Genomic DNA, 57,067 nt, shown 5'->3' with positions numbered 1-57,067 from the left:
CGCGCTGCTCGCTGTCCCGACGCCCGGTACTGCGCTCCAGGCCGATGCCGGCCTCGTTGAGCCGGCAGCTGACGAAGCCCGCCAGTTCCGCCTCATGCTCACTGATCGGATGACCGGTGAGGTAGAGCCCGAGGGTTTCCTTCTCGGCCGCCAGTCGCTCGCGTTCCGGCCACTCCGTCATCCGCTCGAGCGGATGTTCGCCCCCCTCACCTGCATCCCCTTCTGTCGGCGCACCCAGGCCGAAAAGGTCATCCTGGCCGAGTTCCGTGTTGCGGCTCTGCTGCTCGGCGGCCTGCAGGGCATTCGGCAGGTCAGCCATGGCGGTGGCGCGGTTGGGCGTGATGCCATCCAGACTGCCCGAACGGATGAGCGCCTCAAGCACCCGACGGTTGACCCGGCGCAGGTCGACCCGCCGGCACAGATCATGGAGATCACTGAAGCAGCCGCCCTCCCGCCGGGCCTCGACCACGGCCTCCACGGCGGAGTGGCCAACCCCCTTGACCGCGCCCAGGCCATAGACCACGCCACCATCATCCGGGGCGCGGAACATCCAGTCCGAGCGATTGACGTCCGGTGGCGCCACCTCGAGGGACATGGCGCGACACTCGTCGATCAGCGTGACCACTTTGTCGGTGTTGTCCATGTCGGAGGACAGCACCGCCGCCATGAAGGCCGACGGGTAGTGCGCCTTGAGCCAGGCCGTCTGGTAAGACAGCAGCGCGTAAGCCGCCGAATGCGATTTGTTGAAGCCATAACCGGCAAACTTTTCCATCAGGTCGAACAGGCCCTCGGCATGCTCGGCCTTCAGACCCTGCGCCTTCGCTCCCTCGAGGAAGATGCTGCGTTGCTTGGCCATCTCCTCGGGCTTTTTCTTGCCCATGGCCCGGCGCAGCAGATCCGCCTCGCCAAGGCTGTAGCCACCGACCGCCTGGGCGATCTGCATGACCTGCTCCTGGTAGAGGATCACGCCATAGGTGGGCTGGAGGATGGGCTTGAGCGCATCGTGATGGAGTTCTGGCGTCGGATACGCCACCGGCTTGCGGCCGTGCTTGCGGTCGATGAAATCCTCGACCATGCCCGACTGAAGTGGACCGGGACGGAACAGGGCGACCAGCGCGACGATGTCCTCGAAACTATCCGGACGCAGGCGCCGGATGAGATCTTTCATACCCCGGGATTCCAGCTGGAATACCGCCGTCGTCTGGCATTCCTTCAGCCGGTCGAACGTCTGCTTGTCGTCGAGCGGGATCGTGGCGATGTCCAGCGCCTGTTCGCCACGAGCTTCCCGAAGCGCGTTGACCGCCTTCACGGTCCAGTCGATGATGGTGAGGGTGCGCAGGCCGAGAAAGTCGAACTTGACCAGGCCCACCGCCTCGACGTCATCCTTGTCATACTGCGTCGCCAGGCCACTGCCATCCGGCTCACAGAACAGCGGTGCAAAGTCGGTGAGATCGCTGGGAGCGATCACCACGCCGCCGGCATGCTTGCCGACATTGCGTGACAGCCCCTCGAGCCGGCCCGCCAGGTCCAGCAGGAAGCCCACATCCTCGTCCTGTTCGGCGAGCTCCCGCAGATCGGCCTCCTGGGCCAGTGCCTTGGCCAGCGTCATGCCGATCTCGAAGGGAATCATCTTGGCGATGCGGTCGACATAGCCGTAGCCATGTCCAAGCACCCGGCCGACATCCCGGACCACCGCCCTTGCCGCCATGGTGCCGTGGGTCGCGATCTGGGAGACCTTTTCGCGGCCGTAGCGCTCGGCGACGTAGTCAATGACCTGGTCGCGCTTCTCCATGCAGAAGTCGACGTCGAAATCCGGCATGGATACCCGCTCCGGATTCAGAAAGCGCTCGAAGAGAAGGTCGTAACGCAATGGATCCAGGTCGGTTATGTCCAGCGCATAAGCCACCAGTGATCCGGCACCCGATCCGCGCCCCGGACCCACGGGGATATCCCGGGACTTGGCCCAGCGAATGAAGTCGGCGACGATCAGGAAGTATCCCGGGAAGCCCATCTGGATGATCACATCGAGTTCGTGATCAAGACGCGCGTAGTACGCCGACTCCTCGCCACCGGGCGTGCCGAGCCGCTCGATCCGCCGGGCCAGACCCGCCCGCGATTCCTCGCGCAGGTAATCCTCGATGGTCTGCTCACCGGGTACGGGAAAATCAGGGAGGACGTTCTGGCCGAGGGTCAGTGAGAGATTGCACCGCTGGGCGATCGCCAGCGTGTTGTCGATGGCCTCGGGAATGTCGGCAAACCGCTCGACCATTTCCGCGGGGCTGCGCAGGTATTGCGCGTCGCTGTAGTGCCTTGGCCGATCCTGATCATGAAGGATCCGGCCGTCGTGGATGCAGACCCTTGCCTCGTGGGCCTCGTAGTCGCCCTGCTCAAGAAAGCGCACGTCATTGGTGGCAACCACCGGCGTCCCCGTCTCCGCGGCGAGCGCCACCGCGGCATGCACATGGGCCTCATCGCCCGGGCGCTCGGTCCGCTGCAGCTCAAGATAGAAACGGTCACCGAAACGCTCCTGCCAGAAAGCAAGCCGGCGATGGGCCAGATCGCCGTTGCCTGAGACCAGCGCCTCACCGACATCCCCGCGGGCACCGCCGGAGAGGACGATCAGCCCGCCGCTCCAGTCATCGAGCCAGCGCCGGTTGACGAGCGGCAGCCCCTCACCCTGCCCTTCCAGGTAGCTCGCCGTGATCAGCCGGGTGAGGTTGGCGTAGCCCGCGTCGTCCATGCAGAGGAAGGTCAGCACATGGTGACCGTCCCGGTCGGCGTCGGCGATACGCAGATCGGCACCGATGATCGGCTTTACGCCGGCGGTCACTGCGGCGCTGTAGAACTTGACCATGCCGAAGAGATTGCCCTGGTCGGTCACCGCGACCGCCGGCATCCCCTCGTGGGCGGCCGCCTCGACCAGCGGCTTGACCCGCACGGTCCCGTCAATCAGCGAGAATTCGGTATGCAGATGGAGATGAACAAACGCTGGCGACATGATCCTTCCCGGGCCGGTCAGACCGATAATCGTACCGCCGAAATACGCCGCAATGATAGATCGTGGACTGGCCGTGATCGACCGTTTCCGCCATCATGCACGGATGCAGGAGACCCGCATTCATCCGACCGCTTGCATCGACGACGGAGCCGAAATCGGTGAGCGCAGCCGCATCGGCGCCTACGCGGTGGTCGGCCCGAACGTCGCCGTCGGCGATGACTGCATCATCGGCCCCCATGCCGTACTCGAGGGCCCGCTCCGCCTGGGACCGGGCAATCATGTCGCCGCCCATGCCACGCTCGGGCTGCCGCCGCAGGATACCGGCTATCGGGGCGAGCCAACGGCTCTGGAGATCGGCGCGGGAAACACTTTCCGTGAATTCGTGACGGTGCATCGGGCAAGCACCAAGGAGGACGGTCTCACACGGGTGGGCAACAACAACCTCTTCATGGCCTACAGCCATGTCGGCCACGACGGACGCATCGGCAACGGGGTCACCATCTCCAACGCCAGTCAGCTGGCCGGCCACGTGCACGTCGAGGACCAGGCGTATATCTCCGCTGTCTGCGGTATCCATCAGTTCGTGCATATCGGCCGTCTGGCCATGGTCGGTGGCGGCGCAGTGGTCACGCGGGACGTCGCGCCCTATACCCTTGTGGCGGGTAACCGCGCCCGCCTCCGCGGCCTGAACACCCGGGGCCTGGGGCGGGCCGGTCTGAACGTGGACCAGCGCCGCGGCATTCGCCGCGCCTACGACCTGGTCTTCCGGCGCGGACAATCGCTCGGCACCGCGCTCGAGGCGATCAGTGCGGATCCACAACTGAGCGGGCCGGAGATCGACGGCTTTACCGCTTTTATCCGCGCCAGCCGCCGGGGGCTGACCCGATGAAACCGCTTCGCACGGCCGTCGTGGGTGTCGGTTATCTCGGCCGCTTTCATGCGCAGAAATATGCGGCACACCCTGACTGCGACCTCGTTGCCGTGGTGGATGCCGATGCCGACCGGGCCCGGACCTTGGCGGAGGAACTCGGCTGCGAGGCGTGGACCGACCCCCGGGCACTGTTCGGCCGGGTCGACGCCGCGAGCCTCGTGACGCCGACACGCCTGCATCATCCCATTGCGCTGGAGCTGATCGGCGCCGGACTGCACCTGCTCATCGAAAAGCCCATGACGACGACGCTCGCCGAGGCGGACGAACTCATCGAGGCCGCCGGCGGAAACGGCTGTCTCATACAGGTCGGACACCTGGAGCGGTTCAATGCGGTCATGGTCGCGGCGGCGACGGAGATCCAACGGCCGCTATTCATCGAGTCCCACCGCATCGCGCCATTCAATCCGCGCGGCGCCGATGTCAGTGTCGTGCTGGATCTCATGATTCACGACATTGACCTGATCCTTGAACTCGTTGAGGCCCCGCTGGAGCAGATGGATGCAAGCGGGGCACGGGTCATTTCCAGTGATATCGACATCGCCAATGCCCGACTGCGCTTCACCGACGGCTGCATCGCGAATGTCACGGCATCCCGCGTAAGTCCCAGGGCAGAGCGGCGGATGCGAATCTTCCAGCCCAACGCCTACCTTGCCCTCGACCTCCAGGCTGGCGTCATGGACATCCAGCGACGGCGTGTCGAGGCACAGGGGCCGCCCACCATGGACCAGATCGAGCGGGAGAAGCGGGACATCGATCGACGGGACGCCCTCGCCGATGAGATCAGCGCCTTCGTGGCATGCATCCGCGAAGGGAGTCGACCCGTCGTGGATGCACGGGATGGTCGACGGGCGCTGGCGGCCGCCATCGAGATCGGACAGCAACTGAACCGGAATGCCGTATGAGCGACACCTCACCCCATCCCATACCCATGGTCGATCTGACGGCACAGTACCCGTTGGTGCGCGACGCCATTGACCAGGGCCTGGCAGCGGCGCTGGACGAGGCGCGCTTCATCCTCGGCCCAGGTGTCCAGGCGTTCGAGGCGGAGGCGGCCGATTACCTGGGCTGCGCCCATGCCGTCGGCGTCGCCTCGGGCACCGACGCGTTGCATCTCGCCCTGCTGGGTGCGGGTATCGGCCCGGGCGATGAGGTGATCACTACGCCGTTCAGTTTCATCGCCACGGCAGAGGCGATCTGCTATACCGGTGCCCGGCCGGTCTTCGCCGATATCGATGCGCGGACCTTCAACCTCGACCCCGAGGCGGTCGCCGCGGCCATCGGACCACGGACCCGGGCGATCGTACCGGTCCACCTGTTTGGTCAACCCGCGGATATGCCACGTCTCCAGACGCTGGCCGAGGACCATGGCCTGTTGCTCATCGAGGATTGCGCCCAGTCATTCGGCGCCGAGATCGACGGCAACATGACCGGGAGCCTCGGCACGACCGGAGCCTTCAGCTTCTTCCCGAGCAAAAACCTGGGGGGTTATGGCGACGGTGGTCTGGTCACGACCCAGGACGAGGCCATCGCCGGTGAATTGCGCGCCCTGCGCAATCACGGCAGCCGCCGTCGGTACTACCATGACCGCATTGGCTACAATAGCCGGCTGGACGAGCTCCAGGCCGTCATTCTCCGGGCCAAACTGCCCCATATCGACCGCTTCAACGCCGGCCGACGCCGGATCGCCCACCGCTACAGCGAGGGGCTCGGTGATCTGCCGGGACTGATCACGCCCCATGAGGACGGTATCGGGGCGCATGTCTATCATCAGTACACGCTGCTCTGCGACGACCGCCCCGGGCGCGAGGCACTGATGGAACGACTGACGGCGGAACACATCGCCTCGGCGGTCTACTACCCCGTCCCCCTTCACCAGCAGGCGGCCTTCGGCGGAGCCGAGCAGGTGACCACCATGAGCCCGACGGGCCCGGGTTGCCCGATGGCGGATTCGGTCGCGGAGCGTTGCCTCTCTCTGCCGATGTACCCGGAGATGCCGGACGCCGATGTCGAACGGGTGATCGAGGTGATCAGGCGCTGAGGAGTCTTCTCACCGGGGCGAAGGAGCGCCGGTGCGCGGGACAGGGCCCGATGGCCTGCAACCGCTCGCGATGCAGCGCGGTCGGGTAGCCCATGTGTCGGTCGAACCCGTACTCCGGATACTGGTCATGCAACTCGAGAATGCATCGGTCGCGGTAGACCTTCGCGATGATGGAGGCCGCCGCGATAGCGGGGACGCGGTCATCGCCTCCAACCACCGCCGTCGCCGGGCATGCCACCTCCGGGAGATCCCGTCCATCCACCAGGATCTCCCGCGGCGCCGGCGCCAGTGCCGCCACGGCGCGCTGCATGGCAAGCAGGCTGGCCATGCGGATATTCAGATGATCGATTTCCTCGACGCTCGCGATGCCGATGCGCCAGTCCAGCGACTGCGCCCGAATCATGGCATCCATCCGTTCCCGGCGTCGCGCCGAGAGCCTTTTCGAATCACGCAGCCCGGACCAGCTGACGGACGGGTCGAGCCGGACCGCGGCCGCCACCACCGGACCGGCCAGTGGGCCGCGACCGACCTCATCAACCCCCGCGATATCGTCGACGATGATGTCATCCATCCAATCGCCCCCGGCTGGCCAGTAAGGACGCAACCGCTGTCGCCGCCTGTTCGCTCGCATTGAGCCGGAGCCGCGCATGGAGCTCGGCGAACCGCTCGGCGATTTCCCGCCGCTTGCGGGGTGCCTCGAGCAGCGAGAGGACAGCGGGGGTAATGGCCTCCGCATTGGCCTCGTCCTGCACGAACTCCGGCATGAGCATCTCGCCCGCCATGAGATTGGGCATGGCGAAGAAGGGGATCCGCAGGCTTCGGCGCGCCAGCATGGCGGTCATGGCATTGACCCGGTAGGCCATCACCGACGGGCATTTCAGCAGCATGGCCTCCAGCGTGGCCGTCCCCGATGCGATCAGCCCGGCATCGGCGGCGGCCAGCACCTGCCTCGACTGCCCGGGAGTCACCTCCACCCTCGCCGCCCGCGGCGGCCCGTCAATGCCGTGCTCGATCATCGTCTGCAGCGCCGGGGTCGCGGCGGGTATGACGAACCGGCTCTCCGGGTGGACCGCCGCGACCCGGCCGGCCACTTCCAGGAATACGGGCAGCAGCCGCTGGATCTCACTGGATCGGCTGCCGGGCAGGAGCGCGACCATGGTCTCGCCGGATTGCACCCGGAACGACTCGCGAGCCGCCGCATGATCGGTATTCAATGCGATTTCGTCAGCCAGCGGATGGCCGACGAAACGCGAATCGACGCCCGACCGGGCGAAGAACTCATCCTCGAACGGATAGATACAGAGCATGCGGTCGACCGCCTGGCGGATCAGCCGGATCCGACCGGATCGCCAGGCCCAGACCGTCGGGCTCACATACTGCAGTGTCGGGATTCCCGTGGCGCGCAACGAGCGGGCCAGGCCCAGATTGAAATCCGGCGCGTCCACGCCGATGAAGACGTCCGGCGGATCACTCATCCAGCGGCGACGCAGTTCACGCCGGATGGCAAGCAACCGCGGCAGGTGCCGCAGAACCTCGACAACACCCATCACCGACAGGGCATCGAGCGGGTGAAAAGTCTCGAGACCCGCTGCCGTCATGTGGCTGCCGCCAATACCCTCGAAGGTCGCGCCGGGGTAATGCCCGGACAACGCCCGGATCAGGCCACCGCCAAGATAGTCGCCGGAGGGTTCACCCGCGACGAGTGCGATCCGCATACCGCCCCGGACTCAGCGGACGATGCCGCGGGGGGACTCCCGCAGGAACGCCACGAAACGCTCGATCACCGGGTCATCGGCCGCGTCGGCGGCGATGGCCTCGATGGCCTCCTGCAGACGCAGGCCACGCTTGTAGAGCGTCCGGTAGGCGGCGCGCAGACGACGCTGGCCCTCGCCATCAAAACCCCTGCGACGGAGCCCCTCGCCGTTGGTGCCGTGGGGTATCGCCGGGTCACCGGCCACCATGACCCAGGGAGGGACATCACGCCGGATACAGCTGCCCATCGATGTGAAGCAGCCCTCGCCCAGCCGACAGAACTGATGGACCAGCGTGAACCCCCCGAGGGTGACGCCCTCCTCGACCAGCACATGGCCGGCCAGCGAGGCGCCATTGGCGAATACCACCCTGTCCCCCACCAGGCAGTCATGGGCGATGTGCACATAGGCCATGATCCAGTTTTCATCGCCTATGCGCGTCACGCCGCCCCCGTCCCGGGTACCGCGATTGATCGTCACGAACTCGCGGATGGTGTTGTTGCGCCCGATTTCGAGGGCGCTGTCCTCGCCGGCGTACTTCTTGTCCTGGGGAACCTCTCCGATGGAGGCGAACTGGTAGATATGCGTGCCTCGACCGATCATGGTCGGGCCCCGGATCACCGCATGCGGCCCGATGACGCAGCCGGCAGCGACTTCCACCCCCGGGCCAATGACCGCATAGGGCCCCACCTCGACATCGGCCGCGAGCTCGGCACCAGGGTCCACAACCGCAGTCGGGTGGACTGCCGTCACATCGTCCTCATCGTGCAGCGGATGCCGGCGCTGGCCACGAGGCGGTCGTTCAGCTCGACCCGCGCCTTGAACAGCCAGATACCACGAACGACGCGTTCCAGCGACGCCACCATATGAGGGCTGTCACCCGGCTCCACCGGCTGCTTGAAGCGCGCGTCATCCACCCCGACAAGATAGAAGAGCGGCGCCTCGGAGGGCATTTCGGTGTCCGCACGGGCCTCATCGGTGACGAAGGCGAGCAGACCGCATGCCTGCGCCATGGCTTCCACGAGCAGCACACCGGGCATGATGGCCCGGTCAGGGAAATGCCCCGCCGCCCACGGCTCGTTGGCGCTGATGTTCTTCACCGCGCGCAACCACTCGCCGGGGGAGTAATCCACGACGCGGTCGATGAGCAGGAAGGGATAGCGATGCGGCAGACGGCGCTTGATTCCGTCCAGATTGATTACGCGCTCCGCCGCCTGCTGCGAGGGATCACTGCTCATCACGCTCCTTTGTGTTTTCCACTGCCTTCTCCAGTTTCTCGAGCCGGCGCGCCATCTCATCGAGCTGCCGGAAGCGCACTGCGCTCCGGCGCCAGTCGCGTGTTGGCATCGCGGGGATCCCCGACGAATAGACGCCAGCCTCAGGCACGTTGCCGATCACCATCGCCATGCCGGTGAACGTCACGCCGTCGGCGATCTCCAGATGCCCGGCGAACCCCACCGACCCGCCGATCGTACAGTATCGCCCGATGCGCGTGCTCCCGGAAATGCCGGTCCCGGACGCGATGATCGTATGCTCGCCGATATGGACGTTGTGCGCCACCTGCACGAGATTGTCGATCTTGCAGCCGTCGCCGATGATCGTGTCACCCTGCGAACCGCAGTCAACGGTGGTATTGGCGCCGATGGAGACATCATCGCCGATGACCACGCTGCCGAGCTGCGGGACCGGTTCCCAGTGGTCCCCCGCATGGGCGAAGCCGAACCCCTCACCACCGATCACCGCGCCGGGCAGGATATGCACCCGGTCGCCCAGCCGGACGCCGTCAAGCACCGACGCGTTTGCATCAAGGCGGCAGTCATCGCCGATCACCACGTTCGCCCCAACCACGACGCCCGGGCCGATGCGGCACCGCGCGCCGATCACCGTCCCCTCACCGATGACCGCCTGCGCGTCTACCCGCACCGTCTCCGCGAGGTGTGTTCCCGCGGCGACGCTGGCCGACGCATGGACGCCGGGAATGACTCGGGGTAACGGGTTGAGCAGCCGCGCGATCCGCGCGAAGACCAGATAGGGGTTATCGGCCCGCAGGACCGCGAAACCGTAGGCGTCGGCCAACTCGGTGTCCGGCAGGATGACCGCGGCGGCGCGGGTGTTGGCAAGATGCGCCCGGTATTTGGGATTGGCCAGGAAACTGATGTCGTCCGGCCCGGCCGATTCCAGCGGAGCCACACCGCGGATGCTGCGCTCGCCGCTCCCCTCGAGCCGGCTTTCCGTCAACGTCGCGAGCTCGGCGAGCGTGTAGTCCTGCGATGTCACCGGCCAGACCCCGTTACTGCGACCCGTTGCGCTGCTCGTACTGCCGTTCGAGCCGCTCGATGATGCGATCAGTGATATTCACCGCGTCACTGGCGAAAACCACGCCATCACTCACCACCAGGTCGTAACCCTGTTCCACGGCGAATGCCTCGACCACACGCAGGATGCGCTGCTGGAGATCCCCGAGGGCCTCGTTGCGGCGCAGATTGAAATCCTCCCTGAAGGCCTCCTGCTGACGCTGGATCTGTCGGCGCTGGGTCACGATCTGACGCTGCAGCTCCTGCTCGGCCTCCGTGTCCAGGCGCATGCGCTGTTCGGCGAGCTGATCCTCCAGGGCCCGCAGTTCCTCCTGCATGGCGACGATTTCCTCGTCCCGCGGCGCGAACTCCTCCTGCAGCCGCTGTCGCGCCGCGTCGGCCTGCGGTGCCTCATCAGAGACCCGCCCGGGGTTGACGTACCCGATGGTGAGATTCGCGCTGACCTGTCCCAGCGCGACCGGGCTGCCGAGCAGCAGGACGACTGCCGCCAGCAGATGCCGTGCGCCGCGCCCCGATCCCGTTTTCCGCATGAATGCATTCATTCAGAACGACGCCCCGATGGTGAACTGGAACGGCTGTTTCTTGTCGCCGGACTCCGCATTGAGCGGCTGTGCCACGCTCATGGTGAACGGGCCGATGGGCGAGAAGTAGATCAGACCGACCCCGGCGGAATAGCGCACGTCGGACAGGCTGATCCCGGTGAACCCGTTCAGATCCTCGTGCTCACGATCCCATACCTGGCCGGCATCGATGAAGCTCGTCAGCCGCAGGTTGTTGCCCTCCTCGTCCTCGGCCAGCGGGAAGCGGACCTCGGCACGGCCCAGGGCCCGCACGTTGCCGCCGGTGGGGTCGTTGTTCTCGTCACGGGGTCCCAGCGAGTTGAGCTCGAAACCGCGCACGGTGCGTATGCCTCCGGCATAGAAGTTGTCGTAGAACGGCAGCGTTTCGCCCGTCCCGTACGCATCGCCGTAGGAAAGTGTCCCGTCGAGGGCCAGCGTGAAGCGGTCGGTCAGCCGGAAGAAGCGCGACTGTTCATACGTCAGGCGGTAATACTCGAGGTCGGAAATCCCCGGCAGTGAGACCTCCAGGCTGGTGCTCTGACGTCCGCCACGCGTGGGGAAGACGGCGGAGTTCCGCGTATCCCGCGTCCAGGAGAGATCCGCGAGGATGTTGGTGTTGCTCGTCCCATTACGGTCGACGAAGCGCTGCTCGATGCGCGTGGGATCCGTGAAGCTGAGGGACACGTCCTCGAAGGTCAGGTCCGCGCCGACCCGGTCGTTGGCGGTGACCGGAATCCGGTAGCCATAGGAGGCCCGGGTCGTCTTCAGGCCGTAATCCGCCAGATCGGCCTCCCCGGCGTCGCGGTCGCGGAAGGACAGCGCGTAGCGCCGGTCGATTCCGCTCATCGTGAAGTTGCGCTCCAGATAGGAGAGTCGGTAGACGGTATCGGCATCATCACTGTTGGCGACGAACTCGGCGCGGTCACCGGTGCCGAAGACGTTGTCCTGCTCGACGCCGAGATTGAGTATCACACCCTCACCCGACCCGAATCCGACACCGGCCCGCAGGCTTCCCGACAGGCGTTCCGTGGCATTGACCTCGACATCGACCTGGTCAGTCGTCCCCGGCACCCGTGGCGTGTCGATGCTCACGTCACTGAAAAAGCCGAGCCGGCCGAGACGCGACTCCGACTCGCGCAGATCCGAGGTGGAGAGCCAGGTCCCTTCGTACTGCCGCAGCTCCGTCCGGATGACATCATCCCGGGTGGTCTCGTTACCGCTGATGCGGATACGGCGCACGTAGACCCGGTCAGCAGGGTCGATGAAGAAGGTCAGATCGACGATGCGTTCAGCCTCCCGCAAGTCCGGGATCGGGTTGATGCGCGCAAAGGCATAGCCGCGCTCGCCAAGTTTGTCGCGGAGGGCCTCCACCGTGTCGGTGATGTTGCGCTGGTTGTAGATCTCGCCGCTGTTCAGCTCAAGAAGGGCACGAAGCTCCTCCTCCGGGTAGATCAGATCGCCAGCCAGGGCAATGTCGCCAACCGTGTACTGCTGCCCCTCGTCCAGATTGACGGTGATATGGATGCGCTGCCGGTCGGGACTGATCGTGACCTGGGTTGATTCAATGCGGAAGTCCGCATATCCACGATCTCGGTAGAAGGCCCGTAGACGCTGGAGATCGGCGGAGAGGCGCTCACGGGAGTACTTGTCACGATTGGAGAGGAAGGCCCACCAGGGTTTCGGCCCCATCTGGAAGCGGTCGCGCAGGCGGTCGGTGTCGAAGTCCCGATTGCCGATGAAGCGCACCGGCTGCACCGAGGCCGGCTGACCCTCCTCGATATCCAGTCGCAGGCTGATGCGATTGCGCGGCAACGGTGAGACGGTGCTTTCGACGCCCACGTCATAGTAGCCGAGGGCAAAGTACTGCTGTTCGAGCTCACGCTCGATGGTGGCGAGTAGCGAGCGGTCGAAGCTCTGGCCCTCGCCGAGACCCGCAGCGGTCAGGCCTTCGCGCAACCGGTCGCTGGCGACGGCATCATTGCCGACGAACTCGATCCGGGCGATCGCCGGCCGCTCCTCCACCGCGATGATGAGCGTGTCGTCATCACGCAGCAGCGCCACGTCATCGAAGAATCCCGTGTCGAAGAGTGCTTCCACGGCGTCCGCGCTGGCGCGAGCATCGACCTCGTCCCCGACTTCGAGAGGCAGGTAGTTCAGAACGGTGCCCTCGGCGATACGATCCAGGCCCCGAATGCGGATCTCTTCGATCGTGAAGGCCTGCGCGCCGGTCGCGACGGTCAGAAACAGCAGGAATGCCGCCAGTCGTGTTCGCATCATTCGCCCTTCGCTCAGCCCCCGGCGCCCATGAGACGGTGCAGGTCGTTGTACAAGGCCAGGGTCATCAGCATGAACAGCAATGCCAGGCCGATCTGCTGGCCCAGCCCCTGTGCCGCCTCCGATAGGGGACGCCCCCTGGCCCACTCGATCGTGTTGTAGAGCAGATGCCCGCCATCAAGTACGGGCACCGGCATCAGGTTAAGGATACCAAGACTGATGCTGACGATCGCGAGAAACTTCAGGAATGGAATGAGTCCCAGCGATACGGAGTCACCGGCATATTGCGCGATGTTGATCGGCCCGCTCAGGTTCTTGACCGACGCCTCACCGATGACCATCTTGATGAGGACATCGATGGTCAGTGTTACCGCCCGCCAGCTCGATTCCATCGCCTCGCCCATGGCGGCTACTGGCCCGTAGCGCACCTCATGGCGGAGATCGTCGAACAGCCCCGGCGGCACCCGGGGTGTGACGCCCAGCACGCCGATGACCTGATCGCCCTCGCCCCGACTGCCGAGCATCACAGTGCGCTCGAGGATGCGCCCGTCCCGCTCGATGGTGAGATCGACCGAGGTCTGCGGGCGCTCGCGCACGAACGCCACCAGACTGCGCCAGGAGCCAATTTCCTCGCCATCAGCGCGGCGGATACGGTCCCCGGGCTGCAGCCCACCCTCTCCGGCGCTGCTGCCGGAGACGACCTCGTCAATGACCGGCTCGATGGTCGGCTGCCAGGGGCTCAACCCGATACGCTGGAGGACTTCACCCTGCTCGTCGAGCAGACGCGTGTCGGTCAGGTCGAGGGACAGCGCCACCGGTCGCCCATCACCCCGGGCAACCTCCACTCGGACCGGCTCGTCATCGGCCGCATCAAGCAACGTCATCACCACCTGATCCCACGCCTTGACGCGGGCACCATCGACCCGCACGAATTCGTCACCTTCCATGAGCCCCGCCTCGGCGGCGGGTGTCTCCGGGGTGACCGGCCCGATAATCGGTCGGACTTCCGTCGCGCCGATGACAAAGACCAGCCAGTACGCCACGATCGCCAGCGCAAAGTTGAAAACCGGTCCGGCCGCGATCACTGCATTCCGTGCCCATAGGGGCTTGCGGTTGAACGCCTGATCCAGATCGCCGTCCGCCACCGGCCCCTCGCGCTCATCGAGCATCTTGACGTAGCCGCCGAGCGGAATCGCGGCGAGGACATACTCCGTCCCGTCCGCACCCGTGCGCTTGAGTAGCGGCCGGCCGAACCCGACCGAGAAGCGCAGCACCCGGACGCCCATGCGGCGGGCCACCCAGAAGTGGCCGAATTCATGCACGGTCACCAGTACGCCGATCACCAGCAGGAATCCAAGGATATTGATCAGCCAGCTCATCAATGACTCCAGCGCTTGAGTGACGCGGTGGCCTCGCGACGTGCAAGCTGTTCGTGGTCGATTAATGCCTCAAGCCGGTTCTCGGGTTCACCGTCCATCGCGGACAGCGTCTCCTCGATGACCCCCGCGATCCGGTCAAAGCGCAGCTCGCCGTTCAGAAACGCTCCCACCGCCACCTCGTTGGCACCGTTCAATGCCGCTGTCGCGCCATGGCCGGCGTCCAGCGCCGCGCGGGCGAGTGCCAGACAAGGGAAACGCCCCCCGTCCGGCGCCGAGAAATCCAGGCGACCCGCAGCCAGCAGATCGAGCGGCTTCACGCCCGCGGCGATACGCTCGGGCCATGCGAGGGCGTTGGCAATCGGCGTCCGCATATCGGGGTTACCCATCTGGGCCAGCGTCGAGCCATCGCGGTACTGGACCAGGGCATGGACCAGGCTCTGGGGGTGCACCAGCACGTCGACCTGGCCTGCGGAAGCGCCGAAAAACCGACAGGCTTCAATAAGTTCCAGACCCTTGTTCATCATGGTTGCGGAATCGACGGAGATCTTCCGCCCCATGGACCAGTTGGGATGAGCGCAGGCCTCCTTCACCGTCACGCTGGCGAGCGTCGCCGGATCTCGATCGCGGAAGGGTCCGCCGGAGGCGGTCAGCACGAGTCGTTCGACGCCTGCGTCGTCCAGCGTCGCTGCCTGCGGCGGGAGACACTGGAAAATGGCATTATGTTCACTGTCGATGGGCAGCAGGAGCGCACCGCTACGCCGGGCCGCCGACATAATGAGATCGCCGGCCACCACCAGCGCCTCCTTGTTCGCCACGAGGACACGTTTACCGGCCTCGACGGCAGCCAGGCAGGGGGCGAGTCCGGCCGCGCCGACGATGCCGGCCACCACAGTGTCGGCACCCGACATACTTGCCGCCGCCACCAGTCCGGCTTCGCCGGACAGCACGTCGACACCATCCAGATCAGCGAGGCGGGCGTGGAGTGCCGCTGCCGCGCCGGCATCGGCCATGGCGGCGAGATCGGGCTGGAAGCGACGGCACAGCGCCTCCATGCCATCAACATCGCGGCACGCACTGAAGGCCGTCGCCCTGTAATGCGATGGATGTCGGGCGATGACATCCAGTGTGCTGGTGCCGATTGACCCGGTGGCGCCCAGAATGGCGACGCCGCGTGCGGCCGCAGAATCCGTCATCCCACCCTCATGAGTGCGGCTGCCATGACCGGCGCGGCGGCCAGCAGGGCATCGATCCGGTCGAGCATGCCGCCATGTCCGGGCAGTAGCTGACCACTATCCTTGCGATCAGCCTGACGTTTCAGGACGCTCTCAGCAAGATCACCGATGACGGACAGCGAGATGACCATCGTCGCGACCGGCAGGAGCCATCCAAGCCCGGGCAGCCCGGACAGCGTTGCGGCGCCCACCTGCTGCAGGAGGAGCGCGAGCAGCAGCCCGAGCAAGAGACCACCGGCGACTCCCTCCCAGGTTTTACCGGGACTGATCGCGGGGGCCAGCTTGTGCCGGCCGAAACGCCGCCCGGCGAAATAGCCACCGATATCCGCCCCCCAGACGAGGGCCATCAGCAGCGTGACCCAGAAAGGGCCGCTCACCGGCAGCGAATGGATGGCGACGATCCCAAGCCATGCCAGGGCAAGCGTAATCAGGCCGGCCACGGCCGGGAGCCAGAACGGGAGGCGGTAACAGTGCCCGCGGCGCGCCTGGGCGAGCACCCAGACGGCAACCGCAAGCCACCACAGCAGCCCCGGTATCAGCCAGATCTGGCTGGCCGCTGCGTCACTCGCTGCGAGGACCGCGAGCACCGCGGCCAGCACGACGACATAGCCCAGGCGCCCGAGGCGCCCGTCAAAGCCGGAGAGGCCCGCCCACTCCCAGGCCGCAATCAGTGCCGCGACTGCGAAGAGCCCCTGCAGCCAGACGCCCGGCAGCAGCCAGATGACGGCGAGCACCAGCATGACCAGCGGGATCGCGGTGAGCACTCGCTGCCTAAGCATCGGCATCATCCCCCACGTCTTCGCGGATCCCGCCGAACCGCCGGTCGCGTTCCTTGAACCATGCCAGGGCCCGCTCCATTTCGATCTCGTCGAAGTCGGGCCAGAGCACGGGAGTGAAATAGAGCTCGGTGTAGGCAAGCTGCCAGAGCAGGAAGTTGCTGATGCGCTGCTCTCCGCCGGTCCGCACGAAAAGATCCGGTTCCGGAAGGTCATGCAGGCAGACTTCCGCCGCCAGGGCATTTTCATCGATGGACGCCGCCGTGCGGTCGCCGGCGGCCACGGCCTCGGCAAGCCGCCGCGCCGCCATGGCGATGTCCCATCGGCCGCCATAACTGGCGGCAATATTCAACTGCATGCGGGTGTTTCCGGCGGTCAGCGCCTCGGCCGACGCACAGCGCTCCTGCAGGCGCCTTGCCAGTCGAGAGCGGTCGCCGATGATATTCAGCCGGATCCCGTTGCGGTGGAGACGGTTCGTTTCGCGATCAAGCACACGCATGAAAAGCTCCATGAGCATGCTGACCTCCGCCGCCGGACGGCGCCAGTTCTCACTGCTGAAGGCGAACAGGGTCAGTGCCTCGACTCCGGCGCGGGCACAGGACTCCACCGTTCGCCTGACCGATTCGGCGCCAGCCCGATGCCCATGGTGCCGGGGCTCGCCATGACGGGCCGCCCAGCGGCCATTGCCGTCCATGATCACGGCGACGTGACGGGGGACCGCTCGTGGCGACTCACTCATGCTGCGCGACAGGTCGCTGACGGCCTCACACGGACATCAGCTCTTCTTCCTTGGCGGCGAGGACCTCGTCGATGGCCTTGACATGCCGATCGGTGAGCTTCTGGATACGATCCTCCGCCTGCTTCTCCTCGTCCTCGGTGATCTCCTTGTCCTTCAGGAGCTGCTTGAGATCCCCGTTGGCGTCGCGCCGGATGTTGCGGACCGCCACCTTCGCCTGCTCGCCTTCGCTACGCACCACCTTGACCAGGTCCTTCCGACGCTCCTCGGTGAGCGGAGGCAGCGGAATACGGATCGCCTGACCGGCCGAGTTCGGAGTCAGTCCGAGGTTGGACTCCATGATGGCCTTCTCGATGGGGGCCACCATGCTTTTCTCGAAGGGTGTCACCAGCAGCGTACGGGCGTCGCCCACCGCCACCGACGCCGCCTGATTGAGCGGCACCTCGGTGCCGTAGTAGCTCACAGTGACCTGGTCGAGCAGGCTGGTGTGGGCGCGACCGGTCCGGATCTTGTGCAGATCCTGCCGAAGGCTTTCCACGCTTTTGTCCATCCGCTGATCCGCGTCCTGGGCAATGTCATCGATCATGAAGTCATCCTCATTCGACCCGGGTGCCGACGTTCTCGCCCTCAACGATACTCGCCAGCGCGCCGGGACGGTTAATATCGAACACGATGATGGGCATGTTCTGGTCACGACACATGACGATCGCCGTCGCGTCCATCACCGAGAGGCGTTCGTCGAGCACCCGATCATAGGTCAGGCGTTCATACCGACGCGCGCCGGGATCGGTAACGGGATCGGCGGAATACACACCGTCGACCTTCGTCGCCTTGAGCATGACATCAGCACCGATTTCCACTGCCCGGAGACTGGCCGCCGAGTCGGTGGTGAAGAACGGGTTGCCCGTACCAGCGGCGAGAATGACGACACGCCCCTTCTCGAGGTGGCGTATCGCCCGCCGCCGGATGTAGTCCTCGCAGACCTGATTGATCTTGATCGCCGACATCACGCGGGTGAAGACGCCCTCCCGCTCGAGGGCGTCCTGCATCGCCAGGCCATTCATGACCGTGGCGAGCATTCCCATGTGATCGGCCCCGACGCGGTCCATACCGGCCGCGGCCAGCCCCGCGCCCCTGAAGATATTGCCGCCGCCGATCACCAGCGCCACCTCCACGCCCCGATCGATCAGGGCATGGACTTCGGTGGCGAGTCGCCGCAGCACCACAGGATCAATGCCGTACTCGGCATCGCCAAGGAGTGCCTCGCCACTCAGCTTGAGCAGAATCCGCCGATAGACCGGATCCGTCATGGCGCGACCCTCAGCTGCCCTGAACCGTTGCCGCGACCTCTTCGGCGAAGTTCTCTTCCTTCTTTTCGATCCCCTCGCCGACCTCAAGCCGGGCGAAGCGCACCACCCTCGCGCCATGCGCCTGGAGGAGTTTCTCCACGGTCTGGTCCGGGTCCTTGACGAACGGCTGTCCAAGCAGTGTGATCTCACTCAACCACTTCCGCAGTCGACCCTCGACCATCTTGTCGATGATCTCCTGGGGCTTGCCCGACTCCTGTGCCTGCGCCACGAGGATCTCGCGCTCGCTGGCGGCCCGTTCCTCGGGAACATCGTCAACACTGACGCAGACCGGACGGCTCGCCGCGATATGCATGCAAAGATCGCGGCCCAGGGCCTCGTCACCTCCCTCAAGCTCGAGCAGCACACCGATACGGCTGCCGTGGAGGTAGTGATGGACCTGTCCGCTGTCCGTGGCATAGCGCTGGAAACGCCGGACCTGGATATTCTCTCCGACCTTGGCCACCAGTTCCTTCTGAGCAAGCTCCAGCGGCGCGCCACCATCCTCGAGCGGCAGCGCCAGCAGGGCGCCCAGATCCGCCGGGTCATCCGCCAGAATCCGGTCCGCCACCTTGCGGCCGAACGACTGGAAGTCGTCTCCGTTGGCGACGAAGTCGGTCTCGCTGTTGATCTCCACGATCGCGCCACTGCGCCGGTCCTCCGCCAGGGCCGCGATCACTGCGCCGTCGGCGGCGACCCGGTCAGCCTTCTTGTCGGCCTTGGCAAGCCCGCGCTTGCGCATGTGCTCGACGGCGGCGTCCATATCCCCATCGGTCTCCACCAGCGCCTTCTTGCATTCCATCATGCCCGCGCCGGTGCGCTCCCGCAGATCCTTCACCAGTTGTGCGGTAATCGCCATCAGATTGTCCTCTATCCTTTTCCGGTTAACCAGCGCCCTACTCGTCGCCGGCGCTCTTGTCCTTGCTGCCCTCTTCCGTCGCGGCGGCGGCTTCGGCGCCCGCGGGCTCATCGGCCGAGGCCTCGGCGGCGGCAGGCTCGCCGGGGAGCTCCACGAACTCGTCATCGCCGGCTGGCGCCTGGGAAGTGGCCATGCGGGCATCGATGATCGCATCGGAGATGCCGCGCAGATACAGACGGATGGCCCGGATGGCGTCATCGTTGCCGGGGACGACGTAGTCGACCTCGCGGGGGCTGTTGTTGGTATCAACAACCGCGACGACCGGGATCCCCAGCTTGCGGGCCTCCTGCACGGCGATCCGCTCGTAACCGACGTCGACCACGAACAGTGCGTCCGGCAGCGATTCCATATCGACGATTCCACCGAAGGAGCGCTCGAGCTTGTCCATCTCGCGCTGAAGTGAGAGGACCTCGCGCTTGCCGAGCTTCTCGAAGGTGCCGTCCCTCTTCTGCTCCTGGAGTTCCTTATAGCGGCGGATGGACCGCTTCACGGTCCGGAAGTTGGTCAGCATGCCGCCCAGCCAGCGGTGGTTGACGTAGGGCATGCCGCAGCGCTCGGCTTCCTCGCGCACGGCATCACGGGCCGCCCGCTTGGTGCCGACGAACAGGATCCGACCACCATTGGCGGCCAGCTTGCCCGCGTAGTTGACCGCGTCCTGGTAGAGCGGGAGGCTCTTCTCCAGGTTGACGATGTGAATCTTGTTGCGCTCGCCGAAGATGTAAGGGGCCATCTTCGGATCCCAGTAACGGGTCTGGTGGCCGAAATGCACGCCGGCCTCCAGCATCTGACGCATGGTCACCTTGGCCATGACGAATACTCCTTTTAATACGGGTTAGGCCTCCATGCACCCGCAACTGGCAACCCCGAGGGCACCCCGCCAGCTGTGTCGGTGCATGTGTGGTTTTGGTTTGTCGAATTGCCCAAATGGCGCGCCGTTTATACCATAGGCGGTTTAAATCGACAATTTGAAAGGCCGCATGAGCATCACCATCAAGACCCCTGCCGAGATCGAGAAAATGCGCGAGGCCGGCCGACGAGCCGCGGCCGTGCTGGACATGATCGGCGAGCATGTCCGCCCGGGCATCACGACCGGCGAACTCGATCGGCTCTGCCACGAGAAGATTGAGGCGCTCGGGTGCGTGCCGGCGCCGCTCAACTACCGTGGCTTTCCCAAGGCCACCTGCATCTCGGTGAACCATGTCATCTGCCACGGCATTCCCGGCAGCAAGAAGCTCAAGCGCGGCGATATACTGAACATTGACGTGACCGTTATCCATGAAGGCTGGCATGGCGACACCAGCCGCATGTACTTCGCCGGTGAGCCGGGCGTCCAGGCTCGACGTGTCACCGACGTCGCCCATGAGGCCCTCTATGCGGGCATCGATGTCGTACGTCCGGGGGCCCGTCTCGGTGATATCGGGCATGCCATCCAGACGCTGGCGGAGTCGCGGGGCTGTTCAGTGGTTCGCGAATACTGCGGTCACGGCATCGGCCGTGGGTTTCACGAAGAACCGCAGGTACTGCACTACGGGCGGGCCGGCACCGGCGAGCCGCTCCGGCCGGGCATGACCTTCACGATCGAACCGATGATCAACGCCGGCCGTGCGGATACGCGGCTACTGGGCGATCAATGGACCGTGGTCACCAAGGATCACAGTCTGTCCGCCCAGTGGGAACACACGGTCGCGGTGACCGAGGATGGCGTCGATGTCCTGACCCTGAGCGGCGACGACTGAGATGGCGGCTCTGGCGCCGGAGGCCACGGCTGCGTCCATCGACCGGCAGCTCCTCGACCTGGATCACCTCGATGCGCGGCTGGCGGCCGGTGAGAACGCCACGCCAGTGTTGCAGCAGGCCCTGCGCGACGCTGACGAGACGCTGGCGGCACGCTTTCTTGAGGGGACGCCTGCCTTCGAGCTTGTGCCGCTGCGCGCGGCGGTGATGGACGAAATCGTCACCCGGGTGTGGACGCTCTGCCTGGGGTCGCTTGTCGACGAGGCCTGCCTGGCTGCCGTCGGCGGTTACGGACGGGGCGAGCTACACCCCGCCTCCGACACGGACCTGATGATAATCATCCCCGCCACCCTGCCCGACGGCCTCGAGGCGTGCCTCGCCGACCTGGTCACGCGGCTGTGGGACATCGGCATCGAGGTGGGCCACAGTGTCCGCAGCATCGCGGACTGCGTCACCGAGGCGGAAAAGGACATTACTGTCGCCACCAATCTGATGGAGTCACGGGTGCTCGCCGGCGACCGACAGCTGTTCGACGCGATGCAGACGGCGACCAGCCCCTTCCGCGTCTGGCCTGGTCCGGCCTTCTTCGAGGCCAAGCTGGCCGAGCAGCAGCGCCGCCATGAGCGATACCACGACACGGCCTACAATCTCGAGCCGAACCTCAAGGAAAGCCCCGGCGGACTGCGCGACATCCACATGGTCGGCTGGGTTGCCAAGCGCCACTTCAGCGCCCGTGCGCTGAGCGACCTGGTCGGCCTGGGCTTTTTGACCGAGAGCGAGTATGAGGACCTCATCCAGGGGCAGCACTTCCTCTGGGATATCCGCTTTGCCCTGCATCTGCTCGCCGGGCGCAGGGAAGACCGGCTGCTGTTCGACTTCCAGGCGGAACTCGCCCGACAGTTCGGCTACAAGGACACCGAGCACACCCTGGCGGTCGAGCAGTTCATGCAGCGCTACTACCGCATGATCATGCGGCTTACGCGACTCAATGAGATGCTCCTGCAGCTCTACCAGGAGACCATCCTCTATGCCGATGTCGATGAAAAGCCAACCCTGCTGAACAAGCGTTTCCAGGTGAAACGTGGCTTCATCGAGGTCACCCACCGTAACGTATTCCGTCGCTATCCCTTTGCAATGCTTGAGCTTTTCCTGCTCATGCAACAGCACCCTGAGATCCGCGGCATTCGGGCTGCGACGGTCAGACTGCTGCGTGAACATCGCGACCGCATCGATGCCCGGTTCCGTCGGGACCTGCGTGCCCGCAGCCTTTTCATGGAAATCCTCCGCCAGCCCAGCGGCATCACCCACGCCCTTCGCCGCATGCACGGTCATGGCGTCCTCGGACGCTACATCCCGGCCTTCGCTGAGATCACCGGGCGGATGCAGTACGACCTGTTCCATGTCTACACCGTGGACACCCACACGCTGATGGTGGTGCGCAACCTGCGCCGCTTCGGCGTCGCGAAGCACCATGATGAATTCCCGCTGCTCAGCGAGATGCATGCCCGCCTGCCCAAACCAGAACTGCTATATCTGGCCGGCCTGTTCCACGATATCGCCAAGGGCCGGGGTGGCGATCACTCCGAACTCGGCGCCGAAGATGCCTATGCCTTCTGCCTCCAGCACGGTCTGTCCCGCTATGACTGTCGATTCGTCGCCTGGCTGGTCCGCAAGCATCTTCTGATGTCGATGACCGCTCAGCGTCGCGACATCAGTGACCCCGGGGTGATCAACGAATTCGCCGTCGAGGTGGGCGACCTCAACCACCTCGACCATCTCTATCTGCTCACCGTGGCGGATATCCGCGCCACCGACCCCAAGCTCTGGAACAGCTGGCGAGAGTCTCTGCTGCTCGAGCTCTATCGGCGGACCTCACGGGCCGTTCGGCGCGGCCTCGGCCGACCGATCGACGAGGACGAACTGGTGGCGGAGGCCCAGCATCGGGCCCGGGAACTCCTGCGCCGCCGCGGACTGCATCACATGACCGTGCGCTCCATCTGGCGGCACTTCACCCCGGATTACTTCCTGCGCTACTCCGCCGCGGAGGTGGCATGGCACACCGAAGCGATCCATTCGGCAGGGGATGCCGCCCACGCCCCTCTGGCGCTGATCGAGACCGATGCCAAGCGCGGCGGCATGGAGGTGTTCATCTACACGCGCGATCGCGCCAACATCTTCGCGCTCGCGGTCTCCGCGCTGGATCAGCTGGGGCTGGATATCCTTGATGCGCGGATCATCACGACGGACAACGGCTACACGCTTGACAGCTTCCTCGTCCAGTCCGAGCGCGACGAGGCGGAGGCCCCGGAAGCGCGGGTGGAGCGGATGCGCGAGACGCTGATCAATCACCTCCACGACCCGCAGGCACTGCCGGAGCCCTCCTCGCGGATCGCACCGCGACGCCTGCGACACTTCAAGACACCGACCCAGGTAGACTTCAGCGACGATACTCGGAACGATCGGACGGCCATGGAGCTGATCACCGGCGACCAGCCCGGGCTACTCGCCCAGGTCGGCTATATCTTTGCCCGCCACGGGTTGCGGGTACAGAACGCCAAGATCGCGACCATCGGCGAACGGGCGGAAGATGTGTTTTTTGTCACCGACGACGAGAACAACCCATTAAGCAGCGCGATGCGTCAACAACTGCGCAGCGACCTGCTCAGCGCCTTCGAGGGCGAATCGGACATCATGAGGCGGGGTGATGGGGTCTGATCGGTCTGACCAGGGCAACCCAGGGCTGGCAAGGCTGCATGCCTATCCATTCCAGCGCCTGCGGCGGCTGCTCGAGGGTGTCACGCCCGCATCGACGGCGACGCCGGTCCCCCTCTCCATCGGTGAGCCGAAACACCCGGTGCCGGGCTTCATCGCCGAAGCCTTTCGTGCCGGGGTGGACAGCAGTCTCGGCCGCTATCCGGCGACCATCGGCATGCCGGAACTCCGGGCCGGTATCGCGGACTGGCTGCGCTGGCGCTTCCGGCTCGTGAATGCCCCCATCGACGCGGACCGGCAGATTCTTCCCGCGGCCGGTACCCGGGAGGCCCTATTCGCCGTGACGCAGGCCCTGATTGATCCAGCCAGGCGTCCTGCGGTGTTCATGCCCAATCCGTTCTATCAAATCTATGAAGGCGCCGCGCTGCTGGCCGGTGGCCAGCCGCGGATGCTCAATACGGGGCAATCCGGTCTGCCGGATCTCGACCGTATCGAAGAGCTGGAGTGGGCCCGCTGCGGCCTGATCTATCTGTGCAGCCCGGGCAACCCCACCGGTCGGGTGCTGCCGCAGTCGTTCTGGAATCAGCTCTTTGCGATCCGCGACCGCCACGGTTTCGTCATCGCCGCCGATGAGTGCTACAGCGAACTCTACCGCGACGAAGACGCGCCGACGCTGGGCCTGCTCGAGGCCTGCGAGGCGGCCGGACGCGATGACTTCAGCGGCTGCCTCGCTTTCCACAGCCTGTCCAAGCGCTCCAATGTTCCCGGGTTGCGCTCCGGCTTCATCGCCGGCGATGCCGGGTTGATCGAGGCCTTCAGCGCCTACCGCACCTACCAGGGTTGCGCTCTGCCCTTTCATGCCCAGCAGGCAAGTCTCGCCGCCTGGGGCGACGAGACTCACGTCCGGGAGAACCGCGCGGCCTATCGCCGAAAATTCACCATGGCCCGGGAATATCTGGCCGATCTGGCGCCCTATGACGAACCCGAGGCCGGTTTCTATATCTGGCTGCCGGCGCCGGGCGGCGACGACGAGGCTTTTACGCGGGCGCTGTATGCCGCCACGGGAATCACCGTGCTGCCCGGACGCTATCTGTCGCGCCCCACTCCCGAGGGTGACCCCGGCGCCGGTTATGTACGCCTGGCACTGGTGGCCGAGCAGACCATCTGCGAGGATGCGCTGGAGCGGATGCGCCGCTTCATCCAACAATGGCAATGACTGACGGAGACCCCTCATGGCATCGATCCAGGACATCATCGAGTCGGCCTTCGAGAACCGCGAGACGCTGAGCCCTGACACCGCCTCGCCGGCGGTTCGGGAGGCGGTCGAGGCGGCGCTGGCCAGGCTCGATCGCGGCGAGGCCCGCGTTGCCGAAAAGACCAGCGACGGCTGGCAGGTGAACGAATGGCTGAAAAAGGCGGTCCTGCTGTCCTTCCGGCTCACGCCTAACCAGCGCATCCGCTGTGGCGAGGCCGATTACTATGACAAGGTGCCGCTGAAGTACGCCGACTACAGCAGCGCCGACTTTGAGGCCGACGGCGTGCGGGTCGTCCCGCCGGCGGCAGCCCGCCGGGGGTCATACATCGCACCCGGCGTCGTGCTCATGCCTTCCTACGTCAACATCGGTGCCTTCGTCGACGGCGGCACCATGGTCGACACCTGGGCGACGGTGGGATCCTGTGCCCAGATCGGCCGCAATGTGCATCTCTCGGGCGGCGTGGGCATTGGCGGGGTCCTCGAACCGCTGCAGGCGAGCCCGACCATCATCGAGGATAACTGCTTTATCGGCGCGCGCTCGGAGATTGTCGAAGGCGTTATCGTCGGCGAGGGCGCGGTCATCTCGATGGGCGTGTACATCGGCCAGAGCACGAAGATCTACAACCGCGGGACCGGAGAGGTGATCTACGGCCAGGTGCCGCCGGGGGCGGTTGTGGTGCCGGGCAGTCTGCCCGCCTCGGACGGCTCCCACAGCCTCTACTGCGCGGTCATCATCAAGCAGGTGGATGCCAGGACCCGCGCCAAGGTTGGGATCAACGAGCTGCTGCGGCCCTGAGCGAAGGACGTCCCCCATGCCCGCCGATGCCATGGAGAGTACGCTGGCCCTGACCGAGGCGCTGGTTAGCCGTGCGTCGGTGACCCCCGATGACGCGGGCTGCCAGAAGCTGCTCGCCGAGCGCCTCGGGCGAGCCGGGTTCGATATCGACTGGCTGCCCCGGGGAGACGTCTCCAACCTGCTGGCGGTTCGCGGGCAACAGGGGCCGGTCCTGCTGTTCGTGGGGCACACCGATGTCGTCCCAAGCGGACCGGTCGAGGCATGGCAGTCACCGCCATTTGAACCAACGATCCGTGATGGCCGGCTCTTCGGCCGCGGTAGCGCCGACATGAAGGCGAGCGTCGCGGCATTCGTCACGGCCTGCGAGCGCTATGCCCGGACGCCGGACAATGGCCCGCTGCGGCTTGTCATCGCCCTGACCAGTGATGAGGAAGGGCCAGCGCAGGACGGGATTCGGGCCGTCGCGCCCCGCCTGCCGGACCGACTCGGACCGGTGGACTGGTGCCTTGTCGGCGAACCAAGCAGCAGCCAGCGACTCGGCGATACCATTCGCGTGGGGCGTCGCGGATCGCTCAGCGGGGAGATCGTCATCGATGGCCGTCAGGGCCACGTCGCCTACCCTGATCAGGCCGACAATCCGCTGCATCGTCTCGCCCCGATACTGGCGGAACTCATCGACAGCGACTGGGATTCGGGCACCGCGGACTTCCCACCGACGCGACTGCAACTCACCGCGGTGGATACGGACACCGATGCGGTGAACATCATCCCCGGCCGAGCCTCGGCCCGTTTCAACCTGCGGTATGCCCCGGCGAGCAGCGCCGATGAGCTGCGCGAGCAGATCCAGTCCATCGTCGCCAGATACGCACCGGACGCTGGCATGCAATGGTTTCACTCGGCCGAGCCATTCGGCAGCCCGCCCGGACGGCTACGCGAGGCCGTCATGAGCGCCATTCATGAGAAAACCGGTCAATGGCCCACAGCGGATACCGCGGGAGGTACCTCGGATGGACGCTTCATTGCCCCGCTCGGCGCCGAGGTCGTGGAGTTCGGGCCCGTGAACGCGACCATCCACCAGGTCGACGAGCACATTGATCTGGAGGCGATCGACGCCTTGAGCGATGCCTATGAGGCGATCATCCGCCGCCTTGCCCGGAACGCTCCATCAGCCGATTGACGAGCCGCCGGGCGGCGGCGCGCCCGCTGCGCCATGCACCCTCGACACGGCCATCCGTCACCCAGTCACCCGCGCAGAGCACATCCTCGTGCTCAAGATAGCCGACCGACTCCGCCAGTGCGCCACGGGCCCGGGCGAAGCGCCATCGATGGGCGATGCGGGCAGTCACCGACGGCGTCTGCCGAATCAACTCGGCGAAAGCGGTGGAGAGATACTCACCAACGGCCTCCGGCGACCACTCGATGTTGGCCTCACTCCAGGCGGCCGTGGCATGGAGTGTCCAGATCTCCGGGAGATGGGGTCGGTCCGGACGAGAGCCTGAGCGGGCCACCCAGCCGAGCGGGCCACTGCTGGGGAAACCGGCATCGAAGTCGACCTCAAGCGGTCGCTCGAGGACCAGGCCGACGGACCAGCAGGGCTGCATCCTCGAGGCAGCGGCACGAGCCGCCAGCCTGGGACAGGGTTCGGCGAGCAGGGATTGCGTCTGGGGCGCCGGGGCAGTGAGCAGTAGGGCATCAAACTCGCCCAGCGACTCGCCGTGGCGCCCACTGAGGACCCAACCCGACAACTCTCTGGTGATCTCACTGACCTGAATGCCACTCTGCACGTCCAGCCCGTCGGCCAGGTGGCGGGCCAGGGCGGACATGCGGGGCACCGCCACGAGTCGGGTCTCCGGTCGGGCCGGCTGACGTTCCGGAAGAACCAGCGGATTCACCGGCCATGGCGCCACCACGCCGGCCGATTGCCATTCGTCCACTGCCGCCCGAAATTCACCGTCCCTCGCCGTGAAGTACTGGGCGCCGAGATCGATGGCCCCGTACTCAGTGCGCTTGCTGACCATCCTCCCGCCGGGCCCGCGGCCCTTGTCGAAGACCACCGAATCGATTCCGGCGGCCTGAAGCGCACGCCCGGCACTCAGACCGGCGATCCCCGCTCCAATGATGGCAATGCGCATGACTGTCTCCCGCGTCAATCCGACGCCCGGTCGTTCAGACCGAGCACATCATCCATGTCGTAAAGCCCGGCAGGGCGTCCCGCCGCCCAGCGCGCGGCACGCAGGGCCCCGCGCGCGAATGTGGCCCGGCTGGAGGCGCGATGGGTGAGCTCAAGCCGCTCGCCGTCACCTGCGAGCATCACCGTATGCTCGCCGACGATGTCGCCCCCACGCAGGGCCTGAAACCCGATCGCGCCGGCGGGGCGCTCCCCGACAATGCCCTCTCGCGCCTGGATGGCATGATCCTCAAGCCGCACGCCGCGGCCCCGCGCCACTGACTCACCCAGCGCCCAGGCCGTACCCGAAGGCGCATCGCGCTTATAGCGATGATGGGCCTCTGCGATTTCGACATCATAGTCGTCGCCAAGTGCCGCCGCGGCCGTCTGCACCAGGCGCCGCAGCAGCGTCACGCCACTGCTGTAATTGGCGGCATAAACAACCGGAAGCTGACCCGATGCCCGCTGGATGGCCTCCTCTCCAGCCGCACTCACTCCGGTGGTGCCGATCACGATCGGCGTTCCCGCCGCCGTCGCAGCCGCCAGGTTCGCCTCCAGCGCATCCGGCAACGTGAAGTCAATCAGGACTGCGGCCGCTGCCGCCGCATCCCCGGGGGTATCGGTCAATGCGACATCCAGGTGCCCACAGCCGGCGATGTCGCCGGCATCATGCCCGATCCATTCGCTGCCCGACCGGACCGTCGCCGCGACCAGCCTGAGATCCTCCGCCGCCGCGACCAGTTCGATCAGCGTTCGGCCCATGCGCCCGGCGGCGCCCAGAATGGCTACGGCGGTCATGTCAGAATTTCATCCCTTCGAAGAACGACTTCACCGAGTCCAGCCAGGAGCTGCCGCGGGGGTTATGGTGCTCGCCGCCCTTCTCGAGGGTTTCGGCGAGCTCCTCGAGCAGCTCTTTCTGGCGCGTGGTCAGGTTGACGGGCGTCTCCACCGCCACCCGGCACAACAGATCGCCCGAGGTGCCACCGCGTACCGGCTTGACGCCCTTGCCGCGGACCCGGAAAACCTTCCCGGACTGCGTGCCCGCGGGAACCCGCAGGGTAACCCGGCCGTCCAGCGTGGGCACCTCGAGCTCCCCGCCAAGGGCAGCGGTGGTCACACTGAGAGGTATGTCACAGCGCAGATCGGCGCCCTCGCGGGTGAAGATCGGATGGGGCTTGACCACCATCTCCACGTACAGATCACCCGGTGGCCCACCCTGCTCCCCGGGCTCACCCTCGCCGCTCAGTCGGATCCGGTCGCCGGTATCGACACCCGCCGGCACCCGGACATTGAGCGTCTTGTGGTCGGGAACGGTCCCGCTGCCACCACACTGTCGACAGGGATCACTGACGATCTGTCCGGTCCCGCTACAGCGCGGGCATGTCTGCTGGATCGAGAAAAAGCCCTGCTGGACCCGAACATCGCCGTGGCCATTGCATGTCGGGCAGGCCTGCGGTTCGCTGCCGGGGGCGGCACCGGAGCCCTCGCAGGCGTCACAGCGGACCTGCGTCGGTATCCGGATCTCGCGCTCGACACCATGAACCGCCTCCTCAAGCGTGACCTCCATGCGATAGCGCAGGTCGGCGCCGCGGAAGGCCCGCGCACCGCCTCGACCGCCGCCACCGAATATGTCACCGAACACATCGGAGAAGATATCGGCGAAGTCGGCGCCCCCGCGGCCGAATCCGCCGCCGCCACCACCACCGGCGCTCGGATCCACGCCGGCATGGCCGAACTGGTCATAGGCCGAGCGCTTCTGCGGATCGCTGAGGATCTCGTAGGCCTCCTTGGCCTCCTTGAAGCGCATCTCCGCATCACTGTCACCCGGGTTGCGGTCCGGGTGATATTTCATCGCCAGACGTCGATACGCCTTTTTCAGATCACTCTCGGAAGCGTTCTGTGAAACCCCGAGGATTTCGTAGTAGTCACGTTTTGCCATGGTGCCCGTTCTGACTGTTATCTCTGCAGGGTAACCACCCCGGCGCCAACAGCAAAGGCGCAGGCATCGAACGCCCGGCTGACCGGGTCATTCGATGCGCTGCGCCTTGCCGGCGAAACGCCTGTTCCGCGAAGCGCCGTTACTTCTTCTCGTCGTCCTTGACTTCCTCGAACTCGGCATCGACCACGTCTTCCTGGCCGGATTGACCCGCGTCCCCGGCGCCTGCCTCGCCGGCGGCCTCGCCGGCTCCGGCATCCTGGTACAGCTTCTCCGCCAGTTTGCCGGACGCCGTCGCCAGCGCCTCGGTCTTCGACTCGATGGCCGACTTGTCGCTGCCCTTCATGGCCTCTTCAAGATCGGCAATGGCGTCTTCCACCGCCTTCTTCTCATCATCCGAGGCCTTGTCGCCTACTTCCTCCAGGCTCTTGCGCGCGGCGTGGATGAGGTTGTCGGCCTGGTTGCGGGCCTCCACCAGTTCACGGGCCTTGCGGTCCTCCTCGGCGTGAGATTCGGCGTCTTCCACCATGCGCTCGATTTCATCATCCGACAGCCCGCTGGAAGCGCGGATCTGGATCGACTGCTCCTTGCCCGTGCCCTTGTCCTTGGCCGTCACATGCAGGATACCGTTGGCGTCGATATCGAAGGTCACCTCGATCTGCGGTACGCCGCGGGGAGCCGGCGGGATATCCGAGAGATCGAACTTGCCGAGCGACTTGTTATCCGACGCCATCTCCCGCTCGCCCTGCAGGACGTGCACGGTCACCGCGCCCTGGTTGTCCTCAGCGGTGGAGAACACCTGATTGGCCTTGGTCGGAATGGTCGTATTCTTCTCGATGAGCTTGGTCATGACGCCGCCGAGGGTCTCGATACCAAGCGACAGCGGCGTGACGTCGAGCAGCAGGACATCCTTGACGTCACCGCCCAGGACACCGCCCTGGATCGCCGCACCGATGGCGACGGCCTCGTCCGGGTTGACGTCGCGGCGCGGCTCCTTGCCGAAGAACGCCTTGACCGCCTCCTGGACCTTGGGCGTGCGGGTCTGTCCCCCCACCAGGATGACCTCATCCACATCGCCCGCCTTGAGGCCGGCATCCTTGAGCGCCACCTCACAGGGCTTGATCGTGCGCTGGACCAGGTTTTCAACCAGGCTCTCGAGCTTGGCACGGGTCAGCTTGAGGTTGAGGTGCTTGGGCCCGGTCTGATCGGCGGTGATATAGGGCAGGTTCACCTCGGTCTGCTGCGCCGATGAAAGCTCGATCTTGGCCTTCTCCGCCGCTTCCTTGAGCCGCTGCAGCGCCAGCCGGTCCGAGGAGATATCGATCCCCTGATCCTTCTTGAACCCGGCCACGAGATAGTCGATCACCGCGCGGTCGAAGTCCTCACCGCCCAGGAACGTATCACCATTGGTCGACAGCACCTCGAACTGATGCTCACCCTCGACCTCGGCGATCTCGATGATGGAGACGTCGAATGTCCCGCCACCCAGGTCGTAGACGGCCACCTTGCGATCCCCCCCCTTCTTGTCGAGGCCATAGGCCAGCGCTGCAGCGGTGGGCTCGTTGATGATGCGCTTGACCTCGAGACCGGCGATGCGACCGGCGTCCTTGGTGGCCTGACGCTGGGAATCGTTGAAGTAGGCCGGGACGGTGATCACCGCCTCGGTGACCTCCTCGCCGAGGTAATCTTCCGCGGTGCTCTTCATCTTCTGGAGCACGCGCGCGGAGATCTCCGGCGGTGCCATCTTCTTGTCGCGGACTTCCACCCAGGCGTCGCCGTTGTCCGCCTTGACGATGCTGTAGGGCATCTCGCGGACATCCCGCTGGACAACGTCCTCTTCGAACTTTCGGCCAATCAGCCGCTTGATGGCATGCAGCGTGTTCTCTGGGTTGGTGACCGCCTGTCGCTTGGCGGCGGCACCAACGAGGACTTCGCCGTCTTCGGTGAATGCGACGGTGGAAGGCGTGGTGCGATCACCCTCGGCGTTTTCGATAACCCGGGAAGATCCCCCTTCCATCACCGCGACGCAGGAATTGGTTGTTCCCAGGTCGATTCCGATGATCTTGCCCATTATTCAATGCTCCTCGATTTCAAATTCGGTTCAATTAGTGAGATTTAGGCGCCAGCGGTTTTTTTCAAGTCCCCGCTCAGGAATCGGAGGGTGCCTTCGCGACGATCACCATGGCCGGACGCAGTAGCCGGTCGCCGAGGCGATAGCCCTTCTGCACGACGTTGATCACGGTGTTGGGCTCGACATCGGTGGCTTCCTGCGCCGCCATCGCCTCGTGAGCCTCCGGATCGAACCGCTCGCCCTCGGGGTTGAGCTCTTCGATGCTGAACTTCTCCAGCGCCTGATTGAACATGCGCAGCGTGAGCTCCGAGCCCTCAGCCAGCTTGGCCGCGTCCGCGCCATCCTCGCTGGCGGCCTGCAGCCCCATCTCGAGACTGTCCTTGACGCCGAGCAGCTCGCTGGCCAGTTTTTCCAGCGACTGCTGACGGGCTGCTGCCACATCCTTTTCCGCCCGCCGGCGCAGGTTTTCCATTTCCGCCCGGGCACGCAGGAACTGACTCCAGTTCTCCTCGGCGCGGGCCTCAGCCTCACGCAATGCGGCCTGCAGATCCTCGCCCTCGGGCGTTTCCATCTGGCCATCGGGCCCCGTGCCGGATGGCTCGGCTCCCGTCTCCACTTGCCCGGGCTCGCCGGTTGAGGTCTCTCGCTTGTCTTCTTCGCTCATTGCTTGCTCCGCTGTTCCGGCATCCGGCTTGACGCCGCCATGTGGGCGGCGTGCGCTCATCGGTAGAAATGGGGATCAATGATCGGGTTTCAAGGCGTGGCCCAGGAGCCGCGCCGTGACATCGACGATCGGGATCACGCGGTCGTATTCCATCCGGGTGGGGCCGATGACGCCGAGAACGCCGAGAACCTGGTCATCACTCTGGTAGGTGGATGTCACGAGGCTCACCCCATCAAAGGCCCGATAGCCGGATTCCTGGCCGATGAAGATCTGTACGCCATCGGCCGAGAGACAACGGTCGAGCAGATGCAGTATGTCCCGCTTCCGCCCGAACGCCTCGAAGAGCTCCTTGAGCTTCTCGACGCTGGAGAGCTCGGCGAACGTCATGAGGTTGGTCTCGCCGGCGATCACGAAGTCATCGTCCGTGTCGCCGTCATCGGCGAACAACTCGCGCGCCACGGCGATCGCCGAGGTCATGAGGCTGTTCACGTGCTGTTGATCGGCCTGCATGGCCTCCAGCAGACCGCGCCGGACATCACCGACGCTTTTGCCCGCGAACTCCAGGGACAGATAGTTCGAGACCTGCTGGAGCTCAGCCGGGCTGTAAGGACGATCCGTCTCGATGACGCGGTTCTGCACCTCTGAGTCGTTCAGGACGAGGATGGCCAGAATGCGCCGCTCCGACAGCGGCAGGAACTCGATGTGCCGGATGGCGCCGTAGTCGCGCCGCGGCAGCGTCACCACGCCAGCCAGATGGGTCAACCCGGATAGAAGGTTGGAGGCGGAGTCCACCAGTGAGTCGGTATCCCGCCCCGCATCGAGACGGATTCGCAGGTTATCGGCATCCAGCCCGCTCTCGCGTCGGACACTGAGCAGAGAGTCAACGAAAAACCGATAGCCACGATCCGTCGGAATCCGCCCGGCGGAGGTATGCGGCGACTGGATATATCCCGCCTCCTCCAGGTCCGCCATGACATTGCGGATGGACGCCGCGCTCAGGTCAAGCCCTCCATCCCGCGTCATCGCACGGGATCCCACCGGCTGGCCATCGCGGATGTAGCGATGCACCAGCATTTTCAGCAGATGCTGTGCACGCTCTGTCAGCGGCTCATCGCCATGTCGGTGAACCATGGGACCTCCGTGGGAGTTGGCACTCTCTCAAGTAGAGTGCCAAGCGAAGCTATCAACGCCCTGCATGGCTGTCAATTTGCGGACGCCATGCTAAGTTGTTGAGGTATCGGCGAGGGGGGTGCATGCCAGCGTTCCAACGCATAGCGATAACCGGCAAACCGAACGACACCGCGGTCATTGAAACCATTCGCAAGCTCATCGAACGACTCGAGGACGAGGGCCTCGACGTCTGTCTCGACGCAGCGATGGGCGCCGCGACCGAATCGGGCGACGGCCGTGATATCGACGATCTGGCGTCCCTTGCCGGGCATATCGATCTGCTGATCGTGGTCGGCGGCGACGGCACACTGCTGCACGCCGCGAAGATCGTTGCACCGCACGGCGTTCCGGTTCTCGGCGTCAATCGCGGAAGGCTCGGATTCCTGGTCGACGTCTCGCCGGACCGCTTCGACGAAATCGCCCGCGTGGTTGACGGTGACATGCAGGTCGAGCAGCGCCTGATGCTGGAGGCCCGTGTACTGGAGGACGGGCGGGTCATCGCCCGTTCACCCGCCCTGAACGAGGTTGTGCTGCAGCGGTGGAACACCTCGCGCATGATCGAATTCGAGACGTGGATCGATGGCGAGCCCTGCAACCGTCACCGGTCGGATGGACTGATCGTCAGCACCCCGACCGGCTCTACCGCCTACGCCCTGTCCGGGGGCGGCCCGATCATGCATCCGGGCATCAACGCCGTCGCCATGGTGCCGATCTCTCCACACACCCTCAGTAACCGGCCACTGGTCATCAGCGCGGACAGCCGCATTGAGGTGCGGGTCCAACCCGATTCCATCGCGCAGGTTCACGTCAACTGCGACAGCCAGAGTGACCTGACCCTCTCCCCCGACGGACGGCTCGAGATCGTCGCGTCACCCCACAGACTGCGACTTGTGCACCCACCTGGCCATCGCTACTTCGATATCCTGCGGGCGAAGCTGCATTGGGGGGATGGAGCACCGCCATGCTGAATCGCATCGAGATCCGCGACTTTGCCATCATCGATGAACTCGCGATCGATCTGCATCCCGGGCTCAGCGTGCTGACCGGGGAAACCGGTGCCGGCAAATCGATCCTGCTGGATGCCCTGGGCCTGTGTCTCGGCGACCGGGCTGATACATCAATGGTCCCGGAGGCGGCCGGACGCAGCGAAATCCACGTCATCTTCGACGTCAGTGACACGCCCCGGGCACAGGCCTGGCTTGCGGAGGAGAACCTCGACGAAGACGATGAATGTCTCCTGCGCCGGGTCGTCCAGCGTAATGGTCGCTCACAGGCCTGGATCAACGGCCGGCCGGTGACCCGTCATCAGCTCGGGCAGCTCGGCGGCATGCTCGTGGGCATTCATGGCCAGCATGCCCACCAGGCACTCATGCGTCCCGAGATGCAGCGGCGGACGCTGGATGGATTCGCAGGGCATGGCGATAAGCTCGAGGCCGTATCCGCCCTCCATGCGCAGTGGCAGGACGTTGAGGCGGAAATCCGCTCGCTGAGCGGCGGTCATGGTGACAATCAGGATCGAATGGACCTGCTGCGCTACCAGCTCGAGGAGCTCGATGAAGCGGCACTCACCGAGGCGGCCTTCGCGGAGCTCGAGCAGGAGCAACGGCGTCTCGCCGGCGCGAGCGAGATCATTACGGCCTGTCAGCAGGCCCTCGAACTCCTCTATGAGGGGGACACCACCGCCCAGACATTGATCGCGGCGGCCGAGCGGGCACTGGATCCGCATCTTGATGTCGATACTTCGCTCACCGAGGCGAGGGATCTGCTGGCCACCGGTCAGGTCCAGCTGGAGGAGGCCTGTCAGGGGCTGAGACAGTTCGCCGACCGGCTGGAGCTCGATCCGGAACGGCTTCAGGTTGTCGAAGACACGCTCAGCCGACTCCACGACCTGGCCCGCAAACACCAGGTCGAACCTGAAGGGCTTGCCGCCCATGCCGAATCCCTCCGGGAAGACCTGCACCGCCTCGAGTCGGCGGACAGCCGGCTGCTGGCGCTTCATGCCGAACGCGACCGCCTCCTCGATGAGTACCGGAATGCGGCAATGGATCTCTCGGAATCCCGCCGGACGGCGGCCGCCCAGCTCGGTGCGCGGGTCGACGAACTCCTCGCCCAACTGGGCATGGCCGGGGCCGAGCTGACCATCATCGTGGACCCGGATGATGGCGCCACACCTGCCGCCCACGGCACGGACCGCATTCGGTTCGATGTCCGCACCAATCCGGACCAGCGACCGGCGCCGCTGCAGAAGATCGCTTCCGGTGGCGAACTCTCGCGCATCGGGCTTGCCCTCGAGGTGGCGACCGCGGATACCGCGGAGCTGCCGGCGCTGATTTTCGACGAAGCGGATACCGGGATTGGCGGCGGAGTCGCCGAAGTGGTCGGACGGCAGCTGCGTGCCCTCGCGCGTCACCATCAGGTGCTCTGCATTACGCATCTGCCACAGGTCGCGGCACAGGGGACGTATCAGCTGCAGGTGGAGAAGCGTCAGCGGGATGACGGCCGGACGGTCACCGACGTAAGAACGCTGTCGCCGGATGAGCGGACCGATGAAATCGCGCGCATGCTCGGCGGACTCGAAATCACCGAAAAGACGCTCAATCACGCACGGGAGATGCTGGAGCGGGTGGGCTGAGCTAGAGGACGCTGCCCTTCATCTTCGGCGCCCGGGCGCATTCCGGGCAACGTCCATAAAGGATCAGCGAGTGACTGATCAGCTCATACCCGGAGACAGCGGCCACATCGGCCTGCCGCCGCTCAATCATCCGGTCCTTGAATTCCTCCACCCGACCGCAGTCCACACAGACCAGATGGTCATGATGGATGCCCGAGTTCAGTTCGAAAACCGCCCGATCGCTGTCGAAATTATGGCGGATGACGATACCCGCCTCCGCGAACTGCGTGAGTACCCGATACACGGTAGCGAGCCCGATGTCATCACCGGATTCGTGCAGCCGTTGATAGACCTCTTCGGCTGACAGATGGGCACGCTCCCGCCCGGCGAGAATCCGCAGAATCTTGAGCCGCGGCAGGGTCGCCTTGAGCCCGGCACGGCGGAGCTCGTCCGACTCCTGGCTGATTTCCCAGGGAATCTGTGAGCTTGGGCGGGGCTGCGTTACCATATCCTTTCCACCAGTCAGCACGATGGCCTGTTTAGAATGATTTCAGTATACACCGGCAAACGCCTGCTCGCAGTGTCTCTTCTGACCAGCGCGCTCTCGGGCTGCGCCAGCACGGTTGAGCAACTGCCCATTCTCTACAAGCCGGAGGTACGCCAGGGAACTTTCTTCGATGCCGAGAGCGTCGCCCGACTCGAGCCCGGCATGACCCCGCGACAGGTGAGCTTCGTGCTCGGGCCGCCGACCATCGAGGACCCGTTCAGTGAGGGCCGGTGGGATTATGTCTACGAGGTCGAACCGCGCAGCACCGATCTTGAACCCATCTCCCGGAAGCTGACCCTCGTTTTCGATGACAGCGGCCTCAGCGCCGCCCGCGGCAGCTTTATCGAGCCGGGTAACCCGCTCTACGATCCCGGGGCCTGACCCTCTCCCCTGGCCCGCTGTTCCCGGGCGCGCGCCCGTCGCTGCGCCTTGGGATCGACCTGCAGCGGTCGATAGATCTCCACCCGATCGCCGGCGGCCAGCCGATGATCCCGCGTCACCGGCTGCGAGAAGATCCCGACTTCCTGCTGTGCGAGATCTATTTCGGGGAAAATGGCGAGTATCCCGGAGGCATGAATGGCCTGCTCCACCGTCGTACCGCGCGACACATCGAGCGCTATCAGCCGCTGATCATCGGCGCTCGCATAGACGACCTCCACTGGGATGGCATCGGGCCCCCCGCGCGACTCAGCCACGGCCGTAACGCTCATTGGCCCGTTTGACGAAAGAGTCCACCAGGGTACCGGCCACCTGTGTGAAAACCTTACCGAACGCCATCGCCAGCAGACGGTTCGAGAACTCGAACTCCAGGTCCAGCGATACCTGGCAGGCGCCCTCGCCCACGGGATCGAACCGCCAGAACCCCTCAAGCTGACGGAATGGTCCCTCGACGAGACGGATCTCGATCATCTTGCCCGGCTGACGACGGTTGCGCGTGGTGAAGGACTTCTCGAAGCCCGCCTTGGAGAACAGCAGTTCGCCGATCACCACATCCCTGTCGCGCTGTCGTTCCCTGCTGCGCTTCACCCAGGGCAGGAAGTCTTCATAGCCGCGGACATCGTCCACAAGCTCGAACATCTCCTCGGCGGAATGCCGAACCATCGCGGAACGGGAGACCGTGGTCATTCGATTCGCTCGTCTCGAGGTTGCTTTTCAACGAAGCGCGAAAGCTTACCAGACTCGCTACTTTGGCTCATTGCTGCCGGCGCGTTGGCTGCAACGGCGGCGCCCCGTTAGAATGCCGGCGTGAGCAAGAAAGCAGGGAAAAAAAAGCCGGACGGCGACAGCGCGACGATCGCCGTCAATCGCCGTGCGCGGTTCGAGTATTTCGTCGAGGAGCGCTTTGAGGCGGGACTCGTGCTGCATGGGTGGGAAGTGAAGAGCCTGCGGGCCGGCAGGATCAACCTCACCGAGGCCTACGTCCTGGTGCGCAATGGCGAGGCGTTCCTGATCGGCTGCAACATCCCGCCATTGCCGACTGCGTCCACGCATGTCAACCCGGACCCCACGCGCACCCGGAAGCTCCTGCTTCACCAGAAAGAACTCGCCAAACTGGTGGGGGCCACCGAACAGCGCGGTTATACGGTGGTTCCGCTGGACCTGCACTGGTCCCGCGGAAAGGCCAAACTCAGCATTGGCCTGGCGAAGGGTAAGAAACAGCACGACAAACGCGCCGACAAAAAGGAGCGCGACTGGCAGCGTGAGAAGGAGCGCCTGCTCAAGCATCGAGTCGGATAGACGTATGGGTCATCGCTACAGCGAACGATTGCTTCCCACGGAACCATTTGAACGCTAACCTGTCCTATCGATTACTTGGGGACGACATGGCTTCGACGGAGGTCGCGAAACTCCAGGTGCATGCCGAGGACGTCACTCAACCTCGTAAATAATGTGACAAAAAAGATAGTTGCCAACGACGACAACTACGCACTCGCGGCCTAAAAACCCGTGAGCTGTCCGCATCTGATCGCCTGTGGTCGGTGTTGGACAGGCATACTACACAGGCTAGCCCCGCGGGGAGCCCGGACCCGCGCGGCGAAACCTGACGGGATCGCGGACGCCATACCCTGACCGTTGGGTAGGCAGCCGTTAAAAACAAAGACGGTGCTAAGCATGTAGACCCTGGGGCGGAGGTCCTTCGGACGCGGGTTCGATTCCCGCCGTCTCCACCAACACCCTGCAAACCCCGCATCTGCGGGGTTTTTTTATGGTTGCACTGCGCAAAATCAACCAGGTGGCAGAACGGTGTGGGCGGGAGACAGGCCAGCTTGGTAATCTGTCAGCAATGCGTTTCAGCGTAACGAAGACGGAGACGATCATGGAGACGAGTGCCCGGCCACCAGCATTCTGGCTTTTCCCAATCGGTCTTCTGCTCTCGCTGGGTTTCTCGGCCCTGCCCGGGCAATGGCCGCTCTATATCGTACTGGTGCTCAGTACCGCCATCCTTGGGCTTCCGCATGGCAGTCTGGACACCGCCGTTGCCAGGCGTCACTTACGGCTCCACAGCATGCCGCGGCTCATTGCCTTCCTCGGCGGTTACATGGCTTTGAGTACGGTGGTCATCGCGATCTGGTGGCAGGCGCCCAACGCCGCGCTGGGTGCATTCCTGCTCTACTCCGCCGTGCATTTCGGGGACGATGTGGCCCACCGTCTGGGTCGTCTCGGCGGGGTCGGCTATGGCCTGTGGATCCTTGGCCTGCCGGTCACCCTGCATCCGCAGAAGGTTCAGCCGCTGTTCGAGATGCTGGGCGCGACACGGGCAGACCTCCTTGTCGCGGCGGGGCCCTGGGCACTTGGTCTCGGCGGTGCCATCCTGCTTGCCGCGCTGGCGTTGAGCCCCAACCGCGCAACCAGCGACTGGCGCGATCCGCTGCTGCTCGTTGTCGGGGCCGCCCTGCTCCACCCGCTCGCCTATTTCATCGCTTACTGGTGCTTCCTGCACAGCCCCCGGCATCTGGAGCTGGCGGCCCGGGATCTGGGTCTCGACAGCTGGCGCGAGCGTCTCCGGGCAGTCGCGCCTACCACGCTGGCGACCTATGCCCTTGCCCTCGCGGCCCTGCCCTTCCTCATCGGGATGCCGAGTGACGCCATCCTGATGCGGATCATTTTTATCGGGCTTGCCGCGCTTACGGTGCCGCACATGATCCTCGAGTTCATCGCGAGTCCCCGTCGAGCGGAGTGACCCCGACCGCTTCCCGCGGGCTCACCCGTGACTGATTCGGCCGAGCACCTCGACCTCGATCATCATGTCCTCATAGGCGAGCGCCGGCAGTGCCACCTCACTGGTCACCGGCGCGGCCGGCTCAAACCATGCCTCCCGCGGCTTCAGGTTGCGGGCGTGCTCCATGGCGCTCGATCCGCCTTTGTAGAACGTCGTCGTCTTGGCGATGTGACGTCTCTCGGCGCCCGGGAGGTGTTCCAGCACCTGATCGATGTAACGAAGCGCAATATCGGTCTGTGCCTCTGTATCACCCGGCTCCAGTACTGTTCCCTGGTCATCGGTTGCGATCTGCCCGCCGACGAAGAACATGTCATCGCAGAGCAGGCCATGCTTGTAGGGCAGATGAATGGCCCAGTCCCAGTGATTCTCGGGCCATGAGTATTCCCGCGGGAGGCGACTGCCGTCCTCCCCCAGCATGGCCCACATTTCCATCTTGATCAGCAGCCCGGGCTTCTCCAGTGCAGGCACCGGGATGCCGGTCGCCACCGGACCGGGCTCCCTGAAGTACCGGGCCCGCACCCGTGCCGCCACTTCCCAATCCTCGTACGTACCTTCCCCGACGTAGTAAATGTTGAATTTGACCGCGTCATCGAGACTGGCGCCGTGGGCGTCCAGTACCTGGCGAAGATTCTCCATGGTGATCTCTGACTGGCGCACGATATCCCCGGGATGCAGCACCTCGCCATCGGTGCCCATGGCCATCTGCGCTCCGACATGGATGAAGCGGCCACAGCGGATCGCCTGCGGGAACTCGCCGGTCGCCACGCCGACCGTACCGATCCCGGCCTTTGCCGTAGGCCAGGAGGTTCCACCGGACCAGGGCATGCGACGCTGGCACGAGTGGGCTCCATTCAGCTACCCATTCAACCTCACGCAACAGCCCGCGGCCTCACTCCCCTGCGGCATGACCACGGATGGCCTGCCGATCGGTGTGCAACTGGTCGCCGATCAATATGCCGACACGAGCCTGTTGAATGCCTGTCAGTCTCTGGAGGGCCAACTCACCTCCCAGTGGCCGACGCTCCTATGATGAATCCGGACGTTGCCCCGGCAGCGCATCGAGGAATGTCTCGAGCACCCGATGGGGCCGGCGGCCCCGTCGCGTGATCACGGCATATTCGATCCGATAGTAATGCCGGTCGGGCCCCAGGGCCCGCAGGCTGTCGCGCTCGACCCAGGGTGCGGCGAAATGCTCCGGCAGGAACCCGATGTAGCGTTGCGTATGCACGAGAAACGCGATGCCCTCGCGATCCGTGGCAGACGCAGTGCAGCGCAGTGGCTGGTGGCGCTGGAGTGCGTGGCTCGGCAGGGCGTATGCGGGGGCCACGGCATCGGCTTCTGCGATCGCCTGGTCGCTGACCCGATCGGCCGTCTCGAACAGGGGATGACCGCGGGCACAGTAGAGGTAGGAAGTCTCCTCATACAGCGAATGATGGACGAGCCCGGTGAGGTTGTTGACCGCGGGCACCACCCCGACATGCAGACGCCCGTCAACGACCCCCGCCGCCACTTCATTCGGTGGCACCATGTGGATGTTGATGCGCACCTCCGGTCCACGGGCCTTGAGGGTCGCCAGCGCCTCGGTCACCTGCATGTGGGGCAACGTGACGAGGTTATCCGTAATACCGATGCTCAACTCGCCGCGGAGGCGTTCGTGGAGCGAATTCACCTCGGTCCGGAAACCCTCCAGGGCGGAAAGCATACGATTACCGGCCTCGTAGACCTGTTGCCCCTCCTCGGTGAGCGAAAACCCGCCCCGACCCCGCTGGCAGAGCTTCAGGCCCGTCCGGGCCTCAAGATCGGACATGGCGAGACTGATTGCTGAACGGCCGATACCCAGCGCGTTTTCCGCGGCCGAAAAGCCGCCACTTTCCACGACCGCCTTGAAGACTCGAATCAGGCGGATGTCGAGATCATGGACCTGGCCGGGACCGGATGGGGATTGCCTGCTCATGCGATTGTTTGATCTGCGGCAACGTAAACGTCATCAAGTTTATATCGTATCACTGTATGACCGGGATTAGATTGCAGTCATCAGGAGCGGAATCCTCCGGGAGCAGTGAACATGAGCCAGGTCAGCACCGCGCTGGACTTCGAAACCCTCGAAGAGCCGGCCAAGCGCTTCGAAGGCGACCATCTCGAAACCCACTGGATGCCTTTCACCGGCAACCGGGATTTTCACGCCGACCCGCGGATGATCATCGGCGCGAAGGGGTGTCATTACACCGCCTCGGATGGCCGGCGGATCCTGGACAGCCTCTCCGGACTCTGGTGCGCGAGCTTCGGACACTGTCGCGGGGAGATCGCCGACGCTGTCGCGAGGGCAGCGAAGTCGCTTGATTACGCACCGGCATTTCAGTTCGGCCACCCGCTCTCTTTCGAGCTCGCCAATCGGGTCAAGGCGATCACGCCGGAAGGACTGGACCATGTCTTTTTCACCAACTCGGGCTCGGAGTCGGCGGATACCGCCCTCAAGATGGTCCGAGCCTACTGGCGCCTGAAAGGTCAGCCGGAGAAGATCCGCATCATCGGCCGCGCAAAGGGCTATCACGGTGTCAATGTAGGCGGCACCAGCGTCGGGGGCATCGGGCCCAACCGCAAGGCTTTCGGCCCCCTGCTCGACGCCGACCATCTGCCGCATACACTGCTCCCGGAGAACCGGTTCTCCCGCGGGATACCCGAGCACGGCATCGAACTGGCCGACCGACTCGAGGAGATCATCGCGCTGCATGATCCCTCCAACGTGGCCGCCGTCATGGTCGAACCGATGAGCGGCTCCGCCGGTGTGGTGATTCCACCCGCCGGCTACCTGCAGCGCATCCGTGAGATCTGCGACCGGCACAACATCCTGCTGGTCTTTGACGAGGTGCTCACGGGTTTCGGCCGCCTTGGCGCCCCCTTCGGCGCCAACCTGTTCGGCGTCACGCCGGACATCATGACGCTCGCCAAGAACCTGACCAATGGCGCCATCCCGATGGGTGCCGTCGTGGCGAGCAGCGAGGTCTATCGCACCTTCATGGCGCAGGACACGCCGCCCTACATGCCGGAGTTCGCCCATGGCTATACGTACTCCGCCCATCCGATCGCCTGCGCCGCCGGCCTCGCGGCCATGGACATCTTCGAGCGCGACCGCATGGCGGAACGCTCGGCCGCCCTCGCGCCGCATTTTGAGCGGCAGATCCACACCCTGCGTGGTCTGCGGCATATCGTGGATATCCGCAACCTGGGACTGGCCGCCGCGATACAGATCGATCCGATCCCCGGGGAGCCGGCCCGACGCCCCTGGGCGATTTCCATGGCTGCGTGGAAGCGCGGACTCTACCTGCGCTTCGGCGGAGACACGATCCAGCTTGGCCCGCCGTTCATCAGCGAGCCCGGAGACATTGACGAGATATGTAACGTCTTGAGTGACGTTCTCAACGAAGTGGCGTAGCACACGGAGTAACCATGAAAATCGGTGTCCCCAAGGAGATCAAACCGCAGGAAGCGCGGGTGGGCCTGACCCCTGCCGGTGTGCGCGAACTGGTCAACCGCGGCCATGCCGTAGAGGTCGAGTCCGGTGCCGGTGTCGGTGCCGGCCTGCTCGATGAGGAATATGTCCGGGCCGGTGCAGCCATCGTCGAGTCGGCGGAAGCCGTTTTCGAGACCGCCGAACTCATCGTCAAGGTCAAGGAGCCCCAGCCCTCCGAATACGGACTGATCCGCCGCGGTCAGATCCTCTATACCTATCTGCATCTGGCCCCCGACCCGAAGCTCACACGGGCGCTACAGGACTCGGGCTGTACCGCGATCGCCTACGAGACGGTCACGGACCATCAGGGCGGCCTGCCACTGCTTGCTCCCATGAGCGAGGTGGCGGGTCGGCTCTCCGTGCAGGCCGGCGCGGTCTCGCTGGAGCGTATCCATGGTGGATCCGGCACGCTGCTGGGCGGCGTGCCGGGTGTCGCAAGTGCATCGACGGTGATCATCGGGGGCGGCGTGGTCGGCAGAAATGCCATGCAGATGGCCCTCGGACTCAGCGCCCGGGTCACGGTACTGGACAGATCGCTGCCCCGGCTGCGGGAAATCGATGCCCTTTACGGCGGACATGTCCAGACCCTTTACTCGAATATCGAGAATCTCGAGACGAGCATTCGCGATGCCGATCTGGTCATCGGCGCCGTGCTGATTCCCGGCGCGTCCGCGCCGCGGCTGGTCAGCCGTCGAATGATCGAGTCGATGCGTCCCGGCAGTGCCGTGGTCGATGTGGCGATCGATCAGGGCGGCTGTTTCGAGACAAGTCGCGCCACCACCCATGCCGAACCACGATTCCGCGTGGATGGCGTCGTCCACTACTGCGTAACCAACATACCGGGCGCCGTGCCGCGCACCTCCACCCATGCGCTGACCAACGCCACCCTGCCCCATCTGCTGCGCATCGCTGACCTCGGCTTCAAGGCGGCCATGCAGGCGGATTCCAACCTCGCCAACGGCTTGAACATCCACGATGGCGAAATCACCCATCCCGAAGTGGCGCGCAGCATGGGTGCCGATCACCGCCCAGCGCAAGAGGCCATCGGAGCCTGAAGGAAAACCGGACATGACCGAAACGCCCGTTCGCGAAATCAACCACTACATCAATGGTGCGGTCACAGGCGGTGAACAGGATCGCCGCGCACCGGTCCATAACCCCGCCACGGGGCTGCAGACCGGCGCGGTGGCCCTCGCCAGTGCCGGGCGCACGCGGGATGCCATCGCCGCGGCGCATCAGACCCTGCCTGAATGGCAGGCGATGACGCCCCTGCGCCGCGCGCGGATCATGTTCCGATTCAAGGCCTTGCTGGAGCGCGATCTCTCGCGCATCGCCGAGTCGATCACCCGCGAACACGGCAAAGTCCTCTCAGATGCGCGGGGCGAGGTGGTTCGCGGACTCGAGGTCGTCGAATTCGCCTGTGGCATCCCCCACCTGCTCAAAGGCGAGCACTCCGGCGACGTGGGCAGCGATGTGGATTCCTGGTCGCAACGGCATCCGGTGGGCGTATGTGCGGGAATCACCCCATTCAACTTCCCGGCCATGGTGCCCATGTGGATGTTTCCCATTGCCATCGCCTGCGGCAACACATTCGTTCTCAAGCCCTCTGAGAAGGCGCCAAGCACACCGCTGCTGCTCGCGGAGCTGCTGGAGGAGGCCGGACTGCCCGCCGGGGTCCTCAACGTTCTCAATGGCGATCGAGAGTCGGTGGAGACGCTGCTGACCGACGATCGGGTCAGTGCCATCAGTTTTGTCGGCTCGACACCGATTGCCGAGTCCATCTACGCCACCGGCGCTGCCCATGGCAAGCGGGTTCAGGCCCTCGGCGGGGCCAAGAACCACATGGTGGTCATGCCCGATGCGGATATCGAGGGCGCGGCCGATGCCCTCATGGGCGCAGCCTACGGGTCGGCCGGGGAACGTTGCATGGCGATCTCCGTGGCGGTCCCCGTTGGCGAGGAGACCGCGGATCGGCTGGTGGCCGCGCTCAAATGCCGCCTGGCGGCCCTGCGCGTCGGCAATGGCCTCGACGCGGACGAGCCGGAGATGGGCCCGCTGGTCACCCGGGAGCACCGGGACAAGGTCGCGGACTATGTCGAGATCGGGCTTCAGGAAGGGGCCGAACTGGTCCACGATGGGCGAAATATCGACGTCCCGGATCATCCGCAGGGCTTCTATATGGGCCCCTGCCTGTTCGATCGGGTCACCGCCGACATGCGCATCTACAACGAGGAGATCTTCGGCCCGGTGCTCTCCGTGGTGCGGGCCAGTGATTTCGACGAGGCGGTCGCCCTCGTCAACCGGCACGAATTCGGCAACGGGACGGCCATTTTCACCCGCGACGGGGACGCGGCCCGCACGTATGCACACGCCATTGAGGCCGGGATGGTGGGCATCAACGTACCCATTCCCGTCCCCATGGCGTTCTACAGCTTCGGCGGCTGGAAGCGCTCGCGCTTCGGTGTGCTGCATGCCCATGGACCGGACGGCGTGCGCTTCTACACCCGCATGAAAACGATCACCGCGCGCTGGCCACGCGGAGTCCGCGACGACAACCAGTTCATCATGCCGACCATGCGCTGACCGCCTCCCGCCTCACGCCGGCTCTCCAGAAACTCCCAACGCTCATACGCGCGGGCCAGCTCGGCTTCGGCCGCTTCCAGGTCGGCTGCCTCCACGCAGGCGGCCCTCGTTGCGTCATTACGGGACAAACTGTGTCGTCCCCCCGTTTTTCTTTCGTGTCAGGACCTGAACCGAACCCAGATCCGGAAACGCCGCCGGTGCCCTCCAGATCCGCCTGAATGCTCGCTTTCCGCTCCATTGGCACGCCTGTTGCTTAACCCATCGCAGATACAACGCATCAGGTATGGCATCACCACGATGGCGCTCTGCACGAAGGGCCCGCATACCTGAATTCAATCCGGAACGGGGAGGCTGAGCCTGGTATGGCAGAGGAAAGCAAAAAGATCGACAGACAGCGACGGATGTTGCTGGGCGCGGGCATCTGTGGATGTGTCGGTGCGGCGTTCGGCGCGCGAATTGAGCAGGTAAAGGCTGCCGCGACGGCATCAGCCGGCGACACGCTGGTGCACTTCCAGGGTGATAACGAGGGTCTGCCCCTTGACCCCAATGCCCTGGCCCCGCTTGAGCCGGTATTGGCGAGGCCGCGTTCCAGTAGCGGTGAGATCCGCGAAGGCACCGCGAACATCATCACGGTGATCCGGGTCCCGGGCGGTGAGCTGGAAGAGAGTTTCGAGGAGATGGCCGCCGGCGATGTTGTCGCCGTCTCTGCCGTCTGCACGCATCAGGGCTGTCTGGTGTCGGACGTCGGAACCTTCGGCACCGCGGAAGGAAAGCTCGCCTGCACCTGCCACGGCAGCATCTTCGATCCGCGAATGGGCGGTGAACGGGTTGCCGGACCGGCACCGCGTGGCCTGCCGATGCTACCCATCATGCAGGAGAGCGGCCATCTGGTCGCCACGGCTGGATTCACCGGCAAGGTCGGGCCCTGACCGGATGAGGCAGGCCCAGACAAGGACAGAATTCGAATCGGCGGCTTGAACGCCGACGGATACCGACCTCGGCATCGAGGTTACAGGTCATTCAGGAGGAGGAAAGCAGCGATGCTTAAGAAAACGGCAATGATACTGTCAGCAACGGCATTCGCCGTCAGCGTTGGCAGTGCCCATGCATCAGATAGTTACAGCCCGGTCACCTCGGAGCGGCTGAAGGACCCGGAGGCCAGTAATTGGCTGCACTGGCGCGGCAACTACGAAGGCTGGGGCTACAGCCCGCTGGATCAAATCGATACAACCAACGTCGCCGACCTGGAGGTCGCCTGGACGATCTCCTCCGGCGTGACAGAAGGCCATGAGGCCGCCCCGATCGTCAACGACGGCATGATGTTCGTCACGGGTGCGTACAACAACCTCTATGCCCTGGATGCAACGACCGGCGAACTGCTCTGGCACTACAAGCGTCAGCTGCCGGAGGACGTTGTCACCTGCTGCGATGTCGTGAACCGCGGCGTTGCGGTGCACGGCGACACGGTCTATATGGGTACGCTGGATGCGCATCTGCTGGCATTCGATGCCGAGTCGGGCAAGATCAAGTGGGACATCACGGTCGAAAACTACAAGGATCGGTACGCCCTCACCTCGGCACCGGTGATCATTGACGACAACATCATCGTGGGTGTCCATGGCGGCGAGTACGGTGTCCGCGGCTTCATTGCGGCTTATGACGTGAACAGCGGCGAGGAGACATGGAAGACCTTCACCGCAGTGGATGATGGAAGCTGGCCGGGCGACACCTACGAGCATGGTGGTGCACCGCCCTGGCTCTCCGGTACCTATGACGAGGAGACTAATACGCTGTTCTGGGGAACCGGTAACCCTTCGCCCTGGATTGATCCCGCGCGGGGCGACGACCATGACCTGCACTGGTCGGTTTCCGTCGTTGCCCTTGATCCGGATACGGGCGAGCTGAAGGATGCGTATCAGTACAGCCCGAACGATGCCTGGGATTACGATGGCACCAATGAGCCGATGCTCATCGACATCGACGGCGAGCCGTCCATCGTCTCACCGCAGCGCAACGGCTGGCTCTACCGGCTCTCGCGGGACAATGGCGAGATCGACTTCGTCGATGCGTGGCCGTTTGCCGAAACCAACATCTACGCCGACATGGGCACCGACGGTGTACCCATCGTCGACGCGGCGCATCGGCCCGCCGTTGGCAAGACAGTGGACGCCTGCCCCGCCTTCCTGGGTGCGAAGAACTGGATGCCCGCTGCCTATGATCCCAACACGGAGCTTATGTACGTCCCGACCAACGAGTGGTGCATGAAGATCCGCGGTGCGCAGGTCGAGTACAGTGCCGGTCAGCCATATGTCGGCGCCGAGTTCGAGATGTACCAGGTTCCGGGCAATGACCATGTCGGTCAGCTCCAGGCCATTGATCCGGCCACCGGCGATGTGGCGTGGGCCAACAACTTCACCGCGCCGCTCTGGAGTGGTGTCCTGACCACCGGTGGCGGAGTGGTGTTCACCGGTAACCTCGACGAGCGCAAGTTCATGGCATTTGATGCTGAGAACGGCGATGAGCTCTGGAGCATGACCACCAACTCCGGAATCGTCGGCACGCCCGTCTCCTACTCGGTTGATGGCACTCAGTATGTTGCCGTCTGGTCCGGTTTCGGCGGTGCCATTCCGCTGTGGGCCGGCCCGGTGGCTCAGCTCACCGAGAACATCCCGATGGGCGGCACGCTCTGGGTGTTCAAGCTCAAGGAGAGCTGAAGGGGAGCGACCCCAGGCCTTGACGGTGCGGCGCCCACTGGGGCGCCGCACTGACTTCCATGCGCACCACTGCATGATCCCGAGAGGTAATATCATGAGGTCCTTCAGCGCCTTATCAATCCCACTCACCATTCTTCTGGCATTCGCGGCCACCACGACCAGCGCCAACGATTACCCCACTCAGTATCCGTTCCCGGACAGCCGTCTTCAGACCGGGCCCGAACTTCGTTTCTGCATCGACAAGCGCGATCCGACGTGGCGCGCACAGCAGGCCATCGCCGAGGAAATCGCACTGAGCGTCGGGCGACCGGCAACGTTTTTCGTCACCCGGGAGGAAGACGAGCGCGGCGGGTATCAGATGGCCTCCACCCGCAAGGAATTCCTCGTGCGGCTTGCCACCCAGTGCGACGCCTACATGGGTCTTCCCGGCAGCACAACCGCTGCATTCGATTACCCGGCGGACGAGGAGATGCTCGCCAGTCAGCCCTTCTTCCGTACCGGGTTTCAGCTGGTGTCACGCGACCCCTCGGTGGAGAGCCTCACCGATCTGTCGCCGGATGATCAGCTTGGCCTGCAGGGCCGTGGCGTCCCTTACCTGCTCTTGATGACCACGCGTCCCGACAGCGTGCAGGTGAAGAGATATCGGTCATCGGATGCCATCGTCTCGGCGCTCCGTGCCGGCGAGGTGGATCATGCCGTGGTCTATGCACCCCAGCTCTACGGAGAGATGGCCGATCCGGAATCGGAGGGATTCGGTGTCCACCCGGTGACCAGCCTGCCGAACATGGAGTGGTACGTCTTCGCCGGCCTGCGGAGCGACCGTCCAACGCTTCGTCAGAAATTCGACCGTGCGATCGCGCGGATGCTCGAGAGCGGACGCATGGGTGAGATTCTGGCCGATAATGGACTGCCCGCCGGTGCCTTCAAGCCGGCAGCCGCGGACGCGGTCATCCCGGATGATGATTTCGGCGATGACGATGATGACGACGACGAAGGTAGCGCATGACCGACAGCGCCGTTATTGAGGTCTCGGACCTCCGGCACAGCTACAGCAGTGTCGAGGCCCTTCGAGGCGTCAGCTTTTCGGTGCCCAGAGGGAGTTTTTTTGCCTTGCTCGGACCGAATGGGGCCGGTAAGACAACCCTTGTCCATGCCTTATGTACGCTGCTGCGCCCGAGTGCGGGCCATGTCGCAGTGGCGGGTCTGGATGTGCGGCGTGCGCCTCGCGACGTGCGCCGCACACTTGGCCTTGTCTTTCAGGAACCCAGCCTTGACGACCGGCTGACCGTATTCGAGAACCTGGTCTTTCATGCGAGGATCTATCAGGTGCCTCGGCGGCAGCGTCGCGAGCGCGCCTGGGCGGTACTGGAACTCGTGGAGCTGCAGGAATGGGCCAACGCACCGGCCGGTAATCTCTCGCGCGGAATGAAACGCCGGCTTGAGATTGGCCGGGCCATGCTCCATGAACCGAGTCTTGTCGTCCTCGACGAACCCACCACCGGACTGGACGTACAGAGCCGCCGAAGGGTCTGGGAGTACCTCGAGCGTCTGCAGCGGGACTATGGCGTCACGCTTTTGCTCACCACCCACCAGATCAGCGAGGCGGAAGGAGCCGATCTTGTCGCCATTATCGATCGCGGCGAGCTCCAGGCACTTGATTGTCCGTCAACCCTGCGCCAGCGAATCGGCAGGAAACTGATCAATCTGCAGATCCGCGACGAATCCTTCAGACAGTCACTCAGCGAGCGCTTCACTGGCCGATGTACGCAACGCGACACAGTGATCCAGATTGAGGCCGACGATCCGGATGAGCTCCTCCGCGAGCTTGTTGCGGATGAGGAGCGCTGGACCATGGTCGACAGCCTGGAAATCGTCGATCCCAGCCTGGAAGACGTGTTCATCAATCTTACCGGCCGCGAGCTACGCGATCGCACCGCGGATGGAATGCGATGAGGAGACTTGCCGGGTGACGGGTCTGACCAGGGTCCTGCGCTACCTTCATGACTTCGCGGCGGCCACGCATGCGGTCTGGCTGCGAGAGGTCCTGCGCATGCTGCGCGACAGTGGACAGATCGTCGGCGCCTTCAGTCGTCCGGTGCTCTGGGTGATGATATTCGGCATCGGACTGACACCGTATTTCCGGACTGGATTGCGGGAAACCACATTCATGGTGCCTTTCACCTACATCCAGTTCATTCTGCCCGCTGTGGTGGTCCTCAATCTCATGTACCCGGCGATCCAATCGGCGGTCTCACTCATATGGGACCGGGAGTTCGGTTTCTCGCGTGAGGTCTTCGCCTCCCCCACCCCACGCAGTGCCGTATTTTTTGGCAAGCTCCTGGGCGGCGGGACGATTGCCATGGCTCAGGGGCTGCTGGTGCTCCTGCTCCTTCCAGCTGCCAATGTCCCCGTGTCCTATGCGAGCCTGCTCGGCGCACTTGTGCCGATGGCGACCGTCGCGCTGGCGTTCACCGCCATCGGACTGTTCCTCGCCTCACGTATGAGCAGCTTCCAGGGTTTCGGCGTTTTCGCCAATACACTGATACTGCCCGCCTTTTTCCTCGCGAGCTCGATCTTCCCGCTGGATCCCTCGCTGTCCATGGAGCAGGCGCTGCAGAGCTTCCCGGCGTGGCTGGTCTTCCTCGTCCACGCCAACCCGGTGACCTACGCCATCGACGAACTCCGCTGGGTCATGCTGGGTTACCGGCAATTCGATCCGATAACCGCCAGGACGGTCCTCTCCGCTTTCGTCCTCATCCCGGTCATCATGGCCTACCATGCCTTCCGTCGCTGAACGCCTGCGGGCTGTTGTCCAGAGAACGGGGCGGTCCGGCGTATTGATCATCGCCGGGATCATCATGCTCCTGGCGGTCCGTGAACTGCCTCCCGACTCCTCGCTCGCCGATGTCCGGGAAGCCGGTACGCTGATAGTCTGCGTTCCGCCGTCCCTTCCGCCGCTGTTGATCCCACAGCCCGGGTCCGACCGATACGAAGGGACCGAAGCGGCGCTTGTCCGCTCGATCACCGCCGGCATCGGAGTGTCCGTGCAATGGAATCCACAGCCGGGCTGGGGAGATACCATCGACCCGAGCGACTGGGGTCTGCGGCCATCGGCCTGCGATCTGGTCGTCGGAGGGATTGTCGCCGCAGAGGAAACACGCTCACTGCTGGAACTCGTGCCCTATCACACGGTCCGCTGGGCATTTGCCGGTGACGTCGGCGCTGGAGCGGTCGGCCTGTATGTGCCCTTCTGGGGGGTGGATCGGGGTCGGGCCGCGCGATGGCTTCGCGACGAGGGTTACGACCTGCGCTTCTTCTTCAATGCGGATGTCGCCCGGGAAGCGCTAAGCAATGGTGAGGTCCGTGCGGTCCTCTCGCTTGAGCCGGTCGCAGAATGGATTGCCGCCGGTCAGGACATCGTCACCCCGACGACAGGACTGCCCGGGGAAACGCTCGCGGTCGCCACCTGGAAGGGGCGGACGACACTCAATCGCGCGGTGCAGCGAGCCGTTCCATCCCCCTGACAAGCCCGGCACCGCCGAACCGGCCGACAACAAGCGCGCCTCCAATGACGGCGACGGACAGTCCACCGTAGAGGAACAGGAGCGCCGGACTCCAGTAAAGCGTGTAGAACCGAATCTGGCTCCCCAGGCCCTGGGTCAGCGCCAGCATCTCAGCGACGATCAACATCAGCACGATGGTCCGCATGCCGTACCGCATACGCCGGCACCTCGCCGGGATGCTCTGCTGACGGGGCGCCAGCGCACCGAGGATCCAGGCGCCGCCCCCCATCGCGGCAAACAGCACCATCTGACCACCATCAAGACGCAGGTGGATCATCATATTCAATGCGGCGGACAGCAGGACCCACGGCACGGCCAATGCAGTCAGCATGAGCGGGGTAATCGTGGCCTCCAGCCTCGGCAGGCGGCGAACGGCGAGCGACAGCGGCGCCGTGACGGCGACAGCAAGCGCCAACGCCTCAATCAGACGCATCAGGCTGATCCGAAGATGTCCCATTGCCGCCTTCCATTCCGCCTGGATCCAGGCGATCTCGGAACGATCAGCGGCCGTGCCGAACATGATCCAGAGACCGATCAGTAGACCCAGGCCAGCCGTAACCGCCAGATACCAGAGACGTCTTTCGACAAATGGAAGGTGCTCGATCCTGTGACCCATTCATTTGTTCCCGCTCAGCCAGCCTGACTTATCATGCAAGCAGCATGCCCGATTTATTCGCTCACGACTGTTCAAATTCCATGACAGGTTGTGTCGGAATTCAGATCATTCGTCATTGAACATTGACATCGTTCATTTCAGCGTTGATGCTCAAATTTGCGAGAAAGCCGAGGATCCAGAAACCCCGGTGAACAACAGTGTTGCCAGGTATTACTGGCAGCCGGAGGAGGAGAGCTTGCAGAGCGGGAATCACGCCCATGCCCGGCGAGTGGAGGAATCCGTCAGGCGATGGAGCGCACACTCAGCCACTCGGGTCATTCGACCGGAAGATGTCCGCGTCGCGATCTCCTGGCGGCGCTCCCTGATCAATCACTCTCTGGATCCCGGGCGGTCCGGCATTGAAATTGTTCTCGACGAGGCGCACCTGCGTCGCCGGCGCGAACGACTCGGTGAGTTATACCCCATCGCCGAGGCCGAGATGGAAAACCTCTATCGGCACATCACCGGCTCGGGTTATTCGGTGCTGCTCACCGATGCCGAGGGATACATCCTCAACCGACTTGGTGACCCCGGACTCGAGGAGGATTTCGAGCGGGCCGGTCTCTGGCCCGGCGCGGACTGGAGCGAATCAACGGTGGGTACGAACGGCATCGGCACATGCATCGCCGAAAGCCGTGCCGTCACGATCCACCGTGACGAGCATTTCCTCAGCCGCAACACCAATCTGTCCTGTTCCGCCGCGCCGATCCGCGATCCCCATGGGCGGTTACTGGCCGTATTGGATGTCTCCTCCGCCCATGCCGATGACACGCGGGAGAGCCAGCTTCATACCATTGCGCTCGTGCGGACGTCCGCGCGCATTATCGAGAGCATATATTTCCTCAATAGTTTCCGCGATCAATTCATCCTCCGATTCCATGAGCGGGCATCCATGGTCGACCTGCCCCATGCCGGCATGCTCGCGATTGATGGCGAGGGCGGGATCCTCGCGATCAACGACAGTGCGCGGGAGCAGTTCGGCATTCAGTGCAGCGAGGCCGCCATCAACACGCCGGTGGAGGAGTTTTTTGGGATCACCGGCACGTCGCTCCACGAGCAGGCGTCAATCCAGAGCGACATCCTATGGCGGATTCGCGACGTCCGGTCCGGAAAACAGGTGTTTGCATCGTTACGGAGGCCGCTGGTGAAGAACCCCGCAGGTGCAGTATCCCAGAGTGTCGCCGGTTCCCCTCTCTTCGGGGAATGCGGCGAGGCGGGAGAGTTGACTCTGGATTTAATGGCACGTAACGCCGATCCGAAAGTGGTACAAAGTGTCCGTTGCGCACGTCGCGTGATGGACCGGAATGTCCCCATTGTGCTCTGCGGCGAAACCGGTACAGGTAAGGAGGTGCTGGCAAGGGCCATCCATAACGCGAGTCTGCGGCAGCGGCACCCCTTCGTCGCCGTGAACTGCGCTTCCATTCCTGAGTCGCTGATCGAAAGCGAGCTTTTCGGGTACCGTCACGGAGCCTTCACGGGCGCAAAGCGCGAGGGCATGCGCGGCAAGGTGCTTGAATCCAGCGGGGGCACGCTCTTCCTGGATGAAATCGGAGATATGCCCCCGGAACTCCAGACCCGCCTCCTTCGCGTGCTCGAGCAGAAAGAAGTCCTGCCACTGGGCAGTGAGGCGCCGGTACCGGTCGAACTCAATGTCATCAGCGCGACCCATCGGCAACTGCCGCGGTTGGTCCAGGACGGCATATTCCGTGAGGATCTTTACTACCGACTGAACGGCATCACCCTCTCCCTGCCAGCACTGCGCGAGCGTGAGGACAAGGATCGGGTGATCCGTGCCGCGCTGGCCGCCGAGAGCGGGGGCAACGAAGAGGTCGCCATTGACGAGGCGGCATTCCAGCGACTGCTCCACTACCCCTGGCCGGGCAACGTCCGACAGCTCCGCAACTGCCTCAGGACCGCCCTGGCGCTCTGCGACGGTGGCATCATCCGGCTCCGTGATCTGCCGCAGGACATCCTCGAGGCGGACATCCCCCCGGCATCCGGCACAACGGCCGACGCGCTGGACCCGACCGTTCACAACCCAGCAGAAGCATCCACATCGACGGCCGGCAGCCCTCTGGAGGCCGCGGAAAAGGACACCCTGCTCAGGGAGCTTCAGCAGCATCGCTGGAACATCACACGGACGGCCGCCAGTCTGGGCGTAAGCCGCAACACGCTGTATCGGAAACTGAATAAGTATGGGATTGATACGGGGCACTGACTCGGTCAGCCCGATGCACAGAGGACATGGACCATGGACGCGCAGGAACTCCGTGCACGCCAGCAGCCACTGAAAGACCGCTATCAGGAGGAGCCGGACGCCGCACTGATCCCGGCCCGGGCCGAGGCACGACTCAGCGACGACACCATCGCCTGCACCCTGCCGACCTGGTTCGGTGCCGTGGTGGCGGGACTCCATCCCGCTGCAGGGGGCGATGGGACAGAGGCCTGTTCCGCTGACATGCTGCTCGAGGCGCTCGCCGCCTGCGCCGGCGTCACCCTCAAGAGTGTCGCCACCGCAATGGGCATCGAGCTGCGCGAGGGACGAATCATCGCCGAGGGTCACTGGGATGCACGCGGCACGCTGGCACTGGATCGCGGCGTACCAGTGGGCCTGCGTGATGTCCACCTTCGCTTCGAACTCGATAGCGACGCGGAGGATGGCAAGCTCGCCCGGTTGACTGAACTCACCGAACGCTACTGCGTCATCTACCAGACGCTCATCAATCCCCCCGCGCAATCCGTCGAATTCGTCCGCCTGAACGACTGACTGCCGAGGCCCTCGTGTCCGGTATTATCTGTCCCTGGGGTCACTGGCCAGGCACCGTTGACGCCGAGGCGCTCGCCGGTCAGACACGCCTGACCGGCTTTGCAGTCTCAGCCGACGGTCATTCGCTCGCGTGGACCGAGCATCTCTCAGCAGAGGATACGGTCCGTCTGCGTATCACTACCAGCTCATCGGCTGAGGCATGGTCGCCAGCAGGCGTATCTCCACGTTGCCGGATACATGGCTATGGCGGTCGCGCCATCTGGTCCGGTACCCGCCGTTATCCGTGGCTTTTCATCCAGGATGAGGACCAGGGAATCTGGGCGGTGACGTCGGAGGGCAGGCCAATCCCAATCCACACGGCGCCTGGCTGTCGTCACGGGGACTGTGACCTTAATCAATCCACCGGGCGATTGGTCTTTTTGCAGGAGTGCCCTGCGGATGACCGGACCCGGGTGCTCCTGCTGGATATGCGGACCGGCGGCCCTGCTCGGGTGCTCCCCGCACCGGCCCCCTTTTGTGCCAGCCCGAGGATCAGCCCGGACGGCCGCAGGGTTGCGTGGATCTCATGGGCGGACGATGAGATGCCATGGACGCGTTCGAGGCTCTGGTGCACGGAGCTCGACAGCGGCAGACACGAGCCATTGACCGATGGAGACTCCTCCATCATCGAGCCGCGATGGGCTCGGGACGGGGCACTCTACTATCTCGATGATCGTGCCGGATGGTGGCAACTCTATCGTCAGGCCGGCGACTCGAGCGTTCGGATATGCGATTACCCGGCGGATATTGGTCGGCCGCCCTGGCAGCTGGCGCAGGCGCACCATGTCAACGCCCGTGATGACGGGACAATTGCCGTAAGCGTGGACTCGGCCCGATGCTCCCTTGTCGATATCCGCCCGTCCGGTCGTGTCAGAAACATCGAGGTCCAGGAAGTCGATATCACCCAGTTGCAGGTCCGGGGGGATGACGTCTGGTATCTGGGAAGCAGGGAGGACCGCCCGGCCGCGATATGCCGAGTCGATACGGACCGGGGCACAACGGAACGAGTGGTGGACGAGGGGGCCGGTCCGGATCCGGATTGTGTCTCCAGGCCGGAACCGGTGATGGCCTCAGGCCCGCAGGGCATTGTTCATGGT

Annotated in this window: 54 protein-coding genes and 1 other RNA gene (2 of these 55 running past the window's edge); 27 read left to right on the top strand and 28 right to left on the bottom strand. The window is 64.6% G+C overall.

What is annotated here, in order from left to right; all coding sequences use genetic code 11:
• Positions 1-2,998 carry the 5' portion of a DNA polymerase III subunit alpha gene (gene dnaE, locus V6X63_RS00560; protein WP_367966644.1) on the bottom strand. The gene continues 533 nt to the left of window position 1, outside the view, so only the first 2,998 of its 3,531 coding nucleotides appear in the window; it begins with the start codon at positions 2,996-2,998; its stop codon lies beyond the left edge, outside the window.
• A 52-nt stretch (positions 2,999-3,050) separates the two neighbouring features.
• Between dnaE and lpxA (V6X63_RS00555) the strand changes: the two genes are divergently transcribed.
• From lpxA (V6X63_RS00555) to V6X63_RS00545, 3 genes are read left to right on the top strand one after another with little or no spacing between them, the layout of a single operon-like run.
• Complete coding sequence (lpxA, locus tag V6X63_RS00555; protein ID WP_367966643.1) at positions 3,051-3,887, top strand: acyl-ACP--UDP-N-acetylglucosamine O-acyltransferase; 837 nt, start codon at positions 3,051-3,053, stop codon at positions 3,885-3,887.
• A complete protein-coding gene (locus V6X63_RS00550; RefSeq protein ID WP_367966642.1) occupies positions 3,884-4,831 on the top strand; it encodes a Gfo/Idh/MocA family protein in 948 nt (315 codons plus the stop codon). Before lpxA (V6X63_RS00555) ends, V6X63_RS00550 begins: the two co-directional genes overlap by 4 nt.
• Positions 4,828-5,967 carry a DegT/DnrJ/EryC1/StrS family aminotransferase gene (locus V6X63_RS00545; protein WP_367966641.1) on the top strand — a complete coding sequence of 380 codons (1,140 nt, stop codon included), beginning with the start codon at positions 4,828-4,830 and terminating at the stop codon, positions 5,965-5,967. Before V6X63_RS00550 ends, V6X63_RS00545 begins: the two co-directional genes overlap by 4 nt.
• Here the strand turns inward: V6X63_RS00545 and rnhB are convergent.
• The 15 genes from rnhB to rpsB are packed head-to-tail and all read right to left on the bottom strand — an operon-like array spanning position 5,957 to position 20,063.
• Positions 5,957-6,538 (bottom strand): ribonuclease HII, encoded by a 582-nt coding sequence (gene rnhB / locus V6X63_RS00540; protein WP_367966640.1) that lies wholly within the window; start codon positions 6,536-6,538, stop codon positions 5,957-5,959. The genes V6X63_RS00545 and rnhB overlap by 11 nt on opposite strands.
• Positions 6,531-7,682, bottom strand: a complete 1,152-nt coding sequence (gene lpxB / locus V6X63_RS00535; protein WP_367966639.1) for a lipid-A-disaccharide synthase — start codon at positions 7,680-7,682, stop codon at positions 6,531-6,533. The genes rnhB and lpxB overlap by 8 nt, the downstream gene beginning before the upstream one ends.
• Before the next feature lie 12 nt (positions 7,683-7,694).
• A complete protein-coding gene (gene lpxA, locus V6X63_RS00530; protein WP_367966638.1) occupies positions 7,695-8,471 on the bottom strand; it encodes an acyl-ACP--UDP-N-acetylglucosamine O-acyltransferase in 777 nt (258 codons plus the stop codon).
• Positions 8,468-8,956 carry a 3-hydroxyacyl-ACP dehydratase FabZ gene (gene fabZ, locus V6X63_RS00525; RefSeq protein WP_367966637.1) on the bottom strand — a complete coding sequence of 163 codons (489 nt, stop codon included), beginning with the start codon at positions 8,954-8,956 and terminating at the stop codon, positions 8,468-8,470. Before fabZ ends, lpxA (V6X63_RS00530) begins: the two co-directional genes overlap by 4 nt.
• Positions 8,946-9,995, bottom strand: coding sequence for a UDP-3-O-(3-hydroxymyristoyl)glucosamine N-acyltransferase (gene lpxD / locus V6X63_RS00520; RefSeq protein ID WP_367966636.1), 1,050 nt, complete (start codon positions 9,993-9,995; stop codon positions 8,946-8,948). Before lpxD ends, fabZ begins: the two co-directional genes overlap by 11 nt.
• Before the next feature lie 13 nt (positions 9,996-10,008).
• Positions 10,009-10,575 (bottom strand): OmpH family outer membrane protein, encoded by a 567-nt coding sequence (locus tag V6X63_RS00515; protein WP_367977856.1) that lies wholly within the window; start codon positions 10,573-10,575, stop codon positions 10,009-10,011.
• The gene (bamA, locus tag V6X63_RS00510; RefSeq protein ID WP_367966634.1) at positions 10,576-12,870 is read right to left on the bottom strand and encodes an outer membrane protein assembly factor BamA; all 2,295 of its coding nucleotides are present in this window, start codon (positions 12,868-12,870) and stop codon (positions 10,576-10,578) included.
• Positions 12,871-12,881: 11 nt separating this feature from the next.
• Positions 12,882-14,246 carry an RIP metalloprotease RseP gene (gene rseP / locus V6X63_RS00505; RefSeq protein ID WP_367977855.1) on the bottom strand — a complete coding sequence of 455 codons (1,365 nt, stop codon included), beginning with the start codon at positions 14,244-14,246 and terminating at the stop codon, positions 12,882-12,884.
• A complete protein-coding gene (locus tag V6X63_RS00500) occupies positions 14,246-15,439 on the bottom strand; it encodes a 1-deoxy-D-xylulose-5-phosphate reductoisomerase (RefSeq protein WP_367977854.1) in 1,194 nt (397 codons plus the stop codon). The genes rseP and V6X63_RS00500 overlap by 1 nt, the downstream gene beginning before the upstream one ends.
• Complete coding sequence (locus V6X63_RS00495; protein ID WP_367966631.1) at positions 15,436-16,257, bottom strand: phosphatidate cytidylyltransferase; 822 nt, start codon at positions 16,255-16,257, stop codon at positions 15,436-15,438. Before V6X63_RS00495 ends, V6X63_RS00500 begins: the two co-directional genes overlap by 4 nt.
• A complete protein-coding gene (gene uppS / locus V6X63_RS00490; RefSeq protein ID WP_367977853.1) occupies positions 16,250-16,993 on the bottom strand; it encodes a polyprenyl diphosphate synthase in 744 nt (247 codons plus the stop codon). The genes V6X63_RS00495 and uppS overlap by 8 nt, the downstream gene beginning before the upstream one ends.
• Before the next feature lie 25 nt (positions 16,994-17,018).
• On the bottom strand, positions 17,019-17,576 hold the full coding sequence (gene frr, locus V6X63_RS00485; RefSeq protein ID WP_367966629.1) for a ribosome recycling factor: 558 nt from the start codon (positions 17,574-17,576) through the stop codon (positions 17,019-17,021).
• A gap of 10 nt (positions 17,577-17,586) precedes the next feature.
• Positions 17,587-18,300 (bottom strand): UMP kinase, encoded by a 714-nt coding sequence (gene pyrH / locus V6X63_RS00480; protein ID WP_367966628.1) that lies wholly within the window; start codon positions 18,298-18,300, stop codon positions 17,587-17,589.
• A gap of 10 nt (positions 18,301-18,310) precedes the next feature.
• Positions 18,311-19,195 carry a translation elongation factor Ts gene (gene tsf / locus V6X63_RS00475; RefSeq protein ID WP_367977852.1) on the bottom strand — a complete coding sequence of 295 codons (885 nt, stop codon included), beginning with the start codon at positions 19,193-19,195 and terminating at the stop codon, positions 18,311-18,313.
• A gap of 37 nt (positions 19,196-19,232) precedes the next feature.
• Complete coding sequence (rpsB, locus tag V6X63_RS00470; protein WP_367966626.1) at positions 19,233-20,063, bottom strand: 30S ribosomal protein S2; 831 nt, start codon at positions 20,061-20,063, stop codon at positions 19,233-19,235.
• A 169-nt stretch (positions 20,064-20,232) separates the two neighbouring features.
• Here rpsB and map point away from each other — a divergent pair, with 169 nt between their 5' ends.
• The 5 genes from map to dapE are packed head-to-tail and all read left to right on the top strand — an operon-like array spanning position 20,233 to position 26,929.
• On the top strand, positions 20,233-20,991 hold the full coding sequence (map, locus tag V6X63_RS00465) for a type I methionyl aminopeptidase (protein ID WP_367966625.1): 759 nt from the start codon (positions 20,233-20,235) through the stop codon (positions 20,989-20,991).
• Between the two features lies 1 nt (position 20,992).
• On the top strand, positions 20,993-23,704 hold the full coding sequence (gene glnD / locus V6X63_RS00460) for a [protein-PII] uridylyltransferase (RefSeq protein ID WP_367977851.1): 2,712 nt from the start codon (positions 20,993-20,995) through the stop codon (positions 23,702-23,704).
• Positions 23,694-24,917 carry a succinyldiaminopimelate transaminase gene (gene dapC, locus V6X63_RS00455; RefSeq protein WP_367977850.1) on the top strand — a complete coding sequence of 408 codons (1,224 nt, stop codon included), beginning with the start codon at positions 23,694-23,696 and terminating at the stop codon, positions 24,915-24,917. Before glnD ends, dapC begins: the two co-directional genes overlap by 11 nt.
• Before the next feature lie 16 nt (positions 24,918-24,933).
• Positions 24,934-25,752: a 2,3,4,5-tetrahydropyridine-2,6-dicarboxylate N-succinyltransferase gene (gene dapD / locus V6X63_RS00450; protein WP_367977849.1), complete on the top strand. Its 819-nt coding sequence runs from the start codon at positions 24,934-24,936 to the stop codon at positions 25,750-25,752.
• A gap of 16 nt (positions 25,753-25,768) precedes the next feature.
• Positions 25,769-26,929 (top strand): succinyl-diaminopimelate desuccinylase, encoded by a 1,161-nt coding sequence (dapE, locus tag V6X63_RS00445; protein ID WP_367966621.1) that lies wholly within the window; start codon positions 25,769-25,771, stop codon positions 26,927-26,929.
• On the opposite strand, the gene V6X63_RS00440 is transcribed toward dapE, so the two are convergent.
• The 6 genes from V6X63_RS00440 to hrcA all read right to left on the bottom strand — a co-directional run bounded on the left by V6X63_RS00440 (position 26,889) and on the right by hrcA (position 33,721).
• Complete coding sequence (locus V6X63_RS00440) at positions 26,889-27,884, bottom strand: NAD(P)/FAD-dependent oxidoreductase (protein WP_367977848.1); 996 nt, start codon at positions 27,882-27,884, stop codon at positions 26,889-26,891. The genes dapE and V6X63_RS00440 overlap by 41 nt on opposite strands.
• 14 nt (positions 27,885-27,898) lie before the next feature.
• Entirely contained in the window at positions 27,899-28,717 is an 819-nt protein-coding gene (gene dapB, locus V6X63_RS00435) for a 4-hydroxy-tetrahydrodipicolinate reductase (protein ID WP_367966619.1), read from the bottom strand.
• 1 nt (position 28,718) lies between these two features.
• Positions 28,719-29,858: a molecular chaperone DnaJ gene (gene dnaJ, locus V6X63_RS00430; RefSeq protein WP_367977847.1), complete on the bottom strand. Its 1,140-nt coding sequence runs from the start codon at positions 29,856-29,858 to the stop codon at positions 28,719-28,721.
• A gap of 139 nt (positions 29,859-29,997) precedes the next feature.
• Positions 29,998-31,926, bottom strand: a complete 1,929-nt coding sequence (gene dnaK, locus V6X63_RS00425; protein ID WP_367977846.1) for a molecular chaperone DnaK — start codon at positions 31,924-31,926, stop codon at positions 29,998-30,000.
• A 76-nt stretch (positions 31,927-32,002) separates the two neighbouring features.
• Complete coding sequence (gene grpE / locus V6X63_RS00420; RefSeq protein WP_367977845.1) at positions 32,003-32,590, bottom strand: nucleotide exchange factor GrpE; 588 nt, start codon at positions 32,588-32,590, stop codon at positions 32,003-32,005.
• Between the two features lie 75 nt (positions 32,591-32,665).
• Entirely contained in the window at positions 32,666-33,721 is a 1,056-nt protein-coding gene (hrcA, locus tag V6X63_RS00415) for a heat-inducible transcriptional repressor HrcA (RefSeq protein WP_367966615.1), read from the bottom strand.
• 122 nt (positions 33,722-33,843) lie between these two features.
• Here hrcA and V6X63_RS00410 point away from each other — a divergent pair, with 122 nt between their 5' ends.
• Positions 33,844-34,728 (top strand): NAD(+) kinase, encoded by an 885-nt coding sequence (locus V6X63_RS00410; protein WP_367977844.1) that lies wholly within the window; start codon positions 33,844-33,846, stop codon positions 34,726-34,728.
• The gene (gene recN / locus V6X63_RS00405; RefSeq protein ID WP_367977843.1) at positions 34,722-36,392 is read left to right on the top strand and encodes a DNA repair protein RecN; all 1,671 of its coding nucleotides are present in this window, start codon (positions 34,722-34,724) and stop codon (positions 36,390-36,392) included. Before V6X63_RS00410 ends, recN begins: the two co-directional genes overlap by 7 nt.
• Position 36,393: 1 nt before the next feature.
• Here recN and fur read toward each other — a convergent pair whose 3' ends face one another.
• Positions 36,394-36,879: a ferric iron uptake transcriptional regulator gene (gene fur / locus V6X63_RS00400; protein WP_367966612.1), complete on the bottom strand. Its 486-nt coding sequence runs from the start codon at positions 36,877-36,879 to the stop codon at positions 36,394-36,396.
• Positions 36,880-36,915: 36 nt separating this feature from the next.
• Between fur and V6X63_RS00395 the strand changes: the two genes are divergently transcribed.
• Positions 36,916-37,299 (top strand): outer membrane protein assembly factor BamE, encoded by a 384-nt coding sequence (locus tag V6X63_RS00395; RefSeq protein ID WP_367966611.1) that lies wholly within the window; start codon positions 36,916-36,918, stop codon positions 37,297-37,299.
• On the opposite strand, the gene V6X63_RS00390 is transcribed toward V6X63_RS00395, so the two are convergent.
• Both V6X63_RS00390 and V6X63_RS00385 read right to left on the bottom strand, forming a co-directional pair.
• Positions 37,281-37,613, bottom strand: coding sequence for an RnfH family protein (locus V6X63_RS00390; protein WP_367977842.1), 333 nt, complete (start codon positions 37,611-37,613; stop codon positions 37,281-37,283). The genes V6X63_RS00395 and V6X63_RS00390 overlap by 19 nt on opposite strands.
• On the bottom strand, positions 37,606-38,043 hold the full coding sequence (locus V6X63_RS00385; RefSeq protein WP_367966609.1) for a type II toxin-antitoxin system RatA family toxin: 438 nt from the start codon (positions 38,041-38,043) through the stop codon (positions 37,606-37,608). Before V6X63_RS00385 ends, V6X63_RS00390 begins: the two co-directional genes overlap by 8 nt.
• Before the next feature lie 120 nt (positions 38,044-38,163).
• On the opposite strand from V6X63_RS00385, the gene smpB reads away from it, so the two are divergent.
• From smpB to V6X63_RS00370, 3 genes are all read left to right on the top strand, one after another.
• A complete protein-coding gene (smpB, locus tag V6X63_RS00380; protein WP_367966608.1) occupies positions 38,164-38,655 on the top strand; it encodes an SsrA-binding protein SmpB in 492 nt (163 codons plus the stop codon).
• 77 nt (positions 38,656-38,732) lie between these two features.
• Positions 38,733-39,089, top strand: a transfer-messenger RNA (tmRNA) gene (gene ssrA / locus V6X63_RS00375).
• Between the two features lie 146 nt (positions 39,090-39,235).
• Positions 39,236-40,099: a Brp/Blh family beta-carotene 15,15'-dioxygenase gene (locus tag V6X63_RS00370; protein ID WP_367966607.1), complete on the top strand. Its 864-nt coding sequence runs from the start codon at positions 39,236-39,238 to the stop codon at positions 40,097-40,099.
• 21 nt (positions 40,100-40,120) lie between these two features.
• Here the strand turns inward: V6X63_RS00370 and V6X63_RS00365 are convergent, their stop codons facing one another.
• A complete protein-coding gene (locus tag V6X63_RS00365; RefSeq protein WP_367977841.1) occupies positions 40,121-40,963 on the bottom strand; it encodes a RidA family protein in 843 nt (280 codons plus the stop codon).
• Between V6X63_RS00365 and V6X63_RS00360 the strand changes: the two genes are divergently transcribed.
• Complete coding sequence (locus V6X63_RS00360) at positions 40,857-41,168, top strand: amidase family protein (protein ID WP_367977840.1); 312 nt, start codon at positions 40,857-40,859, stop codon at positions 41,166-41,168. The genes V6X63_RS00365 and V6X63_RS00360 overlap by 107 nt on opposite strands.
• Here the strand turns inward: V6X63_RS00360 and V6X63_RS00355 are convergent.
• Positions 41,163-42,092, bottom strand: a complete 930-nt coding sequence (locus tag V6X63_RS00355; RefSeq protein WP_367966603.1) for a LysR family transcriptional regulator — start codon at positions 42,090-42,092, stop codon at positions 41,163-41,165. The two genes, V6X63_RS00360 and V6X63_RS00355, sit on opposite strands and share 6 nt — an antisense overlap.
• A gap of 111 nt (positions 42,093-42,203) precedes the next feature.
• Between V6X63_RS00355 and V6X63_RS00350 the strand changes: the two genes are divergently transcribed.
• The 9 genes from V6X63_RS00350 to V6X63_RS00310 all read left to right on the top strand — a co-directional run bounded on the left by V6X63_RS00350 (position 42,204) and on the right by V6X63_RS00310 (position 52,470).
• On the top strand, positions 42,204-43,571 hold the full coding sequence (locus V6X63_RS00350) for an aspartate aminotransferase family protein (protein ID WP_367966602.1): 1,368 nt from the start codon (positions 42,204-42,206) through the stop codon (positions 43,569-43,571).
• Positions 43,572-43,585: 14 nt separating this feature from the next.
• Positions 43,586-44,704 carry an alanine dehydrogenase gene (gene ald, locus V6X63_RS00345; protein ID WP_367966601.1) on the top strand — a complete coding sequence of 373 codons (1,119 nt, stop codon included), beginning with the start codon at positions 43,586-43,588 and terminating at the stop codon, positions 44,702-44,704.
• A gap of 13 nt (positions 44,705-44,717) precedes the next feature.
• Positions 44,718-46,232 (top strand): CoA-acylating methylmalonate-semialdehyde dehydrogenase, encoded by a 1,515-nt coding sequence (locus V6X63_RS00340; RefSeq protein WP_367977839.1) that lies wholly within the window; start codon positions 44,718-44,720, stop codon positions 46,230-46,232.
• A 362-nt stretch (positions 46,233-46,594) separates the two neighbouring features.
• Positions 46,595-47,161 carry a QcrA and Rieske domain-containing protein gene (locus V6X63_RS00335; RefSeq protein WP_367977838.1) on the top strand — a complete coding sequence of 189 codons (567 nt, stop codon included), beginning with the start codon at positions 46,595-46,597 and terminating at the stop codon, positions 47,159-47,161.
• A gap of 129 nt (positions 47,162-47,290) precedes the next feature.
• Positions 47,291-48,946 (top strand): PQQ-dependent dehydrogenase, methanol/ethanol family, encoded by a 1,656-nt coding sequence (locus V6X63_RS00330; protein WP_367977837.1) that lies wholly within the window; start codon positions 47,291-47,293, stop codon positions 48,944-48,946.
• A 94-nt stretch (positions 48,947-49,040) separates the two neighbouring features.
• Positions 49,041-49,952, top strand: a complete 912-nt coding sequence (locus tag V6X63_RS00325) for a substrate-binding periplasmic protein (RefSeq protein ID WP_367977836.1) — start codon at positions 49,041-49,043, stop codon at positions 49,950-49,952.
• Complete coding sequence (locus V6X63_RS00320; protein ID WP_367977835.1) at positions 49,949-50,899, top strand: ABC transporter ATP-binding protein; 951 nt, start codon at positions 49,949-49,951, stop codon at positions 50,897-50,899. Before V6X63_RS00325 ends, V6X63_RS00320 begins: the two co-directional genes overlap by 4 nt.
• Before the next feature lie 13 nt (positions 50,900-50,912).
• A complete protein-coding gene (locus V6X63_RS00315) occupies positions 50,913-51,740 on the top strand; it encodes an ABC transporter permease (protein WP_367966595.1) in 828 nt (275 codons plus the stop codon).
• Complete coding sequence (locus V6X63_RS00310) at positions 51,724-52,470, top strand: hypothetical protein (protein WP_367977834.1); 747 nt, start codon at positions 51,724-51,726, stop codon at positions 52,468-52,470. The genes V6X63_RS00315 and V6X63_RS00310 overlap by 17 nt, the downstream gene beginning before the upstream one ends.
• Here V6X63_RS00310 and V6X63_RS00305 read toward each other — a convergent pair.
• Positions 52,433-53,125: a hypothetical protein gene (locus V6X63_RS00305; protein ID WP_367977833.1), complete on the bottom strand. Its 693-nt coding sequence runs from the start codon at positions 53,123-53,125 to the stop codon at positions 52,433-52,435. The two genes, V6X63_RS00310 and V6X63_RS00305, sit on opposite strands and share 38 nt — an antisense overlap.
• Before the next feature lie 187 nt (positions 53,126-53,312).
• Here V6X63_RS00305 and V6X63_RS00300 point away from each other — a divergent pair, with 187 nt between their 5' ends.
• From V6X63_RS00300 to V6X63_RS00290, 3 genes are all read left to right on the top strand, one after another.
• Positions 53,313-55,382, top strand: coding sequence for a sigma-54-dependent Fis family transcriptional regulator (locus V6X63_RS00300; RefSeq protein ID WP_367966592.1), 2,070 nt, complete (start codon positions 53,313-53,315; stop codon positions 55,380-55,382).
• A 33-nt stretch (positions 55,383-55,415) separates the two neighbouring features.
• Positions 55,416-55,931, top strand: a complete 516-nt coding sequence (locus V6X63_RS00295; RefSeq protein ID WP_367977832.1) for an OsmC family protein — start codon at positions 55,416-55,418, stop codon at positions 55,929-55,931.
• 581 nt (positions 55,932-56,512) lie between these two features.
• A protein-coding gene (locus V6X63_RS00290) for a S9 family peptidase (protein WP_367977831.1) crosses the window boundary here: on the top strand, positions 56,513-57,067 show its 5' portion. 744 nt of this gene lie beyond the right edge of the window; only the first 555 of its 1,299 coding nucleotides appear in the window; the start codon lies at positions 56,513-56,515; the stop codon falls past the right edge of the window.

The sequence above is a fragment of the Spiribacter onubensis genome (assembly GCF_040838425.1).
Taxonomy (GTDB): Bacteria; Pseudomonadota; Gammaproteobacteria; order Nitrococcales; family Nitrococcaceae; genus Spiribacter; species Spiribacter onubensis.
Note: the sequence above shows the minus strand (reverse complement) of the source record. Positions and strands in the feature narration are given on the sequence as shown.

Bases quoted from the DNA above. Each gene is read 5' to 3' on its own strand.
- ald (WP_367966601.1), top strand. From the start codon at position 43,586: ATGAAAATCGGTGTCCCCAAGGAGATCAAACCGCAGGAAGCGCGGGTG.
- grpE (WP_367977845.1), bottom strand. From the start codon at position 32,590: ATGAGCGAAGAAGACAAGCGAGAGACCTCAACCGGCGAGCCCGGGCAA.
- V6X63_RS00335 (WP_367977838.1), top strand. From the start codon at position 46,595: ATGGCAGAGGAAAGCAAAAAGATCGACAGACAGCGACGGATGTTGCTG.
- V6X63_RS00500 (WP_367977854.1), bottom strand. From the start codon at position 15,439: ATGACGGATTCTGCGGCCGCACGCGGCGTCGCCATTCTGGGCGCCACC.
- V6X63_RS00495 (WP_367966631.1), bottom strand. From the start codon at position 16,257: ATGCTTAGGCAGCGAGTGCTCACCGCGATCCCGCTGGTCATGCTGGTG.
- V6X63_RS00350 (WP_367966602.1), top strand. From the start codon at position 42,204: ATGAGCCAGGTCAGCACCGCGCTGGACTTCGAAACCCTCGAAGAGCCG.
- V6X63_RS00440 (WP_367977848.1), bottom strand. From the start codon at position 27,884: ATGCGCATTGCCATCATTGGAGCGGGGATCGCCGGTCTGAGTGCCGGG.
- V6X63_RS00550 (WP_367966642.1), top strand. From the start codon at position 3,884: ATGAAACCGCTTCGCACGGCCGTCGTGGGTGTCGGTTATCTCGGCCGC.
- dapC (WP_367977850.1), top strand. From the start codon at position 23,694: ATGGGGTCTGATCGGTCTGACCAGGGCAACCCAGGGCTGGCAAGGCTG.
- V6X63_RS00330 (WP_367977837.1), top strand. From the start codon at position 47,291: ATGATACTGTCAGCAACGGCATTCGCCGTCAGCGTTGGCAGTGCCCAT.
- V6X63_RS00305 (WP_367977833.1), bottom strand. From the start codon at position 53,125: ATGGGTCACAGGATCGAGCACCTTCCATTTGTCGAAAGACGTCTCTGG.
- pyrH (WP_367966628.1), bottom strand. From the start codon at position 18,300: ATGACGGATCCGGTCTATCGGCGGATTCTGCTCAAGCTGAGTGGCGAG.
- lpxB (WP_367966639.1), bottom strand. From the start codon at position 7,682: ATGCGGATCGCACTCGTCGCGGGTGAACCCTCCGGCGACTATCTTGGC.
- rseP (WP_367977855.1), bottom strand. From the start codon at position 14,246: ATGAGCTGGCTGATCAATATCCTTGGATTCCTGCTGGTGATCGGCGTA.
- V6X63_RS00365 (WP_367977841.1), bottom strand. From the start codon at position 40,963: ATGCCCTGGTCCGGTGGAACCTCCTGGCCTACGGCAAAGGCCGGGATC.
- V6X63_RS00325 (WP_367977836.1), top strand. From the start codon at position 49,041: ATGAGGTCCTTCAGCGCCTTATCAATCCCACTCACCATTCTTCTGGCA.
- V6X63_RS00410 (WP_367977844.1), top strand. From the start codon at position 33,844: ATGCCAGCGTTCCAACGCATAGCGATAACCGGCAAACCGAACGACACC.
- frr (WP_367966629.1), bottom strand. From the start codon at position 17,576: ATGATCGATGACATTGCCCAGGACGCGGATCAGCGGATGGACAAAAGC.
- V6X63_RS00515 (WP_367977856.1), bottom strand. From the start codon at position 10,575: ATGAATGCATTCATGCGGAAAACGGGATCGGGGCGCGGCGCACGGCAT.
- dapD (WP_367977849.1), top strand. From the start codon at position 24,934: ATGGCATCGATCCAGGACATCATCGAGTCGGCCTTCGAGAACCGCGAG.
- tsf (WP_367977852.1), bottom strand. From the start codon at position 19,195: ATGGCGATTACCGCACAACTGGTGAAGGATCTGCGGGAGCGCACCGGC.
- V6X63_RS00385 (WP_367966609.1), bottom strand. From the start codon at position 38,043: ATGACCACGGTCTCCCGTTCCGCGATGGTTCGGCATTCCGCCGAGGAG.
- fabZ (WP_367966637.1), bottom strand. From the start codon at position 8,956: ATGAGCAGTGATCCCTCGCAGCAGGCGGCGGAGCGCGTAATCAATCTG.
- glnD (WP_367977851.1), top strand. From the start codon at position 20,993: ATGGCGGCTCTGGCGCCGGAGGCCACGGCTGCGTCCATCGACCGGCAG.
- V6X63_RS00355 (WP_367966603.1), bottom strand. From the start codon at position 42,092: ATGAGCAGGCAATCCCCATCCGGTCCCGGCCAGGTCCATGATCTCGAC.
- V6X63_RS00360 (WP_367977840.1), top strand. From the start codon at position 40,857: ATGAAGCGGCCACAGCGGATCGCCTGCGGGAACTCGCCGGTCGCCACG.
- V6X63_RS00370 (WP_367966607.1), top strand. From the start codon at position 39,236: ATGGAGACGAGTGCCCGGCCACCAGCATTCTGGCTTTTCCCAATCGGT.
- V6X63_RS00295 (WP_367977832.1), top strand. From the start codon at position 55,416: ATGGACGCGCAGGAACTCCGTGCACGCCAGCAGCCACTGAAAGACCGC.
- map (WP_367966625.1), top strand. From the start codon at position 20,233: ATGAGCATCACCATCAAGACCCCTGCCGAGATCGAGAAAATGCGCGAG.
- bamA (WP_367966634.1), bottom strand. From the start codon at position 12,870: ATGATGCGAACACGACTGGCGGCATTCCTGCTGTTTCTGACCGTCGCG.
- lpxA (WP_367966643.1), top strand. From the start codon at position 3,051: ATGATAGATCGTGGACTGGCCGTGATCGACCGTTTCCGCCATCATGCA.
- V6X63_RS00395 (WP_367966611.1), top strand. From the start codon at position 36,916: ATGATTTCAGTATACACCGGCAAACGCCTGCTCGCAGTGTCTCTTCTG.
- hrcA (WP_367966615.1), bottom strand. From the start codon at position 33,721: ATGGTTCACCGACATGGCGATGAGCCGCTGACAGAGCGTGCACAGCAT.
- dnaJ (WP_367977847.1), bottom strand. From the start codon at position 29,858: ATGGCAAAACGTGACTACTACGAAATCCTCGGGGTTTCACAGAACGCT.
- uppS (WP_367977853.1), bottom strand. From the start codon at position 16,993: ATGAGTGAGTCGCCACGAGCGGTCCCCCGTCACGTCGCCGTGATCATG.
- rpsB (WP_367966626.1), bottom strand. From the start codon at position 20,063: ATGGCCAAGGTGACCATGCGTCAGATGCTGGAGGCCGGCGTGCATTTC.
- dnaK (WP_367977846.1), bottom strand. From the start codon at position 31,926: ATGGGCAAGATCATCGGAATCGACCTGGGAACAACCAATTCCTGCGTC.
- V6X63_RS00340 (WP_367977839.1), top strand. From the start codon at position 44,718: ATGACCGAAACGCCCGTTCGCGAAATCAACCACTACATCAATGGTGCG.
- V6X63_RS00320 (WP_367977835.1), top strand. From the start codon at position 49,949: ATGACCGACAGCGCCGTTATTGAGGTCTCGGACCTCCGGCACAGCTAC.
- rnhB (WP_367966640.1), bottom strand. From the start codon at position 6,538: ATGGATGACATCATCGTCGACGATATCGCGGGGGTTGATGAGGTCGGT.
- fur (WP_367966612.1), bottom strand. From the start codon at position 36,879: ATGGTAACGCAGCCCCGCCCAAGCTCACAGATTCCCTGGGAAATCAGC.
- V6X63_RS00310 (WP_367977834.1), top strand. From the start codon at position 51,724: ATGCCTTCCGTCGCTGAACGCCTGCGGGCTGTTGTCCAGAGAACGGGG.
- dapE (WP_367966621.1), top strand. From the start codon at position 25,769: ATGCCCGCCGATGCCATGGAGAGTACGCTGGCCCTGACCGAGGCGCTG.
- recN (WP_367977843.1), top strand. From the start codon at position 34,722: ATGCTGAATCGCATCGAGATCCGCGACTTTGCCATCATCGATGAACTC.
- dapB (WP_367966619.1), bottom strand. From the start codon at position 28,717: ATGACCGCCGTAGCCATTCTGGGCGCCGCCGGGCGCATGGGCCGAACG.
- V6X63_RS00545 (WP_367966641.1), top strand. From the start codon at position 4,828: ATGAGCGACACCTCACCCCATCCCATACCCATGGTCGATCTGACGGCA.